Genomic DNA, 54,483 nt, shown 5'->3' with positions numbered 1-54,483 from the left:
ACCACCCGGCACAGCAGGTCGCCCGGGGGGCCGCCACGCACCGGCTTCACGCCCTTGCCCTTGAGGCGGAACAGCTTGCCGGTCTGGGTCTCGGGCGGGATCTTCAGCTTGACCCGGCCGTCCAGGGTCGGCACCTCGAGCTCGCCGCCCAGGGCGGCGTCGACGAAGTTGATCGGCACCTCGCACTGCAGGTGGCGGCCTTCGCGCTCGAAGATATGGTGCGGCTTGATGGCCACCTGGACGTAGAGGTCCCCGGGCGGCCCGCCGTTGATCCCCGCCTCGCCCTCGGCGTTGAGGCGAATGCGGTCGCCGGTGTCGACACCCGCCGGGATCTTCACCGAGAGGGTGCGGGTCTCGCGCACCCGGCCCTCGCCGTGGCACTTGTGGCACGGCACCTTGATGTGCTGGCCGTTGCCGTGGCAGGTCGGGCAGGTCTGCTGCACGGCGAAGAAGCCCTGCTGCATGCGCACCTGGCCGTGGCCGCCACAGGTCGGGCAGGTCTCCTTGCTGGAGCCCGGCTCGGCGCCGTCGCCGTCGCAGCGCTCGCACTCCACGTGGCGCGGCACGCGGATGTCCACGCTGGTGCCGGACACCGCATCCTCGAGGTCGAGCTCGAGGTTGTAGCGCAGGTCGCTGCCGCGCTGTGGGGCGTTGGGATGACGCCGCGCGCCGCCGCCGAAGATGTCGCCGAAGACATCCCCGAAGATATCGCTGAAGCCGCCGGCCCCGGCGCCACCGAAGCCCCCGGCCCCGGCGGCCTGGCCGTCGACGCCGGCATGGCCGAACTGGTCGTAGGCCGCGCGCTTCTCGCTGTCGGTCAGGACCTCATAGGCCTCGGAGACCTCGCGGAACTTCGCGGCCGCGGTCTCGTCGCCCGGATTGCGGTCCGGGTGAAATTTCTGGGCCAGGCGTCGGTAGGCCTTCTTGATGTCCTTCTGGTCGGCCCCGCGCTCGACGCCCAGTACCTCGTAGTAGTCACGCTTGGACATGTGTCTGTCCGCCTCCGTAGCGACTCTGCGGAAACACCAACGCGGGAGTCGTACCCCCGCGCTGGCGTCGTCCGTGGTTCAGGCGTCGTGGTTACTGCTTCTTCTGGTCGTCGTTGACTTCCTCGTACTCGGCGTCGACCACGTCGTCTTCCTGCTTCTTGGCGCCGGCCTCACTGCCGGCCTCGGCGCCCTGGGCGGCCTCGCCCTGCTCGGCGTACATCTTCTGTGCCAGGTTGCCGGAGGCCTCGGTCAGCGTGTCGAGCTTGGCCTGGATGTCGTCCTTGTCGTCGCCCTTGAGGGCTTCCTCGAGGTCGGACGCGGCGCTCTCGATGGCCTGCTTCTCTTCCTCGCTGGCCTTGTCGCCGGCTTCCTCGAGGGTCTTGCGAGCGGCGTGGACCATGCCGTCGGCCTGGTTGCGCAGCTGGACGAGCTCCTCGAACTTCTTGTCCTCGTCGGCGTGGGCCTCGGCGTCCTGGACCATCTGCTCGATCTCTTCCTCGGACAGGCCGCTGGAGGCCTTGATGACGATCGACTGCTCCTTGCCGGTGGCCTTGTCCTTGGCGGACACGTGCAGGATGCCGTTGGCGTCCAGGTCGAAGGCGACCTCGATCTGCGGCACGCCGCGCGGCGCCGGCGGGATGTCGCTGAGGTCGAAGCGGCCGAGCGACTTGTTGCCGCTGGACTGCTTGCGCTCGCCCTGCAGCACGTGGATGGTCACGGCGGTCTGGTTGTCATCCGCGGTCGAGAAGGTCTGGGTCTTCTTGGTCGGGATGGTGGTGTTCTTCTCGATCAGCGGGGTCATCACGCCGCCCAGGGTCTCGATGCCCAGGGTCAGCGGGGTGACGTCGAGCAGCAGCACGTCCTTGACGTCACCGCCGAGCACGCCGCCCTGGATCGCCGCGCCCACGGCCACGGCCTCGTCCGGGTTGACGTCCTTGCGGGCGTCCTTGCCGAAGAACTCGGCGACCTTGGCCTGGACCATCGGCATGCGGGTCTGGCCACCCACCAGGATGACGTCGTCGATCTCGGCGGCGGACAGGCCGGCGTCGGCCAGCGCGGTCTTGCAGGGCCCCAGGGAGCGCTTGACCAGCTCCTCCACCAGCGACTCCAGCTTGGCCCGGGTCACCTTGACGTTGAGGTGCTTGGGCCCGGTGTTGTCGGCGGTGATGTAGGGCAGGTTGACCTCGGTCTGCTGCGCGCTGGACAGCTCGATCTTGGCCTTCTCGGCGGCTTCCTTGAGGCGCTGCATGGCCAGGTTGTCGCCGGACAGGTCGATGCCGCTGTCGGCCTTGAACTGGTCGACCAGGTAGTTGATCAGCTTGAGATCGAAGTCCTCGCCGCCCAGGAAGGTGTCGCCGTTGGTGGCCAGCACCTCGAACTGGGTCTCGCCGTCGACGTCGGCCACCTCGATGATGGAGATATCGAAGGTACCGCCGCCCAGGTCGTAGACCGCGATGGTCTTGTCGCCGCGGGCCTTGTCCATGCCGTAGGCCAGCGCCGCCGCGGTCGGCTCGTTGATGATGCGCTTGACCTCGAGGCCGGCGATGCGGCCGGCGTCCTTGGTGGCCTGGCGCTGGCTGTCGTTGAAGTAGGCCGGCACGGTGATGACCGCCTCGGTGACGGTCTCACCCAGGTAGTCCTCGGCGGTCTTCTTCATCTTCTTCAGGACTTCGGCGCTGACCTGGGGCGGTGCCAGCTTGTTGCCCTTGACCTCGACCCAGGCGTCGCCGTTGTCGGCCTCGGTGATGGTGTAGGGCACCATCTTGATGTCCTTCTGGACGACGTCGTCCTTGAAGCGACGGCCGATCAGGCGCTTGATCGCGTACAGGGTGTTCTGGGGGTTGGTCACCGCCTGGCGCTTGGCCGCCTGGCCCACCAGGATCTCGCCATCCTCGGTGTAGGCGATGATGGACGGGGTGGTGCGTGCGCCCTCGGCGTTCTCGATCACCTTGGCGCTGTCGCCGTCCAGCACGGCCACGCAGGAGTTGGTGGTCCCCAGGTCAATACCGATGATGCGTCCCATAGGAAATCCTCGAAATTGCGTTGCAGATTCGTCGTATGCGGCGTTTGCCGCGGGGTTGCCGTCTATCTGGGGGCCCTCGACGTCTTTTCAAGACCCCGGGCCGCCTTTGTGTGCGAAAGAGTGCGCGCGGCTCAGCCGGCGGCCTGGCTGACCACCACCATGGCCGGGCGCACCAGGCGACCGTTGAGCAGGTAGCCCTTCTGCATCACCTCCATGACGGTGTTGGGCTCCATCTCGGGGTTGGGCACCATCGCCATGGCCTCGTGGTACTGCGGGTCGAAGGGCTCGCCCTGGGGCTCGATCTCCTCGACGCCGAACTTGGCCAGCACGTCGCGCTGCATCTTCAGGGTCATGGACACCCCCTCGCGATGCGCCTCGGTGGCGTCCTCGCCCATGGCCTCCAGGGCCTTCTCCAGGCTGTCGACCACCGGCAGCAGCTCCTTGACGAACTTCTCCAGGGCGAACTTGCGCGCCTTCTCGGCTTCCTGCTCGGCACGGCGCCGCACGTTCTGGGCCTCGGCGGCAGTGCGCATCGCCTGGTCCTTGGTCTCGGCCAGCGTCTGCTCGAGCTCCTCGACCCGGGCGGCCAACACCTCGGCTTCGGGATTCTCGGCGACCTCGGCGGCTTCCTCAGCGCCCTCGGCGACGTCTTCCACCTCGCCCTCGGCGGTCTCCGGCTCGACCTGGGCGTCGGCCTCCTCTTGCTGACGAGCGAGCTCGTCGTCCAGCGGGGTCTGCGAGTCTTTGGCCATGCGTCTCTCCTGAATGGCAACCGGCGGCCACGGGGCCGCCTGCAGGACTGAGTGTCGATGATGAATCGGTGATGCGGGGTATATGGGGCTGGCCGCGCCGAACTCAAGGCATGCGATGTCGGCGATTCGGCGCGTGCGTTGTTGCGCTCCCTGAACTACTGTATAAACGCACAAGGCATTGGATGAATAACCAGTAGATTCGGACAGGCCCCGGGGAGGCATCATGCTGACAGAGCTCGCCATTCGTGACTTCGCCATCGTCGACCACCTGGAGCTCGAGCTCGCCGGGGGCATGACCGCCATCACCGGCGAGACCGGGGCCGGCAAGTCGATTCTGCTCGGCGCCCTGGGCCTGTGCCTGGGCGAACGCGCCGATGCCGGCAGCGTGCGCCACGGCGCCGAGCGCGCCGACCTCAGCGCGCGCTTCGACATCGCCGCCCTGCCCGCCGCCCGGGCCTGGCTGGCCGAGCGCGAGCTACCCGCCGACGACTGCCTGCTGCGCCGGGTGGTGACCCGCGCCGGCCGCTCCAGGGCCTGGATCAACGGCCAGCCCACCACGGTGGCCGACCTCAAGGCGCTGGGCGCCCATCTCATCGAGATCCACGGCCAGCATGCCCACCAGGCCCTGCTCGGCGAGGAGACCCACCTGCGGCTGCTCGACGACTTCGCCGGCCACGGCGAGGCGGTCACCGAACTGGCCGAGACCTTCCGCGCCTGGCGCGAGGCCCGCCGTCGCCTCAAGCGCCTGGCGGAGGACGGCGACGAGGTGCGCGCCCGCCGCCAGCTGCTGCGCTACCAGGTCGAGGAACTCGACCAGCTGGCCCTGGCCGAGGACGAGCTCGGCGGGCTGGAGGCGCAGCAGGAGGAACTGGCCCATGCCGAGGAGCGCCTGCGCGAGGCGCAGTTCGCCGTGGAGTGCTGCGATGGCGAGCAGGGCGGCGCCCTGCCGCTGCTGAACCAGGCGGTGAGCCGCCTCTCGGCGCTGCCCGGCAGCGACCGGGGCGCCCTGGCCGAGGCCCTGTCCATGCTCGGTGACGCCTGCATCCAGGTCGAGGAGGCGGGCCGCGAACTCACCCACTTCGCCGCCGGCGTGGAACTGGACCCGGAACGCCTGGCCTGGGTGGAGGAGCGCCTCGGCGAAGTGCACCGCATCGCCCGCAAGCACCATGTGCCGCCCGACGAGCTGCCGGCGCTGCATCGCACCCTGGGCGAGGAGCTCGCCGAGCTGGACGGCGGCGATGGCGACCTCGAGGCCCTGTCCGCGGAGGTCGAGGCCCTCGAGACGCGCTGGCGGGAACAGGCCGAGGCGGTGAGTACCAACCGCCGCGGGGCCGCCCGACGCTTCGGCGAGGCCGTCCAGGAGCAGCTGGCCTTCCTGGCCATGGGCAAGGCGACCTTCGAGGTGGAGCTGGCCGCCCGGGAGGCCCCGGGGCCGGAGGGGCTCGACCGGGTGCGTTTCCTGATCAGCGCCAACCCCGGCCAGCCGGCCCGCCCGCTGGCCAAGGTCGCCTCGGGCGGCGAGCTCTCGCGCATCAGCCTGGCCATCCAGGTGGTGGCGGCCCAGCACTCCACCATCCCCAGCCTGGTCTTCGACGAAGTGGACGTGGGCGTCTCCGGAGCCACCGCCGAGATCGTCGGCCAGCTGCTGCGCCGCCTGGGGGCCGAGGGCCAGGTGCTGACCGTGACCCACCTGCCCCAGGTGGCGGCCCAGGCCCACCGGCACCTGCATATCGCCAAGCAGGCCGAGGACGACATCACCCTCACCCGCATGGCGCTGCTCGACGAGGCCGGCCGGGTGGGCGAGCTGGCCCGCATGCTGGGGGGCATGACGCTCACCGACCAGACCCTGGCCCACGCCCGGGAGATGCTCGACGCCAGCCAACGCGCCCATCACTAGCGTCGCCGGCTCCCCCCGCCACGACGACGAGGGCCCCGATCCATGGATCGGGGCCCTCGTGGTTCACGCCTGATGGGCGCTCACTTCTTGGCGGGACCGTCGTGGCGCGTGACCTGGGAGCCCTTGGGTCGCACATAGAGCACCAGCGCATGGTCGACGAGCTCATAGCCGTGCTCCTCGGCGATCTCCTGCTGGCGGCGCTCGATGGTGTCATCGAAGAACTCGACGATCTCGCCGCTGTCCAGGCACACCATGTGGTCGTGATGCTCTTCCTGGGTCAGCTCGAAGACGGCATGACCGCCATCGAAGTTGTGGCGGGTCACCAGGCCGGCGGTCTCGAACTGGGTGAGCACGCGATAGACGGTGGCCAGCCCCACGTCCTCGCCGGCATCCAGCAGGGTCTTGTAGACATCCTCGGCGCTCAGGTGATGCTGGCCAGTGGCGTTCTCGAGGATATGCAGGATCTTGACGCGCGGCAGGGTCACTTTCAGACCGGCCTTGCGGAGTTCGTGGTTCTGGTCGGCCATGGTTGCTCTTCGCAGTATCAGGTAGGGTCGGTTATGATCGACCAAAACCACGATAGTGAAGAACAGGCGCAAATGCAAAAGCTGACCAGAATCGTCACCCTTTCCGTCGCCCTGATCCTGACCAGCGGCTGCAGCTACTTCGGCGTGTACAAGCGCGACCTGGCCCAGGGCAACCTGGTGACCCCCTCGATGACCGAGCAACTGCGCCCCGGCATGACCCGCCAGCAGGTCGTCGACCTGATGGGCAGCCCGCTGCTCCAGGCCCCCTTCGACGCCAACCAGTGGGACTACCTCTACCGTCTCGACGAGGCCTACGGCGACGTCGAGCAGCGCCGCCTGACCCTGACCTTCGACGGTAATCGCCTGGTGGACATCGAGCGTGAGGGCGACTTCTCGCGGCCGCCGTCGCTGATCTCCGAGCGCGGCATCGGGCCGTCCGACGGGGCCGGTGGCGCCCGCGGCAACGTCCTCGAGGCCCTCCCGCTGGACGACCAGTGACCTCGCCCGCGCTCAGCGCCCCTTGCCGGCGTCGCGGGCCGCCCTGGCGGCCCGCGCGGCCTTGGGGTCGATCTTGAGCGGCCGGTAGACCTCCACCCGATCGCCCTCGCGCAGCGGCTGCCGCTCCGGGTCGCGCAGCGCCTTGCCGAAGATCCCCAGCTCGGCCTCGCGGAAGGTGGCCGGCGCCACCTCGGGGAAGTGCTCGTCGAGGCGGGCCAGGGCCACCGCCTGGCGGGGAGTGGTGCCCTCGGGCACCGTCAGCGCGACGATGCGCTGGCGGTGCGGCAGGGCGAAGGCCACCTCGACTCGCAGGTGGGTCGGCGACTCAGCGGCCATAGAGCTCGTCGGCGCGCCGGGTGAAGGAATCCACCAGCTGCCCGGCGACCTGCTGGAAGAGCTTGCCGAAGGCCATGCCCAGCAGCCGGCTGGCGAACTCGAACTCCATCTCCAGGCTCACCTTGCAGGCATCCTCGCCCATCGGCAGGAACAGCCAGCGCCCGCGCAGGCGCTTGAAGGGGCCGTTGACCAGCGACAGCTCGATGCGCTCGGGCTCGTGGAGGTCATTGCGGGTGGTGAAGCTCTGCTCGATACCGGCCCGCCCGAGGGTCATCTCGCCGACCAGGTGCGCCGAGTCCCGCTCGAGCAGCCGGGCGCGCCGACAGCCCGGCAGGAACTCCGGGTAACGTTCGAAATCGTTGACCAGATCGAACATCTCCTGGGGGGTGTGCCGCACCAGGGCGGACCGATTGACCGTTGGCATTGACCTCTCCGCTGACTTCAAGGGGCCCAGGGCGTATCATGAGCGGTTATTTCGGCCTTGAATGGTATCACGCTTCCCCCCATATCGGAGGGGCAGGCCGCCACCGGCAAGACAGAATACGAGGTTCCATGGCCAACAAGAAAGGCAAGGGCAAGGGTCCCGGCAACAACGTCATCGCCCTGAACAAGAAGGCTCGCTTCGAGTACCACATCGACGAGACCTTCGAGGCCGGCCTGGCGCTGGCCGGCTGGGAGGTGAAGAGCATGCGGGCCGGCAAGGCGCAGCTCACCGACACCTACATCCTGGTCAAGAACGGCGAGGCCTGGCTGCTGGGCAGCCATGTCACGCCGCTCAACACCGCCAGCACCCACGAAGTGGCCGACCCGACCCGGACCCGCAAGCTGCTGCTGCACCGCAAGGAGATCGCCAGGATCTTCTCGCGCACGCAGGACAAGGGGCACACCTGCGTGCCGCTCAAGATCTACTGGAAGGGCAACCTGGTGAAGTGCGAGCTGGCACTGGTCACCGGCAAGAAGCTGCACGACAAGCGCGCCACCGAGAAGGATCGCGACTGGCAGCGGCAGAAGGGCCGGATCATGCGTGAACAAAACAAGGGATGAGGTGTCACACGGACGGCCATCCTGATAAGATGGCGATGTAACGGGGGCGACATGGTTTCGACGCCGATGACAACCCCTGAGGTGCATGCCGAGAGCGTGATGTATCTCGTAAATCCAACATCACGATTAAATAGTCGCAAACGACGACAACTACGCTCAGGGCGCGCTGGCAGCTTAAACGCCGCTAGCTTCTAGCCCGGCCCCGAAGTGATGTGCCCATTCATCACGGAGGGGATACGAGCCAAGACTGATGGGATCGCGGCTGGCTTCGTCCTCGCGTCAGCCGTTAAAACTTGGAGGAATCGCGTCGCTGGATCCTGCCCGTCGGAGCCAGAGGCGTTAAACCAAATGACGGAACTAAGCATGTAGAGCCGATGGGCGAGTGTCGGCGGACGCGGGTTCAATTCCCGCCGCCTCCACCAAACAGTCGACGAGAGAAGCACCCTGCGGGGTGCTTCTTTCGTTGGTGACGTAGCTGCTTCACCGACGGGTGTCGGCACTTTCTCGACGATCGGGGGTTCCATGCCCGCCGGCCCCACCCGACGATCGACGAGAGAAGCACCCTACGGGGGCTGCTTTCGTTTGTGTCGGACCGCTTCGCCGACACGTGTCGGCGCTTTCTCGACGATCCGGGGTTCCATTCCCGCTGGCCCCACCCGACGGTCGACGCTGAGAGACACCCTGCGGGGTGCTTCTCTCGTTTGTGTCGGACCACTGGACCCTGAAATTGGCCATCCGGCGGTCCTCGGCACGATAATGAGCCCAGTCGCCCACCCAGACGCCGAGGCCCCATGTCCAGTGCCGCGCCCCTTCCCGCGATCCCCCGCCATGCCGAACCCGACTGGGCGGCGGTCGGCCGCCTGCCCATCGCCGGCAGCGACGAGCCCCTGGTGCCGGTGGGCCTGGCGCCGCCACCGCTCAAGGCCTATCCGGCCTATGCGCGCCTCGGCATCCCCGGCGCGGTAAACGAGTGCTACGTGCGCGAGGCGGTCTACCACCGCCTGCTCGCCGTGGCCCGGGCCCTGCCCGACGGCCTGACCCTGCTGGTGCTGGATGGCTGGCGTCCCTGGCGGGTGCAGCAGTACCTGTTCGAGACGCTCCAGGACATCCTCCACGAGCATCATCCCGAGCTCACCCCGGGCGAACTCGACGCCCGCACCCGGGAGTTCGTGGCCGAGCCGAGCCGCGCCCCCGACCATCCCAGCCCCCATCTCACCGGCGGCGCCGTGGACGTCACCCTGTGCGCTGCCGACGGCCTGCCGCTGGACATGGGCACGCGGTTCGACGAGGCCATCGCGGCCTCCCACAGCGCCGCCCTGGAAGCCCTGGAGGCCCCCGATGCGACCCAGCGCCGGGCCCGCGACAACCGCCGCCGGCTCTACCACGCCATGCGGGCCCAGGGCTTCACCAACCTGCCCAGCGAATGGTGGCACTTCGACCTCGGCGACCAGCTGTGGGCCCACTACGGCGACCATGGCGTGGCGCGCTACGGCCCGGCGGAGCTGGACACCATCGAGAGCCGCTGGCGCCGCCAGCTCTGACTCCCGACACGACGACGCCGGGCCACCGAGGGGCCCGGCGTCGTTCCCGGCGAGACGCGGCTGGCGCGTCAGGCGGCGTTGCGCTTGCCGTCGCAGGCGGCCTGCATGGCCAGGGCGGTATCCAGCATGCGGTTGGAGAAGCCCCACTCGTTGTCGTACCAGGCCATGACCTTGACCAGCTTGCCGTTCACCCGGGTGTGGTTGGCATCGAAGGTGGAGGAGTTGGCGTCATGGTTGAAATCGATGGAGACCAGCGGCTGGGCATTCACCGAGAGCACCGGCGAGGCCGCAGCGGCCTCCGCGACGATGGCATTGATCTCGTCCTTGGTGGTCTCGCGACCGGCATTGAAGGTCAGGTCCACCAGCGAGACGTTGATCACCGGCACGCGTACCGCCAGGCCATCGAAGCGGCCGGCGAGCTCCGGCAGCACCAGACCCACCGCGGCGGCGGCCCCGGTCTTGGTCGGGATCATCGAATGGGTCGCGCTGCGGGCCCGGTAGGGGTCCTTGTGGTAGACGTCGGAGAGGTTCTGGTCGTTGGTATAGGCGTGCACCGTGGTCATCAGGCCGTTCTCGATGCCCACCGTCTCGTGCAGCGCCTTGGCCACCGGCGCCAGGCAGTTGGTGGTGCAGGAAGCATTGGAGACCACCTTGTGCTCGGGCTTGAGCACGTCCTCGTTGACGCCATAGACCACGGTGGCATCGGCATCCGGGCTGGGCGCGGAGATCAGCACCCGGCCGGCACCGGCCTCGAGATGCATGGCGGCGTCATCGCGCTTGGTGAACAGCCCGGTGCACTCCATCACCAGGTCCACGCCCAGGTCCTTCCAGGGCAGTCGCGCGGGGTCACGCTCGGAGATGATCTCGATGCGGTCGCCGTCGACGGCGAGGCTGTGCTCGTCGTGGTCCACCTTGAAGGGGAAGTGGCCATGGACGGTGTCGTGGCGCAGCAGGTGGGCGTTGAGCGCCGGGTCGCCGAGATCGTTGATGGCGACGACCTGCACGCGCTCACGGTAGCCCCCCTCGTACAGGGCGCGAAACACGTTGCGACCGATGCGACCGAAACCGTTGATGGCGATCTTGAGCGTCATGATGTCTTCCTCTCGATCCAGACTTTGCCGTCTTGTGGGATGGGCTGAGCCGAGGAACGGCAGGGCACCGAAGCGTCCCGACATGCCCGCCGGGCGGGCCGACGGCTCATTTGCCCCACAATGTGGCCCACGATGGCGTCGGAAACAAGGTGCATTTCGTAATTTTACAACATTATCATTGGTCCCACTTCTGGCATGAATCTCCTATATGCCTATTAACAAAGGGTTTTGACCAAGAAACATCGCCACGCCGCCGGGATATTAGACCTTCGTCTCAGCCCTGAAATTTAGTAATATCACAACCGATAGCGTATCTTGTCAGGCAGTCCCGCGACCGGCCACGCTCGGCCGCCCGCGCGAGCCCGCATTCCACAGGAGAGCCCGGCATGACTCATCGCCCCATCCCCGTCCGCCGCACCAAGATCGTCGCCACCCTGGGTCCCGCCAGCGACCGGGAGAGCGTGCTCGAGCGGATGATCGCCGCCGGCGTCGACGTGGTGCGCCTCAACTTCTCCCACGGCTCGGCGGACGACCACCGCCGCCGGCTCGCCGCGGTGCGCGAGATCGCCGCCCGGCTGGGCAAGAGCGTCGCCGCCCTGGGTGACCTCCAGGGACCCAAGATCCGCATCGCCCGCTTCCGCGACGGCGCCGTCGAGCTCGCCGAGGGCGCGTCCTTCGTGATCGACGTGGCCCTCGACGGCGAGGCCGGCGACGCCGGCCGGGTCGGCTGCGACTACAAGGCGTTGGCCGACGACGTCACGGCCGGCGACCGCCTGCTGCTCGACGACGGCCGCGTGGTCCTCGACGTCGCCCGGGTCGACGGCAGCGCCATCCACACCCGCGTGGTGGTGGGCGGTGCCCTGTCCAACAACAAGGGCATCAACAAGCAGGGCGGCGGCCTCTCGGCGCCGGCGCTGACCGACAAGGACAAGGCCGACCTCGAGACCGCCATCGCCATCGGCGTGGACTACCTGGCGGTGTCCTTCCCACGCCATGCCGCCGACATGCGCGAGGCCCGCGCGCTGCTCGGCGAGGCCGGCCGCGAGATCGGCCTGGTGGCCAAGCTCGAGCGCGCCGAGGCGGTGGCCGACGACGCCACCCTCGACGGCATCATCGAGGCCAGCGAGGCGGTGATGGTGGCCCGCGGCGATCTCGGCGTGGAGATCGGCGACGCGGCGCTGATCGGCACCCAGAAGCGCATCATCAAGCACGCCCGGACCCTGAACCGCGCGGTGATCACCGCCACCCAGATGATGGAGTCGATGATCGAGGCGCCGCTGCCGACCCGGGCCGAGGTGTTCGACGTGGCCAACGCCGTGCTCGACGCCACCGACGCGGTGATGCTCTCCGCCGAGACCGCCGCCGGCGACTTCCCGGTGGAGACCGTGGAGGCCATGGACCGGGTCTGCCTGGGCGCCGAGCGCGAGCGCAGTGCCCAGGAATCCGGCCACCGCATCCACGAGGGCTTCTCGCGGATCGACGAGACCATCGCCCTGTCGGCGATGTACGCCGCCAATCACCTGGCAGGGGTGGCCGCCATCGCCTGCATGACCGCCACCGGCTACACGCCGCTGATCGCCTCGCGGATCCGCTCGGGGCTGCCGATCGTCGGGCTGGCCCACAACCCCGTCGCCCAGCGGCGCATGGCGTTGTACCGTGGCGTCATCTCGCTGCCCTTCGACACCAGCGAGATGGCCGCCACCGAGCTCAACGACCGCGCCCTGGAGCGGCTGGTGGCCCGGGGCATCGCCGAACCGGGGGATCATGTGATCCTGACCCGCGGCGACCACATGAACGCCCATGGCGGCACCAACACCCTGAGGATCCTCGAGGTGGAGACACAGCATGAGTGAGATCCGTCCGCGGCGGGACGTCCGCCGCACCCTGCCGGCCCGCAAGCGCATCGCCCTGATCGCCCACGATGGCAAGAAGGACGAGATGCTCGACTGGGCCGAACGCTGGCAGGACACCCTGGCCCGGCACCGGCTGGTCGGCACCGGCACCACCGCCACCCGCATCGCCGCGCAGCTGGGGCTCGAGGTGGAGCCCCTGATGAGCGGCCCGCTGGGCGGCGACCAGCAGATCGGCGCACGCATCGCCGAGCAGGGCCTCGACCTGCTGATCTTCTTCTGGGATCCCTTCGCCCCCCAGCCCCACGACCCCGACGTCAAGGCCCTGCTGCGCCTGGCGGCCCTGTGGAACATCCCGGTGGCCTGCAACCCGGCGAGCGCCGACTTCCTGATCAGCTCTCCCTGGCTCGACCAGGACTACGAGATGAGCATCCCCGATGCCGGGGCCTGGATCACCGATCGCAGCAGCACCTGATACCGACCTTCGCCGACGACACGACAACAACGAGAGGGACACCGCATGTTCCAGCTCACCCGCAGCGTCACCTGGCAGGCGCTGAAGCAGCTCCAGGCCCAGACCGCGCAGGACCGCATCCACGACTACTTCGCCGCCGACCCCCGGCGCTTCGACAAGATGAGCCTGCGCGTCGGCGGGCTCTTCCTCGACTACTCCAAGCACCTCATCTCCGATGCCGTGCTCGACACGCTCCTCGAGCTGGCCGACCACTCGGCGCTGGTCCAGCGCCGCGCCCAGATGTTCTCCGGCGACATCATCAACGTCACCGAGGACCGCCCGGTGCTGCACACCGCCCTGCGCAACCTCGGCGAGGGCCCGCTGATGGTCGACGGCCAGGACGTGATGCCCGAGATCCACCGCACCCGCGAGCAGATCCAGCGCTTCTCCGAGGCGGTGCGCAGCGGCGAATGGAAGGGCCACAGCGGCCAGCGCATCAGGGACGTCGTCAACATCGGCATCGGCGGCTCCGACCTCGGCCCCAACATGGCCTGCCGGGCGCTGCTCAAGTACCGCCATCCCGAGCTCAACTTCCACTTCGTCTCCAACGTCGACGGCACCCATATCCAGAAGGTGCTGTCGCGCCTCGACCCGGCCACCACCCTGTTCATCGTCTCCACCAAGACCTTCTCCACCCAGGAGACGCTGCTCAACGCCAAGACCGCCCGGCGCTGGTTCCTGGAACAGGCCGGCGAGGACGCCGACGTCGGCGCCCACTTCGTCGCCGCCTCCACCAACCGCCAGGCGGCCATGGCCTTCGGCATCCGCGAGGAGAACGTCTTCGAGTTCTGGGCCTGGGTCGGCGGGCGCTATTCCATGTGGTCGTCGATCGGCCTGCCCATCGCCCTGGCCATCGGCTTCGACGGCTTCATGGAGATGCTGGAGGGCGCCTATGCCATGGACCAGCACTTCCTGACCGCGCCCAACGCCGCCAACATGCCGGTGCTGATGGCGCTGATCGGCATCTGGTACATCAACTTCCAGGGCGCCGAGACCCAGGCCATCGTGCCCTACGACCAGGCCCTGCATCAGCTGCCGGCCTTCCTCCAGCAGCTCGACATGGAGTCCAACGGCAAGTCGGTGGACATCTTCGGCCGCCCGGTGGACTACAAGACCGGGCCCATCGTCTGGGGCCAGACCGGCTCCAACGGCCAGCACGCCTTCTTCCAGCTGCTCCACCAGGGCACCCGCTACGTGCCCATCGACTTCATCGCCTCCTTGAAGCCGGAACCGGGCGTCGAGGACCATCACTTCGCCCTGCTCACCAACATGCTGGCCCAGGCCAACGCCTTCATGGAGGGCAGCCAGGGCGGCAGCGACCTCGACCCCTACAGCTGCCCGGGCAACCGCCCCTCCAGCACCCTGCTGCTCGACGAGCTGACGCCGAAGAACCTCGGCGCGCTGATCGCGCTGTACGAGCACAAGGTGTTCGTCCAGGGGGTGATCTGGAACATCAACTCCTTCGACCAGTGGGGCGTGCAGCTCGGCAAGCGCATCGCCGGCGAGATCAGCGAGCGCATCGACGAGCACAGCCAGGACTTCGACGGCTCCACCCAGGGCCTGCTCGAGCTGGTCCGCGCGCACTTCCCCGGTCACGGCACCGCGACGCGAGAAGCCCCGCCGCGGGATGCCCCGACGCCCGACGCCGCCAAGCCCAGGGGCAAGCGCCGCAAGGCCTCCTCCTGAGCCGCCGGGCCGCGCCTCAGCGGGTCGGGCGCCCGACCCGCTGCCCCCACCAGGCGGCGGCGAGCCATAGCGGCACGCTGCCCAGGCCGTAGGCCAGGGCCAGCCAGGGGCGCGAGGCCTCCAGCAGGTAGAGCGTCTCGAGCCCGAACAGCGAGAAGGTGGTGAAGCCGCCGCAGAAGCCGGCGACCAGGAAGGGCTGCCAGCGGGCGGCGCGCCCGGTGATGCGATGGGAGGCCCGGGCGACGAAGGCGGCGATCAGCCAGGAACCGGCCAGGTTGACGGCGAGGGTGCCCCACAGGAAGGCGCTGCCGAGCCCCTGCAGCACGCCCAGCGAGACCAGGTAGCGCAGCACCGCGCCCAGGCCACTGCCCAGCCCCACCGCCAGATAGCCCCGCCAGCTCGTCATGCACCGCCTCCCGCCAGCCACCAGCCCGCGGCCGCGGCGATCACCCCCAGCCCCAGGGTGGCCAGGCCATTGGCCAGGGCCGCCGCTGCGCGGCCTGCCTGCCACAGGCTGAGGGTCTGCAGGCTGAAGGAGGACACGGTAGTGAAGCCCCCCAGGCCCCCGACCGCCAGGCCCAGCCAGGCCGGCGAGTCGCCGGGCGGCCAGCCGAGGCGCGCGGCCAGCGCGCCGAGGGCCAGGGTCCCGCTCAGGTTGACCATCAGGGTGCCCCAGGGAAAGGCCCGCCCCAGCCATCGCGCGGTCAGCTCGGTCACGGCCAGGCGCGCCATGCCGCCCAGCGCCCCGCCCATCGCCACCAGTCCCAGGCTTGCCAACCCCATGTATCCGTCTCCCTGACGCCTTCGTGTCGATGCTAGCCGAGCCCGGTGCCGGCCACAAAAAAACGCCACCCGGGGCCGGGTGGCGAGCGATAATGCTTGCCTTGCAGGGGGATAGGAGGCATTCAGGCAATGCCTGCCAGTAAATATGACACAATATCGCAATCATGTACAATTCTCGTACACTACCCTGAAGGCTCATCGAGGCCCGACACCTCCGGCCATGGTAGCCTGACGACGACATCCTCGCCCTATCCACGCCCAGACACGGAGGCCCAAGCGTGCGCACCAGACGACTCCTCTCCCTGGCCAGCGGCTGGCTGCTGGCCATCCTGATGCTGGCCGCCCTCCCGGCCATGGCCCAATCGACCGACGGGGGAGGCCAGGCCCCGGCCAATGCCACCCTGGCCAACCTCCTCGAGAATCCCGAGACGCGCCAGCAGCTGATCGACCAGTTGCGCGGGGCGGCCAGCGAGTCCGAGGCCGCCACGAGCGAGGCGGCGTCGCCGTCGCTGCCCCGCCAGCTGGCCGAGACCACCAGCCGCATCGTCGGCGAGCTGGGCAGCCAGCTCGGCCAGGTCGTCGACGCCGTGAGCGGCCTGTTCGCGGCCTCCCCGAGCACCTTCGACCTGCCCAGCTTCACCACTGCGGCCATCAACCTGGGGCTGGTGATCCTCGCCACGGTCGCGCTGTTCTTCGCCGTTCGCCGCCTGGCCCGGCCCCTGTTCACCCGCCTCAGCCAGTGGTCGCTGACCGGCCAGGGCCTCCAGCCGCTGCTGCGCCTGGTACTCAGCGTGGGCGTGGCGGTGGTGATCGATGCCCTGGTGGTCGCGCTGGCCTATGTCGGCGGCAACCTGGTCGCCACCTTCGCGGTGGGCGAGAGCGGTGAGCTGTCGACCCGCGCCTCGCTGTTCCTCAACGCCTTCCTGGTGATCGAGCTGCTCAAGGCCGCGGTGCGCATGCTCTTCGCCTCCCGCTACGAGGGCCTGCGCCTGCTGCCCATCGCCGCCGCCGACGCCGCCTACTGGAACCGCTGGATCGCACGCCTGATCGGGCTGACCGGCTATGGCCTGATGGTGGTGGTGCCGCTGGTCAACGCCTACCTGTCGCCGGCGCTCGGCGAGGGGATCGGCACCCTGATCATGATCGGCGCCTATGTCTACGCCGTGGCCGTGGTGCTGCGCAACCGCCGGCGGCTGCGCGACGCCCTGAACCACAAGGCCGGCCAGACCACCATGGCCGCCAGCCGGGTATCGCTGCAGCTGTTCGCCCGCACCTGGCACCTCTTCGCCCTGGCCTACTTCACCATGGTGCTGGTGCTGACCCTGACGCGGCCGGAGGATGCCCTGCCCTTCGTGCTGTTCGCCACCCTGCAGACCCTGGCCGCCGTGCTGGTGGGCATGCTGGTGTCGAGCCTCCTGACCCAGACCATCGGCCGGCGGATCCGCCTCTCCGATGACCTGCGCCGCAAGCTGCCGATGCTCGAGGCGCGCCTCAACCGCTACGTGCCCAATGCCCTGCGCGTCATCCGCATGGTGATCCTCGCCGTCGTGGTGATGGTCGTGCTGAGTGCCTGGGGCGCCTTCGACCTGGGCGCCTGGTACGCTTCCGAGGCGGGACGCAGCCTGGTCGGCAAGGGCGTGAGCGTGTTCGTGATCCTGGCGATCGCCGCGGCCGTCTGGATGGGCCTGGCCAGCCTGATCGAGCACAAGCTCAACCCCGAGACCGGCGGCGGCGTGCCCTCGGCCCGGACCCAGACGCTGCTGTCGCTGTTCCGCAATGCCCTGGCCATCGCCCTGATCACCATGACGGCGATGATCGTGCTCGCCGAGATCGGCATCAACATCGGCCCGCTGATCGCCGGTGCCGGCGTGCTGGGCCTGGCCATCGGCTTCGGCTCCCAGAAGCTGGTGCAGGACATCATCACCGGGGTCTTCATCCAGGTGGAGAACGCCATGAACACCGGCGACGTGATCACCGTGGGGGGCATCACCGGGGTGGCCGAGAAGCTCAGCATCCGCTCGGTGGGCATTCGCGACCTCAGCGGCACCTACCACATCGTGCCCTTCTCCAGCGTCGACACCGTCTCCAACTACATGCGCGACTTCGCCTACCACGTCGGGGAGTACGGCATCGCCTATCGCGAGAGCATCGACGAGGCGATCCAGGCCCTGAACGAGGCCTTCGAGGCGCTCCGGGAAGACGAGGAGCACAAGGGCAAGCTGCTCGAGCCGCTGGAGGTCGCCGGCGTGATCGCGCTGGCCGACAGCTCCGTGAACATCCGCGTGCGCATCAAGACCACGCCGGGAGACCAGTGGGCCGTGGGCCGCGCCTACAACCGCCTGGTCAAGCTGCATCTCGACGCGGCCGGCATCGAGATCCCCTTCCCCCATACCACCCTCTACTTCGGCGAGGACAAGGCCGGCGGCGCCCCGCCGGCCAACGTGCGGGTCATCCGCCAGCAGGCGCGCGAACGCGCCGCCGCCTCGACCGACGAAGATCCCGCGGTGGCCGCCGACACCCAGGCCCCCCAGGAGGTCCACAACCAGGAAGAGTACGACGGCGAGACGTAACCACCGTCACCCACGCCAACGCAAGAGGGGCTGCCGTCCGGCAGCCCCTCTTCATGGTGGGTCGGGCGCGGGCGATCCTCAGGACGCCGCCTTGGCCGACTTCGCCGGCGTGTCCTCCGGCTCGGTGGGCTGGGGCAGCGAGGGCAGCGACCTGTCGAGCAGCTCGACGCTCTGCCGGTAGTACAGCTGGCTCTTGTTGTGCTCGCCCAGGTTGGCATAGAGCCGGGCCAGCTCGGCGCAGACCACGCCGCTGGGCCGCTGGCGCTGGCTGGCCTCGAAGTATTCCTGGGCCTTGCCCCAGTAGGCGTTGCGCAGCGAGAGCCGGCCCAGGGTGAGCAGCAGATCCGGGTCGTTGGGCCGCTCCTGCAGCCACTTCTCGGCCACCACCAGCTGGCGCGCCGCATCCACCTCGAGCAGCCCGTAGCGCAGCACCAGGCGGCTGTCCCAGTGCTCCTTGAGGGAGTGGCGCAGCAGCCGCTCGGCGATGCCCTCCTCGTTGCCGCGCACCAGCGCCTCGGCATAGAGCACGATCAGGTCGACGTTGCCGCGCAGGTGGTCGGGCATGTCGGCCCAGAGGCTGCGCACCCGCTCGATGTCACCGGGCTGGCGGGCCTCCTGGGAGATTAGCTCGCGATAGGCGCGCTGCTCGAGCTGCTCGCGCTCCTCCCGGGAGATCAGGTGCTGCACGCCGAGGCGCGGCATCAGCCGGCGCAGGCCGTCCCAGTCGCTGAGGCTGATATAGGCCTGCTTGAGCTGCTTGAGCACCTGCGGGTGATTGGGCAGGTGGCGATCGAGGCGGGTGAGGATCGCCAGGGCCTCCTCGTACTGCTGGCGGTCCAGCATCAGCTGGGCCTGCATCAGGCCCACCGCGGTGTCGGCGCCCTCGGTACTGAGGTGGGCACGCTTGAGCAAGGTGTCGGCCTGCTCGTAGCGCCCCTGGTAGTGGGCCGCCAGGGCGGCGGAGAGGTAGTTGACCAGCGGCGTGCTGGAATCGTCGGCGGCCTTGACCAGGGCCTTCTCGGCGCGCTTCCAGCGCCCCTCGGCCAGCGCCACCAGGCCGCGCACGGTGCGCCGCATGGCGGTGCGGTTGCGCGAGCGGCTGTTCCACACCTTGAAGCGGGTCACCGGGCGCGAGAGGCGCATCAGCAGCCGCAGGCCGAAATGCACCACCACGAAGGCCGCCAGCAGCAGCACCAGGCCGAACCAGAAGGAGGTCTGCACCGAGGTATCGCCCACGCGTACCAGCCAGTAGCCGGGCACCGACATCATCAGTTGGCCGAACAGGGCCCCGACCGCGAGCCCCAGGACCACGAGCAGGATCAGCTTTCTCATGCCTCATCTCCCTGGCCGCCGTTGTCGGCCTCGAAGCGGTGCTCGATGAAGCTCGCCAGCGCCTGCTGGGAGCCGCTGATGTCCGGCAGTTCCGGGCGGATGGCGCGGCCCTTGAGCTCCTCGAGGCGCGACAGCACCGCCTGGACGCCGCTGTCGTCGGTGTCGTAGTAGCCCTGGATCAGGGTCAGGGCCTTCTCGAGGCTGGCCTCAAAGAGCGGCGGCTCCTCCTTGAGCAGCGCCAGCTGGGCCTGCTCCAGGACCAGGCGCACGCTCTGTCGCAGGTAGGACTCCTGCTCCGGCGAGATCAGCGCCTCGAGCGCCTCGTCGTGCTGGCGGACCGTGACCAGGTCCTTGAGCTCGCCGCCGAAGCGCGCCAGCTGCGACTGCCAGCCGCCGGAGGGTGCCTCCTCGATGGTCGAGTCGGCGGCGATCTCCTCGATGTCCTGGGCCAGCGGGCGACCGGCGATCTGCTCCTGCTGGGCGTTCAGCGCCAGATAGAGGCCGGTGCGGTCGACGCGGGGCACGGATTCCAGCGCGGCCAGCTCGGAGGCGATCTCGCGGCGCACCGGCATCAGCGCCGGGTTGTCGGCCTCGCGCAGCCGCTCGTCGGCGGTGCGCAGCAGGGCGGCGGCCCCCTGGACGTCGCGTTCCAGCTGCAGGCGCTGGTTGGCCAGGCGCAGCAGGTAGGCGGCCTCGGCATGCAGCCAGTCGCGCTCGTCGGTCTGCTGCTCGCTGGACAGCTCCTGGAGCACCTTGTCCAGGGTCTGGTCGACGTCCTGGCGATAGTCGGAGAAGTCGCTGCGCAGCGTGCTCACCGCCTCGTCCAGCGCGGCATTGCGCTGCTGCTCGCCACTCTCCAGGCGCCCCGCGAGGTCGTCCAGCGCCGACTGGCTGGCCGCCTGGGCCGGCAGGGCGGCCAGGCGCTGTTGCTGGGCGTCCAGCTTCTGCCAGACCTGCCAGCCGAACAGCGCGCCGCCTGCGCCCAGCAGGACCACCAGGCCCAGGGCGACCGCCCCGGTCTTGCTGCCCTTGCCGGAGCCGCCCCGGCCGCCGCCGCCTCCCGGGGTCCCGGCGGCGCCCTGGCCGGCGGACGCCGGCTGGGCCTTGGCGTCGCCGCCCGAGGCCTTGCTGGACGTGGCCTTGGCGCCGCTGGAGGAAGAGGAGGAAGCGGCGGCCTTGGCGGTATCGCGCTTGGCGGCGGCGGCATCGGTCGCCTTGCCGGACGTGCTCCTGGTCCCGTCAGCGGCGCTATCGGAGACCTTGGCGGAGGACGCCGAGGCATCGGTCGCCTTGCCGGCCTCGCGCTTGGCGGCGTCGGCCTCGGCGGGATCGGCGGCCTTGGCCGCCGCGGCCGCCTGGCCCGTCTCGCCGGGCTTGTCGCCGGCCGGGGTGGCCTGGCTTTCGCTCGTGGACGTCGTCGAAGAGGGCCTGGCGTCGGCCTTCGCCTCGGCGGTGGCGTGGTGCGCCGCCGAGCCGCTGCCCTTGCCACGACGCCGCGAGCGGCGCGACGATGAGCCGCCGCCCTTGCCGGCCTCGGCGCCCGTTCCCGTCGTCGCCGAGTCGGCGCCGCCCTGGGCGTCGCCGGACGGCGTCTGTTGTTCGTCCTGATCGTGTTGTTGCTTGCTCATGTGTCGCTAGCCCTTTTCGAGATCGTCATGATCGACATCGGCCCTCTCCGAGTCCCTGGCCCTGGCCACGGCGGCCGCCAGCGCGTCGGGCGTGGCGCCCGACGCCACGACGGGAAGACGAAACCCCAGTGTGCCGGCCAGTGTAGCCAACCGGGTACTGGACACGATTAGCGGTTGGCTCAAGGCGGCCTGTGAGCACCATCTTGCCAGATGTTCGAGGATTTCTCCGCTACTCACCACCAACGCCTGATAGTCGCCGCCCGCCAGCCGACGCCGCAAGGTCGGCGACGGCTCGAGCAGGCGACGCCGGTACACCGCCAGGCGCGTCAGGCGGGCGCCCCGGGCGGCCAGAGTCTCGGCCATCAGGGCCCGTCCCCCCTCGCCGGCCACCAGCAGCAGACGCTGCCCGGCGAGCCGCTGCAGCGAGCCGAGCGCGAGCAGCGCCTCGCTGGTGTCCTCGCCGCCGGCCGCCGGCAGGTGCACCCGCACGCCCAACTGGCGATGCAGGGTGGCGGCCGTGGCGGCGCCCACGGCGTAGTAGTCGATGCCTACGGGGAGCTGTGGCCAGTAACGGTCCAGCGCCTCGGCGAGACACTCGGCGGCGAAGGGGCTGACCACCACCACGCGCCGGAACTGGTCGAAGTCCAGCCAGGTGGCACGCTGCTCCGGGGTCTCGGGCAGCGGCTCGAGGACCATGGCCTCGCCCCGCTCGACGGCAAAGCCCGCGGCGGCGATGGCCTCGGCCAGCGCCGCCGCCCTCGGTCCGGGGCGGCAGATCAGTACCGGCGGCGTCGCCATCAGCCGGCGCCGTAGACCTCGGCGAGAATCTCGCCGGCGCCCATGTCCAGCAGTTCCTCCGCCACGCGGATGCCCAGCGCCTCGGGCTCGTGGAGGGAGCCGCGACCCTCGGCGCGCAGCACCTCGGTGCCCTCCGGGTTGCCCACCAGAGCGCGCAGCCAGAGGGTCTCGCCATCGTCCTCGAACACCGCGTGGCCGGCGATGGGCACCTGGCAGCCGCCCTCGAGGCGGGTGTTCATGGCGCGCTCCGCGCGGACCCGGGTCGCGGTGGCCGGGTCATCCAGCGGCGCCAGCAGCGAGATCAGCTCGGCATCGTGCATGCGGCACTCGATGCCCAGGGCACCCTGGCCACAGGCCGGCAGGCAGACCTCCGGCGGCAGCTCCATGGTGATGCGCGCCTCGAGGCCCAGCCGCTTGAGGCCCGCGGTGGCCAGCAGGATGGCGTCGTAGTCGCCAGCATCGAGCTTGCCCAGGCGGGTCTGGACATTGCCGCGCAGGTTGAGCACCTGGAGGTCGGGGCGCGCCTCGCGCATCTGCAGGCCGCGGCGCAGGCTGGAGGTGCCGATGCGCGCCCCCTCGGGCAGCTCGTCCAGGGAGGCGTAGTGGTTGGAGACGAAGGCGTCGGTGGGCTCGGCCCCCTCGAGGATCACCGACAGGCCGAGACTCTCGGGGAAATGCATGGGCACATCCTTCATGGAGTGCACGGCGATGTCGGCACGCCCATCGAGCATCGCTTCCTCGAGCTCCTTGACGAACAGCCCCTTGCCACCGACCTTGGCCAGCGGCGTGTCGAGGATCTTGTCGCCCCGGGTGGCCATGGCCACCAGTTCGACCTTGAGCCCCGGATGGGTCGCCATCAGGCGGTCGCGGACATGTTCGGCCTGCCACATGGCCAGTTGACTCTTGCGCGTGGCGATACGCAGCGTTTCGATGGCTTGCACGTGGTTCTCCCCGTCCCGGTTCGCTTGCACTCGGCACCCCTTGCGCCGGCGCCCGGTGATGTCTTGGTTTGCTGCCATCATAAAGGACCGGGGAGGCCAGGAAAAATCGTCACGTCCCGGCCGTCCCGCCGCCCCTCGCCTGGCCCGTGGACTCTGGTACACTTTCCCGCATGTCAAGCCAGCGCGGCCTCGCCGAGCTGCGGCCGGCGCGCCGCCGGCCCTCACCCACCCCTTCAGCCATGCAGGATGTCAGCCCGATGAGCCCAAGCCCGACGAACCACCGCACCAACCAGTCCTGGGGCGGCCGCTTCAGCGAGCCCACCGATGCCTTCGTCGCCCGCTTCACCGCCTCGGTCGACTTCGACCGGCGCCTGGCCCTCCACGACATCCAGGGCTCGCGGGCTCACGCCACCATGCTGGCCCGGGTCGGGGTGCTCACCGAGGCGGAACGCGACGCCATCCTGGGGGGGCTCGACGAGGTCCAGGCCGAGATCGACGCCGGCACCTTCGCCTGGTCGGTGGCGCTCGAGGACGTGCACATGAACATCGAGGCACGCCTCACCGACAAGATCGGCATCACCGGCAAGAAGCTGCATACCGGGCGCTCGCGCAATGACCAGGTGGCCACCGACATCCGCCTCTTCCTGCGCGACGAGATCGATACCGTGGCCGCCGAGCTGACCCGCCTGCGCGAGGGGCTGATCGCGCTGGCCGACCGCGAGGCCGATACCATCATGCCCGGCTTCACCCATCTGCAGACCGCCCAGCCGGTGACCTTCGGCCATCACCTGCTGGCCTGGCAGGAAATGCTCGCCCGCGACCAGGAGCGGCTGCTCGACTGCCGCAAGCGGGTCAACGTGCTGCCGCTCGGCGCCGCCGCCCTGGCCGGCACCACCTACCCCATCGACCGCCATGTGACGGCCGAGCTGCTGGGCTTCGACCGCCCCGCGGAGAACAGCCTCGACGCCGTCAGTGACCGGGATTTCGCCATCGAGTTCACCTCCTTCGCCAGCGTGCTGCTGATGCACCTGTCGCGGATGAGCGAGGAGCTGGTGCTGTGGACCAGCGCCCAGTTCGACTTCATCGACCTGCCCGACCGCTTCTGCACCGGCTCCTCGATCATGCCGCAGAAGAAGAACCCGGACGTGCCGGAACTGGTGCGCGGCAAGACCGGCCGGGTCTACGGCCACCTGATGGGCCTGCTGACGCTGATGAAGTCCCAGCCGCTGGCCTACAACAAGGACAACCAGGAGGACAAGGAGCCGCTGTTCGATGCCCTGTCCACCGTCCAGGACTGCCTGAAGGCCTTCGCCGACATGGTCCCGGCCATCGAGGCCAAGGCCGACAACATGCGCGAGGCGGCCCGCAAGGGCTTCTCCACCGCCACCGACCTGGCCGACTACCTGGTCTGCCGCGGCGTGGCCTTCCGCGACGCCCACGAGATCGTCGGCCAGTCGGTGGCCTTCGGCATCAAAGAGGGCAAGGACCTCTCGGAGATGAGCCTCGAGGAGCTGCGCCAGTTCTCCGACGTCATCGACGAGGACGTCTTCGCCGTGCTGACCCTGGAGGGCTCGGTGGCCGCGCGCAACCATATCGGTGGCACCGCCCCGGACCAGGTGCGCGCCGCCGCCCAGCGGGCCCGCGAGGCCCTGGCGGCGCTGTCTTCCCAGGATGGCCAGGGGAGCCGGGGCTGATGCGTCGCACCGCCCTGCTCGCGCTGCTGGCGCTGCCCCTGCTGCTGGCCGGCTGCGGCCAGAAGGGCCCCCTCTACCTGCCCGGCGACACCGCGGCGGAGGAGCGCTACGGCCCCCGTGACCCCGAGACCACCGACGACGCGTCGGACGCCGCTGCATCGGGCGCCGACGCCCCCCGCCCCGCCGACGAGGACGACACCTAGGCATGGACCATTTCGAGTACCGCGACGGCGTGCTGCACGCCGAAGAGCTCCCGCTTTCGCGTATCGCCGAGGAATTCGGCACGCCCTGCTACATCTATTCCAAGGCCACCCTGGCCCGCCACTTCCGGGCCTACACCGAGGCGCTGGGCAGCCATCCCCACCTGATCTGCTACGCGGTCAAGGCCAACTCCAACCTGGCGGTGCTCAACCTGCTCGCCCGCCTCGGCGCCGGCTTCGACATCGTCTCGGTAGGCGAGCTCGAGCGGGTACTGACCGCCGGCGGCGACCCCGCCAAGGTGGTGTTCTCCGGGGTGGCCAAGCAGGAGAACGAGATGGCCCGCGCGCTCTCGGTGGGCATCAAGTGCTTCAACGTCGAGTCCCGCGCCGAACTCGAGCGGCTCGACGCCGTGGCCCGCGGCCTGGGCCGGGTCGCCCCGATCTCGCTGCGGGTCAACCCCGACGTGGACGCCGGCACCCACCCCTACATCTCCACCGGGCTCAAGGCCAACAAGTTCGGCATCGCGGTGGACGAGGCCCGGGAGGTCTACCGCCAGGCGGCGGCCATGGACAACGTGCGGGTGGTGGGGCTCGACTGCCATATCGGCTCCCAGCTCACCGAGACCGCCCCCTTCCTCGACGCCCTCGACCGCCTGCTGGTGCTGCTCGAGCGGCTGCGCGAGGACGGCATCGAGATCGAGCACCTGGACCTCGGCGGCGGCTTGGGCGTGCCCTATCACGACGAGCGCCCCCCGCACCCCTTCGACTACGCCACCGCCCTGCTCGAGCGGCTGTCGCGCTGGCCGGGCAGCGACCAGCTGACCCTGCTCTTCGAGCCGGGCCGCTCGATCGCCGCCAACGCCGGCGTGCTGCTGACCCGGGTGGAATTCCTCAAGCCCGGCGAGACCAAGCACTTCGCCATCGTCGACGCGGCCATGAACGACCTGATCCGCCCGGCCCTCTACCAGGCCTGGCAGGCCATCCTGCCGGTGGACACCACCCAGGCGCGGGAGAGCGGCACCTATGACGTGGTCGGCCCGGTCTGCGAGACCGGCGACTTCCTGGGCCAGGACCGGGAGCTGGCCATCGCCGCCGGCGACCTGCTGGCGGTGCGCTCCGCCGGCGCCTACGGCTTCGTCATGGCCTCCAACTACAACAGCCGCCCGCGACCGCCCGAGGTCATGGTGGACGGCGACCGCGCCCACCTGGTGCGACGCCGCGAGCGCCTGGCGGACCTCTGGGCCGGCGAGGCCACGCTCCCCGACGACAGCGCGGAGACGCCCTGATGCTGCTGCAGTTCACCAAGATGCACGGACTCGGCAACGACTTCATGGTGGTCGACCTGATCACCCAGCGGGCGCGGCTGCGCGACGAGCAGGTCCGCGCCCTGGCCGACCGGCGCTTCGGCATCGGCTTCGACCAGCTGCTGGTGGTCGAGCCGCCCCGGGACCCGGACATGGACTTTCGCTACCGCATCTACAACGCCGACGGCAGCGAAGTGGAGAACTGCGGCAACGGGGCGCGCTGCTTCGCCCGCTTCGTGCGCGACCAGCGGCTGACCCACAAGCGCGAGATCCACGTCGAGACCGCCGGCGGCCCGCTCACCCTGGTGGTGGGCGACGACGATCGCGTCAGCGTGGACATGGGGCCGCCGCGCTTCGCCCCGGAGGCGCTGCCCTTCGCGGCCGACGAGGACCGGGCCCTGCACGCCCTGGACGTCGAGGGCCGGCGCCTCGAGGTCGGCGTGGTGTCCCTGGGCAACCCCCACGCGGTGCTGCGGGTGGACGACGTGGACACCGCCCCGGTGGCCACCCTGGGACCGGCCATCGAGGCCCACCCGCGCTTCCCGCGGCGGGTCAACGCCGGCTTCATGCAGGTGGTGTCGCCCCACGAGATCCGCCTGCGCGTCCATGAGCGGGGCAGCGGCGAGACCCTGGCCTGCGGCACCGGCGCCTGCGCCGCGGTGGCCACCGGCATCCGCCTGGGCTGGCTCGAGAGCCCGGTCACCGTGCACCTGCCCGGTGGCGACCTGGAGATCACCTGGCCCGGCGGTGACGCCTGCCTGATCATGACCGGACCCGCCGAGCGGGTCTTCGAGGGCCGCGTGCCCCTGAACTGAGCGTCGAACCGAGGAGAAGCGCATGACCCGAGCCGCCCCCGAGCCACGCAAGACCCTGGACCCGGACGTCGTGGCCCAGTGGCTCGCCCGTCACCCCGACTTCTTCGTCGGCCGTGAGGGCCTGCTCCAGCAGCTCAAGGTGCCCCACCCCGAGGCCCGCGGCGCCACCTCCCTGCTGGAACGCCTGGTGGCCGATCTGCGCACCCGCGCCGAGCAGGCCGAGTGGCGCCTGGAGCAGTTGCTGGAATCGGCCCGCCACAACGAGGCCCAGTACCGCCGGACCCGGGAGCTGGTGCTGGCCCTGCTGGAGGCCGAGGACGGCGACGCCCTGGGCCAGGCGCTGGCCACCCAGTTCAGCGAGCGCTTCCAGACCCCGGCGCTGGCCCTGTGGTGCCCGGCCAGCCTCACCGACCGGGAGGCGCAGCCGCCCCAGGCCCCCCGGCAGGTGCTCGACGACCACGTGGCCCAACGCCTGGCCGCCCTGCTGGACGGCCGGGCGAGTCGCTGCACCCGGCTGACGCCCACCGACTGGAAGCGCCTGCTGCCCCACGCCAAGGCGCCGGACAAGGCCGGCTCCTGTGCGCTGGCCCGGCTGACCCTGGGCGAGCCGCTCGGCTACCTGGTGCTGGCGAGCCCCGACCCCGACCACTTCCGCGCCAGCATGGACACCCTGTTCACCGAGTACGTCGGCGACGTGGTGGCCCGCCTGCTGATGCGCCTGGCGCCGTCCCGCCATGGCTGAGCCGACCCGGCTCGGCGACCAGCTGGCCGCCTACCTGGCGGCCCTGGCCCGCACCGCCAGCCCGGCCACGGTGGCGGCCTATCGCCGCGACCTGGCCGCGCTGGGCGACTTCCTGGCCGACCAGGGGGTGGACGACGGCGCCGCCCTCGACGCCGCCCTGCTGCGTCGCTTCCTGGGCGGCGAGCGGGCCCGGGGGCTGGCACCCCGCAGCCTGGCCCGGCGCCGGGCGGCCATCTCCGGCTTCGCCGACCACCTGCGGGCCGCCGGCGTGCTGGACCACAACCCGGCCAGCCTGGTGCGCACGCCGCGCCTGCCCAAGGACCTGCCGCGACCGGTGGACGTGGACGCCCTGGCGCGCTTCCTCGACACGCCCCACGACGGCTCGCCACTGGCCTGCCGCGACCAGGCCATGCTGGAGCTGTTCTACTCCAGCGGCCTGCGCCTCGCGGAGCTCGCCGCCCTGGCCCTCGCCGACCTGCAGCCCCAGCGGGTGCGGGTACTGGGCAAGGGCGGCAAGCCGCGCCAGGTACCGGTGGGCCGTCGCGCCCGGGCGGCGCTGGAGGCCTGGCTCGGGGTGCGCGGCACCCTGGCCGCTGACGGCGAGACGGCGCTGTTCGTGGGGGTACGCGGCGCCCGGCTCGGCCACCGGGCCATCCAGCAGCGCCTCGCGGCCCTGGCCCGGCAGCGCGGCCTGGCCGAGCACCTGCATCCCCATCGGCTGCGCCACTCCTTCGCCAGCCACCTGCTGGAGTCCAGCCAGGACCTACGGGCGGTCCAGGAACTGCTGGGCCATGCCAACCTGGCCACCACCCAGGTCTACACCCGGCTCGACTGGCAGCACCTGGCGGCCAGCTACGACGCCGCCCACCCCCGCGCCCGACGCCGCCGCTCCGACGACCACGAATGATGCCCATGACCCGACCACGCCTCCAGGCCCTGACCTTCGACCTCGACGACACCCTCTGGGACAACCGGGGGGTGATGACACGCACCGAGGAGGGCCACTACGGCTGGCTCGATACGGCCCTGGCCGAATGGCTCGCCGAGCGTGGCGAGCAGCACCTGGGACGCTTCGCCGAGCGGGTGCCGCTGCCGCACTACCAGGCCCGGCGCCAGGCACTCGCCGAGCGCCATCCGCTGCGCCGCGGCGACTTCACCTGGATCCGCGAGCAGGCCCTGGCCTCGCTGCTGAAGGAGTTCGGCCTGCCCCATGAGGCGGCCTGGCACTGGGCGACGCGCGCCATGGAGCGCTTCCACGACCTGCGCCTGCGGGTCTCGCCCTACCCGGAGGTGGAACCGATGCTCAGCGAGCTAGGGACGCGCTACCGGCTGGGCTCCATCACCAACGGCAACCTGGACTTCGACCGCCTGCCCCTGCGCCGCCACTTCGCGGTGGCGATCGCCGCCGGGGAGATGCATGCGCCCAAGCCCGATCCCCGGCCCTTCCTGATGGCCCTGGCCAAGCTCGGCGCGTCGCCCGCCCGGGCGATGCATATCGGCGATTCCTGGAAGGAAGACGTCCTGCCGGCGATCCGGCTGGGGATGCAGGCGGCCTGGGTCGCCGGCGACACGCCCCATGGCGCACCACTGCCCGAGGGCGTCCATCGCCTGGGGCATATCCGCGAGCTGCCGGCGCTGCTGGAGAAATTAGAAAGCTGAAAGCCGTCGGCCAGATAAGCAGAAGCGAATCTCATCGGCTTGGCCAAGACTCATACCTTGAAGGGCGTCGGGGGCAAGGCGAAGCGAGGGTCCTACGCCAGGGGTGAGGAGGATTCCTCCGAACGGGCTGGCCAGGAATGGCCAGCGCCGGCCCTGCCAGCGGAGCAGGATGCGAGAGCGCCGCAGGGCGTCGGTAGCGCTCATGGACGGGTTTACAGCGCCCTCGCGATGGTCCGGCACTCCGGGGCTTGCCACCGGGCAGCCCTCCGGCTAGTCGTCCCCGATGTCCGCTAATAGCCAGTCGTCGAGGCGTGCATGCACCTCCTCGAGGCCCTGCTTCTTGAGCGCCGAGAACAGCTGGACGCTCACCAGGTCCTCCCACTCGCGCAGCCGCGAGCGTACCTGCTGCAGGGCGTTCCTGGCGGCGCCCGACTTCAGCTTGTCGGCCTTGGTCAGCAGGATGTGCACCGGCATGTCCTGGTCGTCGGCCCAACCCAGCATCGTCTGGTCGAACTCGGAGAGCGGGTGGCGAACGTCCATCACCAGCACCAGGCCGCGCAGGGAAGCGCGCCGCTGCAGGTAGTCCGCCAGGTGGCGCTGCCACTCGAGCTTGACCTGCTCGGGCACCTTGGCATAGCCGTAGCCCGGCAGGTCGACCAGCCGGTGGTCGGTGTCCTCGCCCAGGGCGAAGAAGTTGATCAGCTGGGTGCGGCCGGGGGTCTTGGAGGTCCGGGCCAGCGCCTTCTGGCGCGTCAGGGCGTTGATGGCGCTGGACTTGCCGGCGTTGGAGCGCCCGGCGAAGGCCACTTCGGCGCCGCCATCCGACGGGCATTTCGCCAGGGTCGGCGCACTGATGAGGAAGCGGGCGGCCTGGTAGTTGAGTCGCGACATGGCGGGGGTTTCCTGACGTTGATCAAGGGTGCCGCGGCTTGCATTCCCGCAGCACGGGTGTTCCGTTATAATGCAGTGACTTTTGTCTGCGACCCGGGGCGCGCAAGTATACCACCGTGCTCCCGCCGGCAGCGACCGACCAGGGTGCGTCGACGGCTTCCGGCAGCAAGGCTCGCCCGCCTCTCTCGGGCGGCACCCGGGGTACGTACCGGTCAACAACATAACGGCATAGTGGATTAGCGATGAGAAAGCTTCTGGCAAGCCTGGCAATCACCATGAGCGCCGTCGGCGCCGCCCACGCGGACCTCCAGTCGGAGGCGGATGCCGCCGCCGGCCGCGAGAAGGCACAGGCCTGCGCCGCCTGTCACGGCCAGGAAGGCATCAGCCCGTCCGGTGCCTTCCCCAACCTGGCCGGCCAGCAAGCCTCCTATCTCGCCAAGCAGATCATGGATATCCGCGACGGCAACCGCAACGTGCCGCAGATGGCCGGTCAGGTGGACAACTTCTCCGACCAGGACGCCTGGGACGTGGCCACCTACTTCGCCGAGAAGGAGCCGGCCCTCGGCCAGGCGGACCCGGAGCCGGCCCTGGTCGAGCACGGCCGCGAGCTGTACCGGGCCGGCGACCTGGCCAAGGGCCTGCCGGCCTGTGCCGCCTGCCACAGCCCGACCGGCCAGGGCATCGGCACCGCCGTCTACCCGGCGCTGTCCGGCCAGAAGAGCGATTACGTGGTCGCGACCCTGCAGGCCTTCGCCGCCGGCGAGCGGGCCAACGACCCCAACGCCATCATGCGCGACATCGCCGCCAAGATGAGCGACCGTGACATGGAGGCCGTGGCCAACTACGTGCGCGGGCTGCACTGAGCGCTTCCCGGCCACCGGCATTCGACGAGGGCGGCCCAGGGCCGCCCTCGTCGTCTCCGGGAACCCGGGCCCCCGGCTACACTCCAACTCGGCGGTGCCGTGCCGACGGCGCCCCACCCTGGATCATGACTCACTCAAGGAGAGCCCCTCATGTTCAAGTCCCTGATCGTCGCCCTGGCAGGCCTGGGCCTGTCCACGCTCGCCTCCGCCGCCAACCTGGTGGAGGGCGAGCACTACACCACCCTCGACGAGCCGGTGAAGACCCAGGTCGAGGAGGGCAAGATCGAGGTCACCGAGGCCTTCTGGTACGGCTGCCCGCACTGCTACAACCTGGAGGAGCCGCTCAACGCCTGGGTCGCCGAGCTCCCCGAGGACGTGGTCTTCCAGCGCATGCCGGCCACCATGGGCGGCGCCTGGAACAAGCACGCCACCGCCTTCTACGCCGCCAAGCAGCTGGGCATCCAGGAGGACCTGCATGACGACTTCTTCGAGGCCTATCATGAACAGGGCCAGCGCCTGACCGAGGTCGAGGACATCGCGGCCTTCTTCAGCAACTACGGCGTCACCGAGGAGGAGGCCAGCGAGGCGCTGACCGCCTTCGGCGTCAAGTCCCAGGTCAACCAGGCCCATGCCCGCATGCGCAACATGGGCCTGATGGGGGTGCCGGCGCTGATCGTCGATGGCCGCTACGTGGTGACCCCGAGCACCGCCGGCAGCCTCGACAACATGCCCCAGGTCGCCGGTGCCCTGGTGGACAAGGTGCGCGAGGAACGGAAGGACTGACATGACTTCGTCGCTGGCCGATGTCAGGTGGCCGCACCGTGAGAGCGGCCACCTGAAACTGCTGACCTTCAACCTGCAGGTGGGCATCCAGACATCGGCCTACCATCACTACCTGACCCGCAGCTGGCAGCACCTGCTGCCCCACCCGCGACGCCTCAAGCGCCTCGACATGATGAGCGAGGTGCTGGGACGCTTCGATATCGTCGGCCTCCAGGAGGTCGACGGCGGCAGCTTCCGCTCCGGCCGGGTCAACCAGGTGGAATACCTGGCGACCCGCGCCGGCTTTCCGCACCACTACCAGCAGCTCAACCGCAACCTGGGCCACCTCGCCCAGCACAGCAACGGGCTGCTGTCGCGCCTGCCGCCCTCGCGGGTCGAGGAGTACAGCCTGCCCGGCACCCTGCCCGGCCGCGGTGCCATCCACGCCCGCTTCGGCGAGGGGCCCGACGCCCTGCACCTGTTCGTCGCCCATCTGGCGCTGAGCCATCGTGGCCGAGTGCGCCAGCTCGACTACCTCAGCGAGATCATCACCCCCCTGCGCCATGTGGTGGTGATGGGCGACCTCAACTGCACCCCGGACCAGCTCCACGCCCACTCGCGATTCCGCGACTCGCTGCCGCTGCACCCGGTGCGCCCGCCGCTCAGCTACCCGTCCTGGCAACCCCGCCGGGCCCTGGACCATATCCTGCTCTCGGACTCCCTGGAGGCCCACCGGGTCCAGGTGCTGGAACACCTCTTCTCCGACCACCTGCCCGTGGCCATCGACGTCAGCCTGCCCGAGGCCTGCCACGCCACCCTGGCCAAGGGGTAAGACCAATGTCGGCCCCATCGTTGTAACAGACGCTGAACGATTCCCGTATAGTCTGGGAGATCGTGCCACAGACGCGTGGCGCCAACGCCTTGACGTCAACGCAACCCCGAGCAATTCCCCCATGCCCCAACCCCACGAGCTCCCGAGCCTGATCGACCGGCTCGACCGCCTCTCCGAATGGCTCGGCCGGAGCCTCTCCTGGCTGGTCCTGCTGATGATGCTGATCCAGTTCCTGATCGTGGTGCTGCGCTATGCCTTCAGCGTCAACAGCATCCCCATGCAGGAATCGGTGATGTACATGCACGCCACGGTCTTCATGCTGGCCGCGGCCTATACCCTGCGCCATGACGGGCACGTGCGGGTGGACATCTTCTATCGGGCCATGCCGGTGAAGCGCAAGGCGCTGGTCGACCTGCTCGGTCACCTCTTCCTGCTGATGCCGGTGATGATCTTCGTGATCCTCGTCAGCCTCGGTTACGTCGGCAAGTCCTGGCGCATCCTCGAGGGGTCGCCGGACTCGGGTGGCATCCCCGGGGTCTTCCTGCTCAAGACGCTGATCCCGCTGTTCGCCGGCCTGATGCTCCTGCAGGGCCTGGTCGAGGCCTGGCGCAACGTGCTGGTCATGACCGGGCGCATCGCCCCCAAGGAAGAAGAAGAACACCACGAGGAGCACCTGTGATGCTGGAGTTCATGCCACTGGTGCTGTTCGCCGTGATCTGCACCGTCCTGATGTTCGGCTACCCCGTCGCGCTGTCCCTGGCGGGCACCGCCCTGGCCTTCTCCGGCCTCGGCCTCGGCCTGGAAGCCATGGGCATCGACGCCCACTTCGATGCCGGCTACCTGTCGGCCTTTCCCAACCGCCTCTACGGCATCATGACCAACCAGACGCTGCTGGCGGTGCCGCTCTTCGTGTTGATGGGCGTGCTGCTGGAGAAGTCGCGGGTGGCCGAGACCCTGCTCGAGGCCATGTCCCTGCTGTTCGGCTCGTTGCGCGGGGGGCTGGGCATCTCGGTGACCCTGGTCGGCATGCTGCTGGCCGCCTCCACCGGCATCGTCGGCGCCACCGTGGTGACCATGGGCCTGATGTCGCTGCCGACCATGCTCAAGCGGGGCTACAGCATACCGCTGGCCACCGGCACCATCTGCGCCACCGGCACCCTGGGCCAGATCATCCCGCCCTCCATCGCGCTGGTGCTGCTGGGGGACGTGCTCTCCTCGGCCTACCAGCAGGCCCAGCTGTCGATGGGCATCTTCAGCCCCAAGACGGTGTCGGTGGGCGACCTCTTCATGGGCGCCCTGGTGCCCGGCCTGCTGCTGGTGGTGTTCTACATCGTCTATGTGTCGATCATCGCCTGGGTCAAGCCCGGCGCCGCGCCGGCCGTCGATCGCCGGGACCTGATGGAGGAGCTCGGCCACGAGGGCGGCCTCGGCCTGCTGCTGCTCAAGGGGCTGGTCCCGCCCATCGTGCTGATCGTGGTGGTGCTGGGCTCGATCCTCGGCGGCTTCGCCACGCCCACCGAGGCCTCGGCCGTGGGGGCCTTCGGCGCCCTGATGCTGGCCCTGGCCTATCGCCGCCTGGACGTCGCCACCCTCAAGGAGGCGCTGCGCTCCACCGTCAACGTCACCACCATGGTGTTCCTGATCCTGATCGGCGCCGCGCTGTTCTCGCTGGTGTTCCGTGCCTATGGCGGCGAGCACCTGGTGACCGAGGTCTTCGAGAGCATGCCCGGTGGGGTGATCGGCGCGACGCTGGTGGTGATGCTGGTGATCTTCCTGCTCGGCTTCATCCTCGACTTCATCGAGATCACCTTCGTGGTGGTGCCCATCGTCGGGCCGATCCTGCTGGCCATGGGCCTGGACCCCATCTGGCTCGGCATCATGATCGCCATCAACCTGCAGACCTCCTTCCTCACGCCGCCCTTCGGCTTCGCGCTCTTCTACCTGCGCGGCGTGGCGCCGGAGTCGGTGCCCACCGCGTCGATCTACCGCGGGGTCATCCCCTTCATCGTGCTGCAGCTCGGCATGCTGCTGGCGCTGTCCTGGTTCCCGGGGCTCGCCACCTGGCTGCCGGACCAGTTCTGACGGCGCGTGGAATCGGCCGCCCCGCCCGGAGGAAGCGGCCGTCTATAGTGACTCGACACGGGTTTCACCGGGAGGGCGGATGCCCTCCCCTGCCGACCGGCCCGACGCGGGCCACATCCCGACAAGGCACACAACGAGAGGGAATCGCATGCAACCGAAAGCACTCGCCATGGCCGTCAGCGGCGCCGCCGCCGGCCTGATGCTGGCCGCGGGAACCGCCCAGGCCCAGGACACCCACTAATGGAAGATGGTGACCTCCTGGCCGAAGAACTTCCCCGGCGTGGGCCAGGGGCCCGAGCGGCTGGCCAAGCTGGTCGACGAGATGTCCGATGGCCGCCTGACCATCGAGGTGTTCGGTGCCGGCCAGCTGGTGCCCGGCTTCGAGGTCTTCGACGCCGTCGCCGAAGGCACCGCCGAGATGGGCCACTCCGCGTCCTACTACTGGAAGGGCAAGGCACCGGCGGCGCAGTTCTTCGCCGCCGTGCCCTTCGGCATGAACGCCCAGGAGATGAATGCCTGGCTGCACTACGGCGGCGGCCTGGACCTGTGGAACGAGCTGTACGACGACTTCGGGGTGGACGTCATGGCCGCCGGGGCCTCCGGCGTGCAGATGGGCGGCTGGTACAACAAGGAAATCGACTCCGTCGACGATCTCGAGGGCCTGAAGATGCGCATGCCGGGGCTCGGCGGCGAGGTCATGAGCCGCATGGGCGTGGCCATCGTCAACATGCCGGGCGGCGAGATCTTCACCTCCCTGCAGTCCGGCGCCATCGACGCCACCGAATGGATCGGCCCCTACAACGACCTGGCCTTCGGCCTGCACCAGGCGGCGGACTACTACTACTACCCCGGCTGGCACGAGCCGACGGTGATGTTCGAGGCCATCGTCAACGAGGAAGCCATGGCCTCGCTGCCGGCGGACCTGCAGGCGATCCTGCGCACCGCGGTGCGTGACGTGAACGCCGACGTGCTCGACGAGTACACCGCACGCAACAACGACGCCCTCGAGACCCTGATCAACGAGCACGATGTGGAGCTGCGTCGCCTGCCGGACGACGTCCTGGCCCAGGCCAAGGAGCACTCCGCGGACGTGGTCGCCGAACTCGCCGAGTCCAGCGAGATGGCCCGGAAGATCCACGACTCCTATCGTGCCTTCCAGGACAAGGTGGTGAACTACCACGCCATCTCCGAGCAGGCCTACTACGACGCCCGCAACCCCGAGGGCGCCCCCACCAGCGGCGAGTGATCGTCGAGCGCCCCCGCGGCCCCGCTCGTCGGGCCCGCGGGGGCCTTGCCCTCGCGCCGGCGCGCCTCAGCCGCCGGTCAGCATGCCGAGCCCCCGCACCCAGGCGATCATCGGCGCCGGATAGATCCCCAGCAGCAGGGTCACCAACGCCAGCCCCGCCACCACCAGGCCCCCGGCCCGCACGCCCCAGTCCACGGCGACGTCGCGGCGCCGCATGCCCGGCTCCACCAGGTAGAGGGTGACCATCACCCGCAGGTAGTAATAGAGCCCGATCGCGCTGCCCAGCACGATGCCGGCCACCAGCCACCAGCGCTGGGCCTCGACGCCCAGGGCCAGCAGGTAGAACTTGCCGATGAAGCCGGCGGTGAAGGGGATGCCGGCCAGCGACAGCAGGCTCACGGTCAGCACGCCGGCCAGGTAGGGATGGCGCCAGAACAGGCCCCGGTAGTGGTGCAGCGCGGCGGCATCCTCGCCGCCGTGGGGGCTCGACAGCAGGGTGACCACGCCGAAGGCGCCGAGCGTGGTCACCAGGTAGGTGACCAGGTAGACGCCGCCGCTCTCCACGGCCAGGTCGCCGGCGACCACCAGCACCAGCATCAGGTAGCCGAAATGGGCGATCGCCGAGTAGCCCAGCAGGCGCTTGAGGTTGGCCTGGCGCAGCGCCAGCAGGTTGCCCACCAGCATGCTGGCCAGGGCCAGCCCCGCCAGGATGGCGCCCATGGCCTCGGTCTGGAAGACCGGGGCGGTCGTCACCAGACGCAGGATCACCACGAAGACCGCCACCTTGCTCGCCGTGGCCAGGAAGGTCGCGGCGGGGCCCGGCCCGCCCTCGTAGACGTCCGGCGTCCACAGGTGGAAGGGCACCACCGACAGCTTGAAGCCCAGCCCGACCAGCATCAGGCCGGCCCCGGCCAGCCCCCAGCCCCCCGGGCGGTCGGCGAGGCCCGCCGTCAGGGCGGCCAGCGCCAGCTGCCCCGTCTGGGCATACAGCAGTGCCATGCCGAACAGCAGGAAGGCCGAGGCCGTCGCGGAGAGCAGCAGGTACTTGATCCCGGCCTCCAGCGAGCGGCGCTCGTGGTAGGCATAGGCCAGCATCCCGTAGAGCGGCATCGACAGCAGCTCGAGGCCCAGGAACAGCGATGCCAGGTGGCGGCTCATGGCGAGGACCATGGCCCCCGCAGCGGCGCTCAGCAGCAGCAGGTAGAACTCCTCGCGTGCCCCGCGATAGTGCTCCAGGTAGGCATGCCCCAGGGTGGTGCAGGCCAGCGCCGCGACCAGGATCAGGGCCATCGCGAACAGCGCCAGGCCGTCGACCACCAGCAGCGGGGTGGCCAGCGGTGCGACCCGCGAGGCCAGCGGCAGCATCGCCAGCGCCAGGCCGAGGCCGACCCCGGTGACCACGGCCGTCGCGGCATGCTGGCGCCGCCAGGCGATGCCCAGCAGGACCCCCAGCAGGGTCGCGGCGACGATGGCCAGGGGCGACAGGGCCAGCAGCGCGGGCGGGCTCATGGGCCCACCTCCCCGGCCAGGGCCGGCAGGGTCGCGCCGGCCTCGTACAACCGCTGGACCGCGCCCATGGCGTCCCCGGTGGTGTCCAGCAGCGGCTGGGGATAGAGGCCGAACAGCAGCATCAGGGCCACCAGGCCGAGCATCATGGCGTACTCGCGCCGGTCGAGGTCGGCCCAGCCGCCCTCGCCCCGGGGGGGACCGAAGTGCACCCGCTGCATCAGCAGCAGGGAATAGATGGCGGCCAGCACCAGGCCCGCGCTGGCGACCACCACCACGCCGGGTGCCACCGGGAAGCTGCCGAACAGGATCATGAACTCGCCCACGAAGTTGGCCGTGCCGGGCATCCCCAGCGAGGCCACGGCGAAGCACAGGGTGAAGGCCGGCAGGCTGCCCAGGCGCCCCCACAGGCCGCCCATCTCGCGCATGTCGCGGGTGTGCAGCCGCTCGTAGAGCTGGCCGCTGAGGATGAACAGCCCGGCCGCCGAGAAGGCATGGGCCACCATCATCACCACCACGCCCTGCAGGGCCAGCTGGGTGCCGGCATAGATGCCGATCAGCACGAAGCCCATGTGGGCGATGCTGGTATAGGCGATCAGCCGCTTGATGTCCTGCTGGCCACAGGCCAGCAGCGCGCCGTAGACCACCCCGACCAGCCCCAGCCCCATGGCCACCGGGGCGAAGGCCTGGGAGGCCTCGGGGAACAGCGGCAGGGCGAAGCGCAGCATGCCGTAGGCCGCGGTCTTGAGCAGGATCCCCGCCAGGTCGACGCTGCCGGCGGTGGGGGCCTGGGCGTGGGCATCGGGCAGCCAGCCGTGCAGGGGCACCACCGGCAGCTTGACCGCGAAGGCGACGAAGAAGCCCAGCATCAGCCACATCGCCAGGCCATCGGAGAGCGGCGTCTCGCGCAGCACCGCATAGCTGAAGGAATACTCGCCGCTGTGGGCATGCTCGGCGAAGACCAGCCCGAGGATGGCCACCAGCATCAACAGGCCGCTGGCCTGGGTGTAGATGAAGAACTTGACCGCCGCCCGGATGCGGGTCCTGCCCGGCGCGCCGCTGTGCCCCCACAGGGCGATCAGGAAGTACATCGGCACCAGCATCATTTCCCAGAAGAAGAAGAACAGGAAGAGGTCGATGGCCAGGAAGACGCCGACCACCCCGCCGAGGATCCACAGCAGGTTGAGGTGGAAGAAGCCCACCCGGCCGACGATCTCCCGCCAGGAGCACAGCACCGCCAGCAGCCCGAGCAGGCTGGTCAGGGCGATCAGCACCAGCGACAGGCCGTCCAGCGCCAGGTGCACCTCGATGCCGAAGCGCGGGATCCAGGGAGCCCGCCACTCCAGCCCCCAGGCCGGGCCGGCCTCCACCAGCGGCAGGCGATAGTCGCCGCCCCACCACAGCGCCAGGCTGATCGCCAGCTCGAGCGCCATGGCCGCCAGCGCCAGCCAGCGGGGCGCCATCTCGCCGACGCGCTCCGCCTGCCAGCACAGCAGGCCGCCGATGAAGGGAATCAGGATCAGCCAGACCAGGGTCATGGGCGTACTCGTCCCTCGCGTGAATGCCTCAAATCGCGCTCCTCAGTCGCCGACGGTCAGTCCCAGCAGGACCAGGGTCGCGCCGACCACCATGGCGGTGGCATAGCGGCGCAAGCGGCCACTCTGGGTCCGTGACAGGCCGCGGTGCATCCACCAGGCCTGGGCGGCGAGGAGCTGCCAGCCGGCGTCAATGGCATCGCCGTGCAGCCGGCGCACCAGCCCGCGGTAGGGCCGAGCCAGCAGCGCCTCGAAGAGCGCATCGAAGCCCCAGGCCTGGTGCCACCAGTGCCACAGCCGGGCGCCCCAGCCCCGGGCGACGACGCGCCCGAGCCAGGCCCGGCGCCGGCCCCACAGCCAGGCCCCCAGGCCGATCCCGGCCAGCGCAGTCGCCGCGGCGACCGCCTCCAGCAGGCCGTGGCCGCCATGGGCGCCCGCCCCCGGGCTGGCCGGGAACAGGCCCGCCAGGGGCGGGGCGATCCCGGCGCCGACGGCGGTCGAGAGCACCGCCAGCACCACCAGGGGCAGGCCATGGACGAGGCCCCGCCCCGGCCGGGCCTGGCGCGCGGCATCGCTTCTCGCCTCGCCGTGGAAGGTGAGCACGATCAGCCGCAGGGTATACAGGGAGGTCAGCAGGGCCCCCAGCAGGCCGGCCAGCAGCAGCCCGCCCCGTCCCGCGGCCAGGGCCTGCCAGAGGATCTCGTCCTTGCTGTAGAAGCCGGCGCTGACCAGCGGCAGCGCGGCCAGGGCCGCCCCGCCGACCAGGAAGCCGGCGTAGGCCAGCGGCAGGCGCCGCCACAGCCCGCCGAGCCGGCGCATGTCCTGCTCGTGGTGGCAGTTGACGATGACCGCCCCGGCGGAGAGGAACAGCAGCGCCTTGAAGAACGCATGGGTCATCAGGTGGAAGATCGCCGCCTCGAAGGCGCCCACGCCGAGGGCCAGGAACATGTAGCCGATCTGGCTCATGGTCGAGTAGGCCAGTACCCGCTTGATGTCGGTCTGGGCCAGGGCGGCGAAGCCCGCCATCAGCAGCGTCAGACCGCCGATCACGCCGACCAGCAGGAGCACCGCCGGGGCCAGCACGAAGAGGCCATGCAGGCGCGCGATCAGGTAGACGCCGGCGGTGACCATGGTCGCCGCATGGATCAGTGCCGACACCGGGGTGGGGCCGGCCATGGCGTCGGCCAGCCAGGTATGCAGCGGCAGCTGGGCCGACTTGCCGAGCGCCCCGCCCAGCACCAGCAGCGCCGCCAGCGAGGCCATGGGGTCGCCGCGCGTCCAGGCCTCGGGGGCCCGGCGCAGGAGCTCGGCGATGTCCAGGGTGCCCAGCTCGTGGAACAGCAGGAAGAGGCCGAGGGCCAGGAAGACGTCGCCGATGCGGGTGACGATGAAGGCCTTGAAGGCCGCCCAGCCGTTGGCGGCGGTCCGGTAGTAGTGGCCGATCAGCAGGTAGCTGCACAGCCCCACGCCTTCCCAGCCGAGGAACAGCAGCAGCAGGTTGTCGCCCAGCACCAGCAATACCATGCTGGCCACGAACAGGTTCATGTAGGCATAGAAGCGCCGGCTGCCGCCCTCGCCGCTCAGGTACCAGGCGGCGAACAGGTGGATCAGCAGGCCCACGCCGGTGATGACGCCGAGCAGGGTCAGCGAGAGGCCATCGAGCCACAGGCCGATGGTCGGGCGAAAGTCGCCGACGGCGATCCAGGTCCACAGGGTCAGGCCGGCGGCCCCGTCGTCGAGGAAACGCGCGGTCAGCCCGGCGGTGACCAGGGCCGCCAGCCCCACGCTGGTCACCCCGACCAGGGCACAGGCCCGCTCGCCGGGGCCGCGGCGCCACAGCGCCAGCACCAGGGTGCCGGCCAGGGGCAGCAGGAAGGTCAGGGGCAGCAGCGCCATCGGGGCCTCCATCATCCGCGCATCCGGTCGGCCGCATCGACATCCAGCGTGCGGAAGCGGTGCTGGAGCTGGATCAGCAGGGCCAGGCCCACGCTGGCCTCGGCCGCCGCCAGGGTGATCACCAGCAGGAACATGGCCTGGCCCTCGGGCTGTCCCCAGGCGGTCCCGGCGACGATGAACGCCAGCCCGGCGGCATTCAGCATGATCTCCAGGCTCATCAGCACGAACAGCATATTGCGCCGTATCATCAGTCCCGCCAGGCCCAGGGCGAACAGCGTCGCCGCCAGCGCCAGGCCATGCGCCATGGGGACGCCGCTCATGAGCGGTCCTCCCCCGGCGCCGTCCCGGCGCCGTCCCGGCTCGCCAGGCGGCCCACATGGGAGGCGGTGACCAGGGCCGCCAGCAGCAGCAGGGCCGCCAGCTCCACGGCGATCAGCCAGGGGCCGAACAGCGTCATGCCCACCGCCTTGGCGGTCAGCAGCTCGCCGGCGATGGTCCGGCCGCCGTCGCCTCGCCAGAGCGCGAGGACGAGCACGACCAGCAACAGCACGGCCAGCAGCGCCGGCCCCAGCCAGGTCGACGGCCGCAGCCAGGCCCGCTCCTGGGCGACGGCGGCACCGCCGAGGTTGAGCATCATCACCACGAAGACGAACAGCACCATGATCGCGCCGGCATAGACGATGATCTCCAGGGCCCCGGCGAAGGGCGCGCCGAGGGCGAAGAACACCATCGCCACGGCGATCAGCGAGACGATCAGGTAGAGCAGGGCGTGCACCGGATTGGTGTGGGTGATGACGCGAAGCGTCGCCAGGATGGCGACCAGACCACTCAGGTAGAAGGCGATTTCCATGTCAGTCTCCCGTGGTGGGGGGTGGCGGCTCAGGGCAGCAGGGTCCTGACGTCCACCGGGTCCCGCTCGTCGCTGGCCTGGCCCTTGCCCTTCCCGGCGATCGCCAGGCCCGCCACCTTGTAGAAATGGTAGTCGTGATCCTTGCCGGGACCGTCGATCAGCAGGTCGGCCTTCTCGTAGACCAGCTCCTGTCGTCGGTACTCGCTCATCTCGAAGTCGGGGGTCAGCTGGATCGCCGAGGTGGGGCAGGCCTCCTCGCACATCCCGCAGTAGATGCAGCGCGAGAAGTTGATGCGGAAGGTCTCGGGGTACCAGCGCCCGTCGTCCTTCTCGCCCTTCTGCAGGGCGATGCAGTCCACCGGGCAGGCCACCGCGCAGAGGTTGCAGGCCACGCAGCGCTCCTCGCCGTCCGGGTCCCTGGTCAGCACGATGCGCCCCCGGTAACGGGGCGGCAGGTAGACCGCCTCGTCCGGATAGTTGACCGTCTCGCGCCGGCGGAAGCCGTGCATGAAGATCATGTACAGCGTCCTGAGCTGCGAGCCGGTGCCCTTGATCAGCCACATCAGCATCGTCTTTCCTCCTCTCAGGGCGGCGCGGCGAGCAGGATCACCGCTCCGGTCACCAGCAGGTTGACCAGGGTCAGCGGCAGGCAGACCTTCCAGCCGAACCTCATCACGCCGTCGTAGCGCGGCCGCGGCAGGGCCGCGCGCAACAGGATGAACAGCACCACGAGCACCAGCGTCTTGATCGCGAACCACAGCCAGGGCGGCAGCCAGGGGCCCAGCCAGCCGCCCAGGAACAGCGTCACGATCAGCGCCGAGACCAGCAGGATGCCGATGTACTCGCCGATGAAGAACATCCCGAACTTCATGCTGGCGTACTCGATGTGGTAGCCGTCGGCCAGTTCCTGCTCGGCCTCGGGCTGGTCGAAGGGATGGCGGTGGGTCACCGCGATGCCGGCGATCAGGAAGGTCGCGAAGCCGAGGAACTGCGGCAGGATGAACCACAGCCCCTGCTGGGCCGCGACGATCTCGCGCAGGTTGAAGGAGCCGGCCATGGCCACCACGCCCATCAGGGCCAGGCCCATGAACACCTCGTAGGAGAGCGTCTGCGCCGAGGCCCGCATGGCGCCGATCAGCGCATACTTGTTGCCGCTCGCCCAGCCGCCGAGCAGCACCGCATAGACGTTGATGCCGGCCATGGCGAGGAAGAACAGCAGGCCGATATGCCAGTCCGCCACTCCCCAGTCGGGGGTGAAGGGGATGATCATGAACGACAGCAGCAGCGACGCCATGGCGATGGCCGGCGCCATCACGAAGAGGCCGCGGTCGGCGAAGGGCGGGATCCAGTCCTCCTTGAAGAAGATCTTGATCATGTCGGCGACCAGCTGCAGTGAGCCGGCGGGCCCCACCCGGTTGGGACCGTAGCGGTCCTGCCACAGCCCCAGCAGGCGCCGCTCGACCACCGTGAGCACCGCCCCCAGCAGCACCGCCCCGAGCAGGATGACCAGGGCCTGGAGCATGGCGACGAGCACCGCGACAACCTCGGGGGTGAGCAGGGTCATGGGCGCCCCCCCTCGCCGGCGGGCTCGAGCCGGCCCCACTGGCCGGTGGCGAGGCCCGGCACCAGGCCGGCCGGCACGCCCACCAGGCCGGGCGCCAGCCCGGTCGAGCAGCACAGCGGCAGGCTCAGCCGTCCGACCGGGGTGACCAGCGCCAGCCGGTCGCCCTCGGCGAGCCCCAGCCGGGCGGCATCCGCCGCCGCCAGCTGCAGCGACGGGGCCACCGCCCGGGCGGCGATCATCGGTGCCCGCCGTGAGGTCTCCTCGCCGCCGAACAACCGCGGCAGCACCACCAGCTGCCACTCGCCATCACGTCGGACGAAGCCCTCCGGGACGGCCCGGGCATAGGCGTAGCTCCCGGGCACGGGGCCCAGCAGGCGCCGCCCGGGATCGCCGGCGCGCAGATGGCCGCCGACCTCGTCGGTGAACTTGTTCCAGGCCTGGGGGGAGTTCCAGCCCGGGGCCCAGGCGAAGGCATTCTCCCGTTGGGGTCGCCCGGCGCCGGCATAGCCCTCCATGGAGAAGGCGAAGGGCGAGTCCGGGTCCTGCGGCGGGCGCGGCTCGCCGACCGCCAGGTGGGCACGCAGCGCGGTGCGGCCGCTGTAGCGGTGCGGCGCGCGGGCCTGGCGCAGCCCCTGGACCCGGTGGTCGGCATGGTCCGCGGCCTCGACGATGGCCGACAGGGCCGGATGGTGTCGCGCGCAGTCCTGGGTCTCGTCGTCGAGGCAGGTGTCCCCGACCCGGCGGCGCTGCACCGTCCCCTGCAGGGCATGCAGCCAGCGCCAGCTCTCGCGGATGCGGCTCTCGGGGCGCAGCACGCGCGGCTCGAACACCTGGAAGAAGCGCTGGGCGCGGCCCTCCAGGCTGACCAGGGTGCCGTCGCCCTCGGCGAAGCTCGCCGCCGGCAGGCCGATCCCGGCCCGGGCCCAGACGGCGGTGCGCTGGTGATCCAGCACCACCAGGGTGGCCAGCGCCGCCAGGGCGCGCTCGAGCCGCTCGCCGGGCAGCCGGGCATGCAGGTCGTTCTCGAGCACCAGCAGGGCGTCGGCGCGACCCGCCTCGATCTCGTCGAGGACCCATTCCAGGGGCTCGCCGCCGAGCATCGCCACCCCGGTGCTGTTGGCCTCGGCGCGGATCAGGCTGAGGCCGCCCGGGCGGGCCCGCCGGGCCAGGGCCCGGGCGACGTTGCCGGCCGCCTCGAGCACCGCCGTCGAGCCCAGGGCATCGCCGCTGACCACCAGGGGACGCTCGGCGGCGAGCAGGGCCGCGGCGATGCGCCGGGCGGCGGCCGCCAGCCCCGGCTCGAGGGTCGCCACCGCCGGCGCCGCGGGGTCCAGGGCATGGGCCACGGCGGCGCCCAGGCGGGCGATATCGGCCGGCGCGAGGCGCCAGCCGGCCTCGGCGAGGCCATCCAGGCCGGTCGCGGCCGGGTAGGCGATGAACAGCGGATGGCGCCGGTCCTGGGCCAGGGTCTTGACCGCCTCGGCGTTCCAGGCCGGGATGCCGCGCTCCGCGGCCAGCGCCTCGCGGCGGCCGAGCACCGCCTGGCGCAGCGCGAGCCCCAGCCGGGCGGCGCTCGCCAGGGGGTCCTCGCCGAGCACCAGCACCGCGTCATGGGCCTCGACCTCGCGCAGGCTCGGGGTGGGCAGCCCGCACTCCCGCTGGAGCCGGGCCATGGTCGCCAGGCAGGCCCGTTCGGCGGCGGTGACGCCGAGCGAGAAGTGCTCCGCCCCGACCAGCTCGCGCAGCCGATGGTTGCTCTCCAGGCTGGCCCGGGGGGAGCCGATGCCGATCACCCGACGGGCACTGCGCAGCCGGTCGCCCGCCCGGTCCAGGGCGGGATCGACCTCCAGGGTCACGGTCGCCGCCCCCGGGGCCTCGCGCCACTCGGGCAGCCGCGGGCGGTCGTCGCGATTGACGTAGCCGTAGCCGTAGCGCCCGCGGTCGCAGAGGAAGAAGCGGTTGACCTCGCCGTGGTAGCGGTTCTCCACCCGGCGCAGTTCGCCATAGCGCTCGCCGGGACTGATGTTGCAGCCCACCGCGCACTGGTGGCAGACGCTCGGGGCGAACTGCAGGTCCCACTTGCGGGTGTAGTGATCGTCCGGCGGGCGGTCGGTGAAGACGCCGGTGGGGCACACCTCGCTGAGGTTACCGGCGAAGGGACTCTCCAGCACGCCGTCGCGGTGGCGCCCGAAGTAGATGTTGTCGCCGGCGCCGAAGGCGCCGAGGTCCTCGCCGCCGGCATGGTCGCGATAGAAGCGCACGCAGCGGTAGCAGGTGATGCAGCGGTTCATCTCGTGACCGAGGAAGGGCCCCAGGTCCTGGTTGCGGTGGGTGCGCTTGGTGAAGCGGTAGCGCCGCCGGGCATGGCCGGTCAGCACCGTCATGTCCTGCAGGTGGCAATGCCCGCCCTCCTCGCACACCGGGCAGTCATGGGGGTGGTTGAGCATCAGCCACTCGATGACCCCGCGCCGGAAGGCCCGGGCCTCGGCGTCGTCGATCGACAGCCGGGTGCCGTCGGCGGCGGGGGTCATGCAGGCCATCACCAGGCTGCCCTGCTCGTCGTCGGCATCGCGGTACTGCTTGACCGCGCACTGGCGACAGGCGCCCACGCTGCCGAGCGCCGGGTGCCAGCAGAAGTAGGGCAGGTCGAGGCCGAGCGACAGGCAGGCGGCGAGCAGGTTGTCGTCGCCGTCGACCCGGTAGGCGATGCCGTCCACGTGGATCGTCGCCATGCTCAGCCCTCCTCGCCGACGGCGCGCGGGGCGCGCGACGAGGCGATGCCGGCCGTGAACTCGTCGCGGAAGTGGGCCAGGGCGCTCGCCAGCGGCATCGCCGCCCCCGGGGCATGGGCACAGAAGGTGCGGCCGGGGCCGAGGTCCCGGGCCAGGTCCTCGAGCAGCTCGACATCGCCCGGCTCGCCCTCGCCACGCTCCAGGGCCGCCAGCAGCCTCACCGTCCAGGGCAGGCCATCGCGGCAGGGCGTGCACCAGCCGCAGGATTCCCGGGCGAAGAAGGCCTCGAGGTTGCGCAGCAGCGGTACCATCGGCTGGTCGTCGGGCACCACCGTCAACAGGCCGGTGCCCAGGCGGCTGCCGGCGTCACCGATGGTGTCGAAGTCCAGCGCCAGCGAGAGGTGCTCCGGCAGCAGGAAGCCGGTGCTCGCGCCCCCGGGCAGCCAGGCCTTGAGGCAGCGGCCACCGGTCAGCCCGCCGGCGCGCTCCAGCAGCTCGCCGGCGGGGGTGCCCATGGGCAGCTCCCAGAGCCCCGGCCGGGCGACCCGCCCCGAGACCCCGAACAGCTTGGTGCCGCCGTCCTCGCTGAGCCCCCCGGACAGCGCCTGGTACCAGTCGGCGCCGTGACGCATCACCCCCGGGACGTTGCACAGCGTCTCGACGTTGTTGACCACGGTGGGCTTGCCCCAGGCCCCGGACTGCCCGGGAAAGGGCGGCTTGGCCCGGGGATTGGCGCGATGTCCCTCCAGGGAGCTGATCAGCGCCGTCTCCTCGCCGCAGATGTAGCGCCCGGCGCCGGTATGCAGGGCGATGTCGAAGTCGAAGCCGCTGCCGGCGATGTCCGGCCCCAGCCAGCCGGCGTCGCGGGCCTCCTCGAGGGCCAGGGCGAGGGCCCGGGCGGCCTCGCGGTACTCGCCACGCAGGAAGATGTAGCCCTGCCGCGAACGGTTGGCGAAGCCGGCCAGGATCATGCCCTCGATCAGCAGGTGGGGCAGCTGCTCCATCAGCACGCGATCCTTGAAGGTCCCGGGCTCCATCTCGTCGGCATTGCACACCAGGTAGCCCCGCGGCAGGTCGCCGCCGGTCAGGGTCAGGCTCCACTTGGTGCCGGCGGAGAAGCCGGCCCCGCCCCGGCCGCGCACGTTGGCCGCCTGCATGGTGGCGATCACCGTCTCGGGCGTTCCCTCGCCGAGCACCTCGCGCACCGCGGCGTAGCCGTCCCGGGCCTGGTAGTCGTCGAGCGCGACCCGCCGGCCATCCTCGCGCAGCCGCCAGGTCAGCGGATGGGTCTCGGCGCGGCGCTCGGCGGGCGCCTCGCGCAGCCGGCTGCGATAGCGGGGCGCGACGCTCATGGATAGCCCTCCAGCAGCGCGTCGAGGTCGTCGGGGGCCAGCGGACCATAGGTGTCGTCGTCGATCATCAGCGCCGGGGCGCCGTCGCAGGCGCCCAGGCAACACACCGGCAGCAGCGTGAAGCGGCCGTCCGCGGTGGTCTGGCCGTAGCCGATCGACAGCCGTTCCTCCAGGGCGGCCCGCAGCTCGGCGAAGCCGCAGAGGAAGCAGGAGCTGCTGTCGCAGAGCAGGATCACGTGGCGGCCCACCGGCCGGCGGAAGATCAGGCTGTAGAAGGTCGCCACGCCTTCCACCTCGGCGACGCCGATGCCCAGCGCCGAGGCAATCGCCGGGATGGCGCCGTCGGGCACCCAGCCGTGGCGGCGCTGGACGATCTTGAGCGCCTCGATGCAGGCCGCCTGGGGCTGCTCGTAGTGGTCGCGCTCACGGCACATGGCCCGGCGGTCCGCGGCGTCGAGCACGAAGCCGTCACCGTCGGAGGCGATGGGGGCACGGGGCGGGGGTGTCGGGGTCTCGGGCATGATCAGCGGTCCACGTCGGCCATCACGAAGTCGATACTGCCCAGGTGGGCGATCAGGTCCGGCACGAAGCCGCCGCGCATCAGCGCCGGGATCTGCTGCAGGTGCGGGAAGCTGGGCGTGCGGATCCGGGTCCGGTAGCTGGTGGTGCCGCCATCGCTGGTCAGGTAGTAGCCATTGATGCCCTTGGTGGCCTCGACCATCGCCAGCGACTCGCCGGGGGGCAGCACCGGCCCCCAGGAGACCTGCAGGAAGTGGGTGATCAGGGTCTCGATGTGCTGCAGCATGCGCTCCCGGGGCGGCGGCGTAGTCAAGGGGTGGTCGGCCTTGTAGTCGCCGGCGGGCATGTGGTCGATGCACTGCTGGAGGATGCGCAGGCTCTGGCGCATCTCCTCGATGCGCAGCCGGCCGCGGTCGAAGGCGTCGCCGCGACTGCCCAGGGGCACCTCGAAGTCAAACTGCTCGTAGCCGGAATAGGGGCGGCGCTTGCGCAGGTCGAAGTCCAGCCCGGTGGCCCGCAGGTTGGGGCCGGTCACGCCCCAGGCCAGGGCCTCCGCGCTGTCGAAGGCGGCCACGTCGCGGGTGCGCTCGCGGACGATGGCGTTGTCCATCATCGACCGCTCGTATTCCCTGAGGCGTTTCGGCATCCAGTCGACGAAACCCTGCATCAGGGTATCCCAGCCCCGCGGCAGGTCCTGGGCGACGCCGCCGATGCGATACCAGGCCGGGTGCATGCGAAAGCCGGTGATCGCCTCGATGACCTCGTAGGCCTTCTGGCGATCGGTGAAGGTATAGAACACCGGCGACATGGCCCCCAGGTCCTGGAGGTAGGTCCCCAGGAACAGCAGGTGGCTCGAGATGCGGAACAGCTCGGCCATCATCACGCGGATGGTCGCCACCCGCGCCGGCACCTCGATGCCGGCCAGCTTCTCCACCGCGAGCACGTAGGGCAGGTTGTTCATCACCCCGCCGGTGTAGTCGATGCGGTCGGTGTAGGGGATGAAGCTGTGCCAGGTCTGGCGCTCGGCCATCTTCTCGGCGCCGCGATGGTGGTAGCCGATATCCGGCACGCAGTCGACGATCTCCTCGCCGTCGAGCTGCAGGATGATGCGAAAGGCCCCGTGGGCCGAGGGGTGATTGGGGCCGAGGTTGAGGAACATGAACTCGGTGTCCTCGCGCTGGCGGCGCATGCCCCAGGCCTCCGGGTCGAAGCGCAGCGCCTCCTGCTCGCGCTGCTGGCTCGCCACGGTCAGGGTGTAGGGATCGAACTCGGTGGCGCGGGCCGCGTGGTCCTTGCGCAGCGGATGGCCCTGCCAGGTCGGCGGCATCAGCAGCCGCGTCAGGTGCGGGTGCCCGGTGAAGCGGATGCCGAACATGTCCCACACCTCACGCTCGTACCAGGCCGCGTTGGGGAACACCCCGACACAGCTAGGCACCTCGAGGTCGGCGCCGTCCAGCGCCACCTTGAGCATCACATCGCGGTTACTCGCCACCGACAGCAGTTGGTAGAAGACCGTGAAGTCCGCCGCCGGCAGGCCCTCGCGATGGTCGCGCAGGCGCTCGTCCACCGCCGAGAGGTCGAACAGCATGGCGAAGGACGCCGGCGGGTCGCGCAGCGCCGCCAGGGCCTCGAGGAGGCAGCTCCGCTCCAGCCACAGCACCGGCATGCCGGTCTGGCTGTCCGGCTCGACCCACACGCGGTCGCCGAAGCGCTGCATGAGGGTCTCGACGACGGGGTCGGCCTCACTGCGGGGCGATGGCGACGCGAGGCGCATGGCGGTGGATCCTCCCGTATCGGTGTCGAAGTGACGGTCGGCTCAGATGCCGTCCGGCGAGCGCAGCTCGGTGGCCTGGATGCGCTGCTCCCGCCAGCGCTCGCGCTGGGAGGGCATCTCGGCCCGGTAGACCCCCTGGTCGCCGACCACCCAGGACAGCGGGCGCCGCTCCTGCTGGATCGCCTCCTGGAGCAGCAGCAGGCCCTGCAGGAAGGCCTCGGGGCGCGGCGGGCAGCCCGGCACATAGACGTCCACCGGCAGGAACTTGTCGACCCCCTGGACCACCGAGTAGATGTCGTACATGCCGCCGGAATTGGCGCAGGAGCCCATCGAGATCACCCACTTGGGCTCGAGCATCTGGTCGTAGAGCTGCTGGATCACCGGCGCCATCTTGAGGAAGCAGGTCCCGGCGATGACCATGACGTCGGCCTGCCGCGGCGAGGCGCGGATGACCTCGGCCCCGAAGCGTGCGATGTCGTGGGGGGCGGTGAAGGCCGTGGTCATCTCCACGTAGCAGCAGGACAGGCCGAAGTTGTAGGGCCACAGCGAGTTCTTGCGCCCCCAGTTGACCGCCGAGTGGAGGATCTCCTCGAGCCGGCCGGTGAAGACGCTGCGGTGCACCTGGTCGCGCAGGGGATCCGGGGTCGAGCGGCTCTCGCCCAAGGGGTAGCGGGCGCCGTCAGGCGGCTCGTCCGCCTCGGCGCGCGTCAACGTGTACTGCATCGGGCACCTCCCTCGGCCCGGCCGCCTGGCCGGGTCATGGCGACATCATGGAACGGATCAGGCGTCGGGCCGGCGCACCGGGGCGGGACGGCCCCGTCCCTTCGGCGCCCAGTCCAGCACGCCCACCCGGCTGTCGTAGAGCAGTCCGGCCAGCAGCACGAGGATGAACAGCGCCGCGGCCCAGAAGCCGGCCCAGCCCACCTCGCGCACCGACACGGCCCAGGCGAACAGGAAGACGGCCTCGATATCGAAGATCACGAATAGCATCGCGACCAGGTAGAACTTGACGGAGAAGCGGTGACGGGCGCTGCCGACGCCCGTCACGCCGGATTCGAAGGGGAGCGTCTTGCTGGGGCCGCGACTGCGTCCGCCGAGCAGGCTGGAGAGCCCCATCATCAGGGCACAGAGGGTGGCCACGGCAAGCAGGAAGAGCCCGATGGCCCAGTGCTCGGCAACCAGTGCTGTGGCGTCTTGCTCCATGGCAGGCCCTCGCCGCCGGATCCTTGGCCGGTCGTTCAGCGCCGGCCTCGATCGTTCACCGCGGCCCACCGTCGCCCGGCGTGGCCGCGCCGTATCGACAAGCCTAGAAGATGCTCGGGGTTTTGCGCGAGGCCGGCGCGCGTCTCATGCTCGGCACAGCGGCGCCAGCCAGGCCTCGGCGAGCCACAGCACGACGGCATAGCGGCCGCCCTTGGCGACGACGATCAGCGCCGCCGCTCGCCACCAGGCCAGGCGGAAGATCCCGGCCAGCACGGTGAGCGGATCGCCGATCACCGGTGCCCAGGCCAGCAGCAGGCTCCACTCGCCGTAGCGGTGGTACCAGCGCTCGCCCCGCGCCAGCCCCCGCGGCGAGACGGGGAACCAGCGCCGCGCCTGGAAGTGGCGCGCATAGCGCCCCAGGGCCACGTTGATCAGGCTGCCCAGGCTGTTGCCGGCGGTGGCCACTGCCCACAGCCCGAGCCAGCTCGGGTCCTGGCACCACTGCCGGGCCAGCCACACCTCGGAGCCGCCGGGCAGCAGGGTGGCGCTGGCCAGCGCCACCAGGAACAGGCTCAACATGGCCGAGCCCCGGCCGGCTGCAGTATGCTGAGCGCCGATTCACGACGACAAGATGACAAGACGATGTCCTCCATTCCCCATACCCTGACCATCGCCGGCTCCGACCCCTCCGGCGGCGCCGGGCTGCAAGGCGACCTCAAGACCCTCTCGGCGCTGGGCACCTATGCTACCAACGTCATCACCGCGGTGATCGCCCAGAACACCCGGGGCGTGGCCGCGGTGCACCCGGTCCCGGCGCCGGTGATCGCCGAGCAGCTCGACAACCTGCTCGAGGACGTGCATATCGATGCGGTGAAGATCGGCATGGTCGCCGACCGCGAGGTGGCCGAGACGATCGCCGCGGCGCTGCGCCGGCACCGGCCGCGCTGGATCGTGCTCGACCCGGTGATGGTGGCCAAGAGCGGTGACATCCTGGTGGATGCCGCCGGCATCGCCGCGGTGCGCGATGTGCTGGTGCCGCTGGCCGACGTCATCACCCCCAACCTGCCCGAGGCCGCGGTGTTGCTCGACACCGAGGCCCCGCGCACCCCGGATGCCATGGAGGCCATGCTGCCCGGCCTGCAGGCCCTGAAGGCGCCCTATGTGCTGCTCAAGGGCGGCCACCTGAGCGGCGAGGGCTGCCCGGACCTGCTGGCCACGCCCGCGGGTAGCGCCTGGCTGCCGGCGCCGCGCATCGCCACCGACAACCTGCACGGTACCGGCTGCGCGCTGTCCTCGGCCATCGCCGCCCGCCTCGCCCACCTGCCGCCGGATGCCTCGGACGAGGCCATCACCGCCGCCATCGGCGAGGCCAAGCGCTGGCTGCATGCGGCCCTCGAGGCCAGCCGGCGCCTGGCCGTGGGTCAGGGCCGAGGCCCCGTGCATCACTTCCACGCCTGGTGGTAGCGCATCCGGCTTGCGCCCCGCGCCGGGGCCGCCCATGCTGAGACGGTGATCTCCGGCGTCCTGAGGGTTGTGCCATGTCCCGCACCCTGCTGTTTGCCTGTGACCTCTCGGCCGAGAACCGCGCCGCCTTCGCCCGGGCCATCCGCCTGGCCAACCAGACCGGCGCCCGCCTCGACATCGTCCACGTGCTCGACCCCTATCTGCCGCGGCGGGTGCTGCACGACCTCGAGGAGGCGGTGGTGGCGGACATTGCCGCCACCCTGACCGACATCCGCGAGGACTATGCCCTGGACGAGCCGGCCAGCCTGATCCAGACGGTGGCCGGCGAGCCCTATGCCGAGATCATCCGCGAGGCCCATGAGCGCGAGGCCGACATGATCATCCTCGGCGCCCATCGCAAGCGCGGTCAGCCCGACCTGGTCGCCGGCACCACCCTGGCCCGGGTGCTGCGCAGCGCCCCCTGCCCGGTGCTCTCGGTCAGCCATCCGCCCACCCAGGAGTGGCACGACATCCTGGTGCCGGTGGACTTCTCGCTGACCTCCCGGCACACCCTGCGCGAGACCCTCAAGCGCTTCCCCGAGGGCCGCCTGACGCTGTTGCATGCCTGGAACATTCCCGGCGAGCGGGAGCTCGGGTCCGATACCGACTACGCGCGCTGGCGGGATCGCGAGGTGGAGCAGTTGCGCCGCCACCTCGAAGAGGAGACCGAGCAGCTGATGAGCGAGCTCGATGACGTGCCCGACCTGGAGCTGGTGCTGGAACAGGGCGATCCCCTCGACGTGCTGATGACCCACCTGCGGCGCCAGCCTCCCGACCTGCTGGCCCTGGGCAGCCGCGGCCAGCTGGGCCGCCACAGCCAGATCACCGAGCGGCTGCTGGCCGAACCCCACTGCGACATCATGCTCTGCCGCGCCTGGTAGCGACGACCACACCCTATACAGAACTCCTACAGAAAGGCGCTGTCATCACGGGATGCCGTTCCCCACGTGGAGGCGTCCCGTGCCCACCCCCGCATCGCTCTCCCCCGCCTGCTGGCCGTCCTGGTGCTGGCCGCGGCCCCCAGCCACGATGCCCGGCTGGGGCGCTGAGACCGGGCCATGCTAGGCTCCCGGGCTTCAGCCAACGAGGGAGCCCCCCATGAAAGCCCTGATCCAGCGCGTGCGCCATGCCAGCGTGACCGTGGACGGTCGTGAGACCGGTGCCATCGACCACGGCCTGCTGGCCCTGGTCGGCGTCGAGAAAGGCGACGACGAGCCCCAGGTCGAGCGACTGCTGCACAAGCTGCTGCACTACCGGGTGTTCGGCGATGCGGACGGCAAGATGAACCGTAACCTGCAGCAAGTCGATGGCGGCCTGTTGCTGGTCTCCCAGTTCACCCTGGCCGCCGATACCCGCAAGGGGCTGCGCCCCAGTTTCTCCAGTGCCGCCCCCCCGGCCGAGGGGGAGCGCCTGTTCGAGCGGCTGGTCGAGCGGGCCCGGGCCGCCTGGCCGCGGGTGGCCACCGGCGAGTTCGGTGCCGACATGCAGGTGGCGCTGGTCAACGACGGCCCGGTGACCTTCCTGCTGGAGAGCCACTGACCCCTACCTTGGTCGTAGGAAAATGGAATGGAAATGGGTTGCATGGGGTGGAAAAAGTACACAGGATAGATTGTGTACAAAAACAAGTGGTGATTGTCTCCATGTCTACTCCCCGCAACAGCACGTCCGTCTTCGAGTTCCAGGGACGGCCCCCGCTGGCTCGTGCCCTGCCGCTGTCGCTGCAGCACATCCTGGCGATGATCATGGGCACCGTGACCGTGCCCATCATCGTCGCCGGCACCGTGGGCGCCTCCCTCGGCGACACCATGTGGCTGATCCAGATCTCGCTGCTCGCCTCCGGGGTCTCCACCCTGCTCCAGCTCTACGGCCTACGCCGCTTCGGGGCCCGCCTGCCCACCATCTTCGGCGTGGGCTTCGCCTATGTGCCGACGCTGACCGCCGTGGGCGCCCAGTACGGCATCGAGGGGATCCTCGGCGCCCAGGTGATCGGTGGGGTGGCGATGATCCTGGTCGGCATGGGCATCCAGCACATCCGCCACTTCTTCCCGCCCGTGGTGGCCGGGACCGTGGTGCTGGTGATCGGCCTGTCGCTCTACGACATCGCCATCAACTACATGGCCGGCGGCATCGGCCAGGCCGGCTACGGGGAACCGCGGCAC

General features: G+C 70.3%; 51 protein-coding genes, 1 other RNA gene and 2 pseudogenes (2 of these 54 cut by a window edge). 26 read left to right on the top strand and 28 right to left on the bottom strand.

The window, feature by feature from the left end:
- The 3 genes from dnaJ to grpE all read right to left on the bottom strand — a co-directional run.
- On the bottom strand, nucleotides 1-989 hold the 5' portion of the coding sequence (gene dnaJ, locus OCT48_RS00800; RefSeq protein ID WP_263590915.1) for a molecular chaperone DnaJ. It extends 151 nt beyond the left edge of the window; 989 of the gene's 1,140 nt are visible here — the first part of the coding sequence; it begins with the start codon at nucleotides 987-989; its stop codon lies beyond the left edge, outside the window.
- A gap of 91 nt (nucleotides 990-1,080) precedes the next feature.
- Nucleotides 1,081-3,012, bottom strand: a complete 1,932-nt coding sequence (dnaK, locus tag OCT48_RS00795) for a molecular chaperone DnaK (protein WP_263590914.1) — start codon at nucleotides 3,010-3,012, stop codon at nucleotides 1,081-1,083.
- Nucleotides 3,013-3,143: 131 nt separating this feature from the next.
- On the bottom strand, nucleotides 3,144-3,764 hold the full coding sequence (gene grpE / locus OCT48_RS00790) for a nucleotide exchange factor GrpE (RefSeq protein WP_263590913.1): 621 nt from the start codon (nucleotides 3,762-3,764) through the stop codon (nucleotides 3,144-3,146).
- Nucleotides 3,765-3,987: 223 nt separating this feature from the next.
- Between grpE and recN the strand changes: the two genes are divergently transcribed.
- Nucleotides 3,988-5,661: a DNA repair protein RecN gene (gene recN, locus OCT48_RS00785; RefSeq protein WP_263590912.1), complete on the top strand. Its 1,674-nt coding sequence runs from the start codon at nucleotides 3,988-3,990 to the stop codon at nucleotides 5,659-5,661.
- A gap of 80 nt (nucleotides 5,662-5,741) precedes the next feature.
- Here the strand turns inward: recN and fur are convergent, their stop codons facing one another.
- Nucleotides 5,742-6,188 carry a ferric iron uptake transcriptional regulator gene (gene fur, locus OCT48_RS00780; RefSeq protein ID WP_263590911.1) on the bottom strand — a complete coding sequence of 149 codons (447 nt, stop codon included), beginning with the start codon at nucleotides 6,186-6,188 and terminating at the stop codon, nucleotides 5,742-5,744.
- A 72-nt stretch (nucleotides 6,189-6,260) separates the two neighbouring features.
- Between fur and OCT48_RS00775 the strand changes: the two genes are divergently transcribed.
- Entirely contained in the window at nucleotides 6,261-6,686 is a 426-nt protein-coding gene (locus OCT48_RS00775; RefSeq protein WP_263590910.1) for an outer membrane protein assembly factor BamE, read from the top strand.
- 12 nt (nucleotides 6,687-6,698) lie between these two features.
- On the opposite strand, the gene OCT48_RS00770 is transcribed toward OCT48_RS00775, so the two are convergent.
- Complete coding sequence (locus tag OCT48_RS00770; protein WP_263590909.1) at nucleotides 6,699-7,022, bottom strand: RnfH family protein; 324 nt, start codon at nucleotides 7,020-7,022, stop codon at nucleotides 6,699-6,701.
- A complete protein-coding gene (locus OCT48_RS00765; RefSeq protein ID WP_183385330.1) occupies nucleotides 7,012-7,446 on the bottom strand; it encodes a type II toxin-antitoxin system RatA family toxin in 435 nt (144 codons plus the stop codon). Before OCT48_RS00765 ends, OCT48_RS00770 begins: the two co-directional genes overlap by 11 nt.
- Nucleotides 7,447-7,574: 128 nt before the next feature.
- Here OCT48_RS00765 and smpB point away from each other — a divergent pair, with 128 nt between their 5' ends.
- The 3 genes from smpB (at nucleotide 7,575) to OCT48_RS00750 (ending at nucleotide 9,607) form a co-directional block, all read left to right on the top strand.
- A complete protein-coding gene (gene smpB / locus OCT48_RS00760) occupies nucleotides 7,575-8,066 on the top strand; it encodes an SsrA-binding protein SmpB (protein WP_263590908.1) in 492 nt (163 codons plus the stop codon).
- A 42-nt stretch (nucleotides 8,067-8,108) separates the two neighbouring features.
- Nucleotides 8,109-8,488, top strand: a transfer-messenger RNA (tmRNA) gene (gene ssrA, locus OCT48_RS00755).
- A gap of 369 nt (nucleotides 8,489-8,857) precedes the next feature.
- On the top strand, nucleotides 8,858-9,607 hold the full coding sequence (locus tag OCT48_RS00750) for a M15 family metallopeptidase (protein WP_263590907.1): 750 nt from the start codon (nucleotides 8,858-8,860) through the stop codon (nucleotides 9,605-9,607).
- A 68-nt stretch (nucleotides 9,608-9,675) separates the two neighbouring features.
- Here the strand turns inward: OCT48_RS00750 and gap are convergent, their stop codons facing one another.
- Nucleotides 9,676-10,698 carry a type I glyceraldehyde-3-phosphate dehydrogenase gene (gene gap, locus OCT48_RS00745; RefSeq protein WP_263590906.1) on the bottom strand — a complete coding sequence of 341 codons (1,023 nt, stop codon included), beginning with the start codon at nucleotides 10,696-10,698 and terminating at the stop codon, nucleotides 9,676-9,678.
- Between the two features lie 386 nt (nucleotides 10,699-11,084).
- Here gap and pyk point away from each other — a divergent pair, with 386 nt between their 5' ends.
- Genes pyk through pgi form a run of 3 tightly spaced genes read left to right on the top strand, consistent with a single transcriptional unit; the run spans nucleotide 11,085 to nucleotide 14,748 of the window.
- Entirely contained in the window at nucleotides 11,085-12,551 is a 1,467-nt protein-coding gene (gene pyk, locus OCT48_RS00740; protein WP_263590905.1) for a pyruvate kinase, read from the top strand.
- On the top strand, nucleotides 12,544-13,023 hold the full coding sequence (locus OCT48_RS00735) for a methylglyoxal synthase (RefSeq protein WP_263590904.1): 480 nt from the start codon (nucleotides 12,544-12,546) through the stop codon (nucleotides 13,021-13,023). The genes pyk and OCT48_RS00735 overlap by 8 nt, the downstream gene beginning before the upstream one ends.
- A 45-nt stretch (nucleotides 13,024-13,068) precedes the next feature.
- A complete protein-coding gene (gene pgi, locus OCT48_RS00730; RefSeq protein ID WP_263590903.1) occupies nucleotides 13,069-14,748 on the top strand; it encodes a glucose-6-phosphate isomerase in 1,680 nt (559 codons plus the stop codon).
- Nucleotides 14,749-14,764: 16 nt separating this feature from the next.
- On the opposite strand, the gene OCT48_RS00725 is transcribed toward pgi, so the two are convergent.
- Both OCT48_RS00725 and OCT48_RS00720 read right to left on the bottom strand, forming a co-directional pair.
- Nucleotides 14,765-15,154, bottom strand: coding sequence for a fluoride efflux transporter FluC (locus OCT48_RS00725; protein WP_263590902.1), 390 nt, complete (start codon nucleotides 15,152-15,154; stop codon nucleotides 14,765-14,767).
- Nucleotides 15,151-15,531, bottom strand: a complete 381-nt coding sequence (locus OCT48_RS00720) for a CrcB family protein (protein WP_263590901.1) — start codon at nucleotides 15,529-15,531, stop codon at nucleotides 15,151-15,153. The genes OCT48_RS00725 and OCT48_RS00720 overlap by 4 nt, the downstream gene beginning before the upstream one ends.
- 332 nt (nucleotides 15,532-15,863) lie before the next feature.
- On the opposite strand from OCT48_RS00720, the gene OCT48_RS00715 reads away from it, so the two are divergent.
- The gene (locus OCT48_RS00715; RefSeq protein ID WP_263592550.1) at nucleotides 15,864-18,101 is read left to right on the top strand and encodes a mechanosensitive ion channel domain-containing protein; all 2,238 of its coding nucleotides are present in this window, start codon (nucleotides 15,864-15,866) and stop codon (nucleotides 18,099-18,101) included.
- Nucleotides 18,102-18,179: 78 nt separating this feature from the next.
- On the opposite strand, the gene OCT48_RS00710 is transcribed toward OCT48_RS00715, so the two are convergent.
- From OCT48_RS00710 to hemC, 4 genes are read right to left on the bottom strand one after another with little or no spacing between them, the layout of a single operon-like run.
- Complete coding sequence (locus OCT48_RS00710; protein WP_263590900.1) at nucleotides 18,180-19,433, bottom strand: heme biosynthesis HemY N-terminal domain-containing protein; 1,254 nt, start codon at nucleotides 19,431-19,433, stop codon at nucleotides 18,180-18,182.
- Complete coding sequence (locus tag OCT48_RS00705) at nucleotides 19,430-21,061, bottom strand: uroporphyrinogen-III C-methyltransferase (RefSeq protein ID WP_263590899.1); 1,632 nt, start codon at nucleotides 21,059-21,061, stop codon at nucleotides 19,430-19,432. The genes OCT48_RS00710 and OCT48_RS00705 overlap by 4 nt, the downstream gene beginning before the upstream one ends.
- A gap of 6 nt (nucleotides 21,062-21,067) precedes the next feature.
- The gene (locus OCT48_RS00700; RefSeq protein ID WP_263590898.1) at nucleotides 21,068-21,859 is read right to left on the bottom strand and encodes a uroporphyrinogen-III synthase; all 792 of its coding nucleotides are present in this window, start codon (nucleotides 21,857-21,859) and stop codon (nucleotides 21,068-21,070) included.
- Nucleotides 21,859-22,800, bottom strand: a complete 942-nt coding sequence (hemC, locus tag OCT48_RS00695; RefSeq protein ID WP_263590897.1) for a hydroxymethylbilane synthase — start codon at nucleotides 22,798-22,800, stop codon at nucleotides 21,859-21,861. Before hemC ends, OCT48_RS00700 begins: the two co-directional genes overlap by 1 nt.
- A 257-nt stretch (nucleotides 22,801-23,057) precedes the next feature.
- On the opposite strand from hemC, the gene argH reads away from it, so the two are divergent.
- From argH to OCT48_RS00660, 7 genes and pseudogenes are all read left to right on the top strand, one after another.
- The gene (gene argH / locus OCT48_RS00690) at nucleotides 23,058-24,494 is read left to right on the top strand and encodes an argininosuccinate lyase (RefSeq protein ID WP_263590896.1); all 1,437 of its coding nucleotides are present in this window, start codon (nucleotides 23,058-23,060) and stop codon (nucleotides 24,492-24,494) included.
- A pseudogene (lptM, locus tag OCT48_RS19550) lies at nucleotides 24,494-24,601 on the top strand (LPS translocon maturation chaperone LptM); the annotation flags it as partial. The gene argH and the pseudogene lptM, both read left to right, overlap by 1 nt.
- 98 nt (nucleotides 24,602-24,699) lie before the next feature.
- Entirely contained in the window at nucleotides 24,700-25,980 is a 1,281-nt protein-coding gene (gene lysA / locus OCT48_RS00680; protein ID WP_263590894.1) for a diaminopimelate decarboxylase, read from the top strand.
- Nucleotides 25,980-26,813, top strand: a complete 834-nt coding sequence (gene dapF, locus OCT48_RS00675) for a diaminopimelate epimerase (RefSeq protein ID WP_263590893.1) — start codon at nucleotides 25,980-25,982, stop codon at nucleotides 26,811-26,813. Before lysA ends, dapF begins: the two co-directional genes overlap by 1 nt.
- 22 nt (nucleotides 26,814-26,835) lie before the next feature.
- Entirely contained in the window at nucleotides 26,836-27,555 is a 720-nt protein-coding gene (locus OCT48_RS00670; protein ID WP_263590892.1) for a DUF484 family protein, read from the top strand.
- Nucleotides 27,548-28,462 (top strand): tyrosine recombinase XerC, encoded by a 915-nt coding sequence (locus OCT48_RS00665; protein ID WP_263590891.1) that lies wholly within the window; start codon nucleotides 27,548-27,550, stop codon nucleotides 28,460-28,462. The genes OCT48_RS00670 and OCT48_RS00665 overlap by 8 nt, the downstream gene beginning before the upstream one ends.
- Before the next feature lie 5 nt (nucleotides 28,463-28,467).
- Nucleotides 28,468-29,214, top strand: coding sequence for an HAD family hydrolase (locus OCT48_RS00660; protein WP_263590890.1), 747 nt, complete (start codon nucleotides 28,468-28,470; stop codon nucleotides 29,212-29,214).
- A gap of 270 nt (nucleotides 29,215-29,484) precedes the next feature.
- On the opposite strand, the gene yihA is transcribed toward OCT48_RS00660, so the two are convergent.
- Nucleotides 29,485-30,105 carry a ribosome biogenesis GTP-binding protein YihA/YsxC gene (gene yihA / locus OCT48_RS00655; RefSeq protein WP_263590889.1) on the bottom strand — a complete coding sequence of 207 codons (621 nt, stop codon included), beginning with the start codon at nucleotides 30,103-30,105 and terminating at the stop codon, nucleotides 29,485-29,487.
- A 242-nt stretch (nucleotides 30,106-30,347) separates the two neighbouring features.
- On the opposite strand from yihA, the gene OCT48_RS00650 reads away from it, so the two are divergent.
- The 6 genes and pseudogenes from OCT48_RS00650 to OCT48_RS00625 all read left to right on the top strand — a co-directional run.
- Nucleotides 30,348-30,968 carry a c-type cytochrome gene (locus OCT48_RS00650; RefSeq protein ID WP_263590888.1) on the top strand — a complete coding sequence of 207 codons (621 nt, stop codon included), beginning with the start codon at nucleotides 30,348-30,350 and terminating at the stop codon, nucleotides 30,966-30,968.
- Between the two features lie 150 nt (nucleotides 30,969-31,118).
- Nucleotides 31,119-31,751, top strand: coding sequence for a thiol:disulfide interchange protein DsbA/DsbL (locus OCT48_RS00645; protein WP_263590887.1), 633 nt, complete (start codon nucleotides 31,119-31,121; stop codon nucleotides 31,749-31,751).
- Between the two features lies 1 nt (nucleotide 31,752).
- Entirely contained in the window at nucleotides 31,753-32,562 is an 810-nt protein-coding gene (locus OCT48_RS00640) for an endonuclease/exonuclease/phosphatase family protein (RefSeq protein ID WP_263590886.1), read from the top strand.
- Between the two features lie 121 nt (nucleotides 32,563-32,683).
- The gene (locus OCT48_RS00635) at nucleotides 32,684-33,241 is read left to right on the top strand and encodes a TRAP transporter small permease subunit (RefSeq protein WP_263590885.1); all 558 of its coding nucleotides are present in this window, start codon (nucleotides 32,684-32,686) and stop codon (nucleotides 33,239-33,241) included.
- The gene (locus OCT48_RS00630) at nucleotides 33,241-34,644 is read left to right on the top strand and encodes a TRAP transporter large permease (protein WP_263590884.1); all 1,404 of its coding nucleotides are present in this window, start codon (nucleotides 33,241-33,243) and stop codon (nucleotides 34,642-34,644) included. The genes OCT48_RS00635 and OCT48_RS00630 overlap by 1 nt, the downstream gene beginning before the upstream one ends.
- 241 nt (nucleotides 34,645-34,885) lie before the next feature.
- Nucleotides 34,886-35,890, top strand: a pseudogene (locus OCT48_RS00625) (TRAP transporter substrate-binding protein); the annotation flags it as partial.
- A gap of 66 nt (nucleotides 35,891-35,956) precedes the next feature.
- On the opposite strand, the gene nuoN reads toward OCT48_RS00625, so the two are convergent.
- The 14 genes from nuoN to OCT48_RS00555 all read right to left on the bottom strand — a co-directional run bounded on the left by nuoN (nucleotide 35,957) and on the right by OCT48_RS00555 (nucleotide 51,400).
- Entirely contained in the window at nucleotides 35,957-37,399 is a 1,443-nt protein-coding gene (gene nuoN, locus OCT48_RS00620) for an NADH-quinone oxidoreductase subunit NuoN (RefSeq protein ID WP_263590883.1), read from the bottom strand.
- On the bottom strand, nucleotides 37,396-38,934 hold the full coding sequence (gene nuoM / locus OCT48_RS00615; protein WP_263590882.1) for an NADH-quinone oxidoreductase subunit M: 1,539 nt from the start codon (nucleotides 38,932-38,934) through the stop codon (nucleotides 37,396-37,398). Before nuoM ends, nuoN begins: the two co-directional genes overlap by 4 nt.
- Nucleotides 38,935-38,976: 42 nt before the next feature.
- Nucleotides 38,977-40,827, bottom strand: coding sequence for an NADH-quinone oxidoreductase subunit L (gene nuoL, locus OCT48_RS00610; protein WP_263590881.1), 1,851 nt, complete (start codon nucleotides 40,825-40,827; stop codon nucleotides 38,977-38,979).
- Nucleotides 40,828-40,838: 11 nt separating this feature from the next.
- Nucleotides 40,839-41,147, bottom strand: a complete 309-nt coding sequence (gene nuoK / locus OCT48_RS00605) for an NADH-quinone oxidoreductase subunit NuoK (RefSeq protein WP_263590880.1) — start codon at nucleotides 41,145-41,147, stop codon at nucleotides 40,839-40,841.
- Complete coding sequence (gene nuoJ / locus OCT48_RS00600) at nucleotides 41,144-41,677, bottom strand: NADH-quinone oxidoreductase subunit J (RefSeq protein ID WP_263590879.1); 534 nt, start codon at nucleotides 41,675-41,677, stop codon at nucleotides 41,144-41,146. Before nuoJ ends, nuoK begins: the two co-directional genes overlap by 4 nt.
- A gap of 29 nt (nucleotides 41,678-41,706) precedes the next feature.
- Nucleotides 41,707-42,246 (bottom strand): NADH-quinone oxidoreductase subunit NuoI, encoded by a 540-nt coding sequence (gene nuoI, locus OCT48_RS00595; protein ID WP_263590878.1) that lies wholly within the window; start codon nucleotides 42,244-42,246, stop codon nucleotides 41,707-41,709.
- A gap of 14 nt (nucleotides 42,247-42,260) precedes the next feature.
- A complete protein-coding gene (nuoH, locus tag OCT48_RS00590; RefSeq protein WP_263590877.1) occupies nucleotides 42,261-43,241 on the bottom strand; it encodes an NADH-quinone oxidoreductase subunit NuoH in 981 nt (326 codons plus the stop codon).
- Nucleotides 43,238-45,973, bottom strand: coding sequence for an NADH-quinone oxidoreductase subunit NuoG (gene nuoG / locus OCT48_RS00585; RefSeq protein ID WP_263590876.1), 2,736 nt, complete (start codon nucleotides 45,971-45,973; stop codon nucleotides 43,238-43,240). Before nuoG ends, nuoH begins: the two co-directional genes overlap by 4 nt.
- A 2-nt stretch (nucleotides 45,974-45,975) precedes the next feature.
- Nucleotides 45,976-47,325: an NADH-ubiquinone oxidoreductase-F iron-sulfur binding region domain-containing protein gene (locus OCT48_RS00580; RefSeq protein ID WP_263590875.1), complete on the bottom strand. Its 1,350-nt coding sequence runs from the start codon at nucleotides 47,323-47,325 to the stop codon at nucleotides 45,976-45,978.
- Complete coding sequence (gene nuoE / locus OCT48_RS00575; RefSeq protein WP_263590874.1) at nucleotides 47,322-47,846, bottom strand: NADH-quinone oxidoreductase subunit NuoE; 525 nt, start codon at nucleotides 47,844-47,846, stop codon at nucleotides 47,322-47,324. Before nuoE ends, OCT48_RS00580 begins: the two co-directional genes overlap by 4 nt.
- 2 nt (nucleotides 47,847-47,848) lie before the next feature.
- A complete protein-coding gene (gene nuoC / locus OCT48_RS00570; protein WP_263590873.1) occupies nucleotides 47,849-49,618 on the bottom strand; it encodes an NADH-quinone oxidoreductase subunit C/D in 1,770 nt (589 codons plus the stop codon).
- 42 nt (nucleotides 49,619-49,660) lie between these two features.
- Nucleotides 49,661-50,341 (bottom strand): NADH-quinone oxidoreductase subunit B, encoded by a 681-nt coding sequence (locus OCT48_RS00565; protein ID WP_263590872.1) that lies wholly within the window; start codon nucleotides 50,339-50,341, stop codon nucleotides 49,661-49,663.
- Between the two features lie 57 nt (nucleotides 50,342-50,398).
- Nucleotides 50,399-50,821: an NADH-quinone oxidoreductase subunit A gene (locus tag OCT48_RS00560; RefSeq protein ID WP_263590871.1), complete on the bottom strand. Its 423-nt coding sequence runs from the start codon at nucleotides 50,819-50,821 to the stop codon at nucleotides 50,399-50,401.
- A gap of 144 nt (nucleotides 50,822-50,965) precedes the next feature.
- A complete protein-coding gene (locus tag OCT48_RS00555; protein ID WP_263590870.1) occupies nucleotides 50,966-51,400 on the bottom strand; it encodes a YqaA family protein in 435 nt (144 codons plus the stop codon).
- 63 nt (nucleotides 51,401-51,463) lie between these two features.
- On the opposite strand from OCT48_RS00555, the gene thiD reads away from it, so the two are divergent.
- From thiD to OCT48_RS00535, 4 genes are all read left to right on the top strand, one after another.
- The gene (thiD, locus tag OCT48_RS00550; RefSeq protein WP_263590869.1) at nucleotides 51,464-52,285 is read left to right on the top strand and encodes a bifunctional hydroxymethylpyrimidine kinase/phosphomethylpyrimidine kinase; all 822 of its coding nucleotides are present in this window, start codon (nucleotides 51,464-51,466) and stop codon (nucleotides 52,283-52,285) included.
- Between the two features lie 74 nt (nucleotides 52,286-52,359).
- The gene (locus OCT48_RS00545) at nucleotides 52,360-53,205 is read left to right on the top strand and encodes a universal stress protein (protein WP_263590868.1); all 846 of its coding nucleotides are present in this window, start codon (nucleotides 52,360-52,362) and stop codon (nucleotides 53,203-53,205) included.
- Nucleotides 53,206-53,422: 217 nt separating this feature from the next.
- Nucleotides 53,423-53,863 carry a D-aminoacyl-tRNA deacylase gene (gene dtd, locus OCT48_RS00540; protein WP_263590867.1) on the top strand — a complete coding sequence of 147 codons (441 nt, stop codon included), beginning with the start codon at nucleotides 53,423-53,425 and terminating at the stop codon, nucleotides 53,861-53,863.
- Between the two features lie 101 nt (nucleotides 53,864-53,964).
- Nucleotides 53,965-54,483, top strand: the start of a protein-coding gene (locus tag OCT48_RS00535) for a uracil-xanthine permease family protein (RefSeq protein ID WP_263590866.1). 879 nt of this gene lie beyond the right edge of the window; only the first 519 of its 1,398 coding nucleotides appear in the window; the start codon lies at nucleotides 53,965-53,967; its stop codon lies beyond the right edge, outside the window.

Origin of the sequence: Halomonas sp. M4R1S46, from assembly GCF_025725685.1 — a bacterium.
Lineage (GTDB): Bacteria > Pseudomonadota > Gammaproteobacteria > Pseudomonadales > Halomonadaceae > Halomonas.
Note: the sequence above shows the minus strand (reverse complement) of the source record. Positions and strands in the feature narration are given on the sequence as shown.

What these genes read in the sequence shown, in the direction of transcription:
- dnaK (WP_263590914.1), bottom strand. Translation starts at nt 3,012, where the DNA reads ATGGGACGCATCATCGGTATTGACCTGGGGACCACCAACTCCTGCGTG.
- grpE (WP_263590913.1), bottom strand. Translation starts at nt 3,764, where the DNA reads ATGGCCAAAGACTCGCAGACCCCGCTGGACGACGAGCTCGCTCGTCAG.
- recN (WP_263590912.1), top strand. Translation starts at nt 3,988, where the DNA reads ATGCTGACAGAGCTCGCCATTCGTGACTTCGCCATCGTCGACCACCTG.
- fur (WP_263590911.1), bottom strand. Translation starts at nt 6,188, where the DNA reads ATGGCCGACCAGAACCACGAACTCCGCAAGGCCGGTCTGAAAGTGACC.
- OCT48_RS00775 (WP_263590910.1), top strand. Translation starts at nt 6,261, where the DNA reads ATGCAAAAGCTGACCAGAATCGTCACCCTTTCCGTCGCCCTGATCCTG.
- OCT48_RS00770 (WP_263590909.1), bottom strand. Translation starts at nt 7,022, where the DNA reads ATGGCCGCTGAGTCGCCGACCCACCTGCGAGTCGAGGTGGCCTTCGCC.
- OCT48_RS00765 (WP_183385330.1), bottom strand. Translation starts at nt 7,446, where the DNA reads ATGCCAACGGTCAATCGGTCCGCCCTGGTGCGGCACACCCCCCAGGAG.
- smpB (WP_263590908.1), top strand. Translation starts at nt 7,575, where the DNA reads ATGGCCAACAAGAAAGGCAAGGGCAAGGGTCCCGGCAACAACGTCATC.
- OCT48_RS00750 (WP_263590907.1), top strand. Translation starts at nt 8,858, where the DNA reads ATGTCCAGTGCCGCGCCCCTTCCCGCGATCCCCCGCCATGCCGAACCC.
- gap (WP_263590906.1), bottom strand. Translation starts at nt 10,698, where the DNA reads ATGACGCTCAAGATCGCCATCAACGGTTTCGGTCGCATCGGTCGCAAC.
- pyk (WP_263590905.1), top strand. Translation starts at nt 11,085, where the DNA reads ATGACTCATCGCCCCATCCCCGTCCGCCGCACCAAGATCGTCGCCACC.
- OCT48_RS00735 (WP_263590904.1), top strand. Translation starts at nt 12,544, where the DNA reads ATGAGTGAGATCCGTCCGCGGCGGGACGTCCGCCGCACCCTGCCGGCC.
- pgi (WP_263590903.1), top strand. Translation starts at nt 13,069, where the DNA reads ATGTTCCAGCTCACCCGCAGCGTCACCTGGCAGGCGCTGAAGCAGCTC.
- OCT48_RS00725 (WP_263590902.1), bottom strand. Translation starts at nt 15,154, where the DNA reads ATGACGAGCTGGCGGGGCTATCTGGCGGTGGGGCTGGGCAGTGGCCTG.
- OCT48_RS00720 (WP_263590901.1), bottom strand. Translation starts at nt 15,531, where the DNA reads ATGGGGTTGGCAAGCCTGGGACTGGTGGCGATGGGCGGGGCGCTGGGC.
- OCT48_RS00715 (WP_263592550.1), top strand. Translation starts at nt 15,864, where the DNA reads ATGCTGGCCGCCCTCCCGGCCATGGCCCAATCGACCGACGGGGGAGGC.
- OCT48_RS00710 (WP_263590900.1), bottom strand. Translation starts at nt 19,433, where the DNA reads ATGAGAAAGCTGATCCTGCTCGTGGTCCTGGGGCTCGCGGTCGGGGCC.
- OCT48_RS00705 (WP_263590899.1), bottom strand. Translation starts at nt 21,061, where the DNA reads ATGAGCAAGCAACAACACGATCAGGACGAACAACAGACGCCGTCCGGC.
- OCT48_RS00700 (WP_263590898.1), bottom strand. Translation starts at nt 21,859, where the DNA reads ATGGCGACGCCGCCGGTACTGATCTGCCGCCCCGGACCGAGGGCGGCG.
- argH (WP_263590896.1), top strand. Translation starts at nt 23,058, where the DNA reads ATGAGCCCAAGCCCGACGAACCACCGCACCAACCAGTCCTGGGGCGGC.
- lysA (WP_263590894.1), top strand. Translation starts at nt 24,700, where the DNA reads ATGGACCATTTCGAGTACCGCGACGGCGTGCTGCACGCCGAAGAGCTC.
- dapF (WP_263590893.1), top strand. Translation starts at nt 25,980, where the DNA reads ATGCTGCTGCAGTTCACCAAGATGCACGGACTCGGCAACGACTTCATG.
- OCT48_RS00670 (WP_263590892.1), top strand. Translation starts at nt 26,836, where the DNA reads ATGACCCGAGCCGCCCCCGAGCCACGCAAGACCCTGGACCCGGACGTC.
- OCT48_RS00665 (WP_263590891.1), top strand. Translation starts at nt 27,548, where the DNA reads ATGGCTGAGCCGACCCGGCTCGGCGACCAGCTGGCCGCCTACCTGGCG.
- OCT48_RS00660 (WP_263590890.1), top strand. Translation starts at nt 28,468, where the DNA reads ATGACCCGACCACGCCTCCAGGCCCTGACCTTCGACCTCGACGACACC.
- yihA (WP_263590889.1), bottom strand. Translation starts at nt 30,105, where the DNA reads ATGTCGCGACTCAACTACCAGGCCGCCCGCTTCCTCATCAGTGCGCCG.
- OCT48_RS00650 (WP_263590888.1), top strand. Translation starts at nt 30,348, where the DNA reads ATGAGAAAGCTTCTGGCAAGCCTGGCAATCACCATGAGCGCCGTCGGC.
- OCT48_RS00645 (WP_263590887.1), top strand. Translation starts at nt 31,119, where the DNA reads ATGTTCAAGTCCCTGATCGTCGCCCTGGCAGGCCTGGGCCTGTCCACG.
- OCT48_RS00640 (WP_263590886.1), top strand. Translation starts at nt 31,753, where the DNA reads ATGACTTCGTCGCTGGCCGATGTCAGGTGGCCGCACCGTGAGAGCGGC.
- OCT48_RS00635 (WP_263590885.1), top strand. Translation starts at nt 32,684, where the DNA reads ATGCCCCAACCCCACGAGCTCCCGAGCCTGATCGACCGGCTCGACCGC.
- OCT48_RS00630 (WP_263590884.1), top strand. Translation starts at nt 33,241, where the DNA reads ATGCTGGAGTTCATGCCACTGGTGCTGTTCGCCGTGATCTGCACCGTC.
- nuoN (WP_263590883.1), bottom strand. Translation starts at nt 37,399, where the DNA reads ATGAGCCCGCCCGCGCTGCTGGCCCTGTCGCCCCTGGCCATCGTCGCC.
- nuoM (WP_263590882.1), bottom strand. Translation starts at nt 38,934, where the DNA reads ATGACCCTGGTCTGGCTGATCCTGATTCCCTTCATCGGCGGCCTGCTG.
- nuoL (WP_263590881.1), bottom strand. Translation starts at nt 40,827, where the DNA reads ATGGCGCTGCTGCCCCTGACCTTCCTGCTGCCCCTGGCCGGCACCCTG.
- nuoK (WP_263590880.1), bottom strand. Translation starts at nt 41,147, where the DNA reads ATGAGCGGCGTCCCCATGGCGCATGGCCTGGCGCTGGCGGCGACGCTG.
- nuoJ (WP_263590879.1), bottom strand. Translation starts at nt 41,677, where the DNA reads ATGGAAATCGCCTTCTACCTGAGTGGTCTGGTCGCCATCCTGGCGACG.
- nuoI (WP_263590878.1), bottom strand. Translation starts at nt 42,246, where the DNA reads ATGCTGATGTGGCTGATCAAGGGCACCGGCTCGCAGCTCAGGACGCTG.
- nuoH (WP_263590877.1), bottom strand. Translation starts at nt 43,241, where the DNA reads ATGACCCTGCTCACCCCCGAGGTTGTCGCGGTGCTCGTCGCCATGCTC.
- nuoG (WP_263590876.1), bottom strand. Translation starts at nt 45,973, where the DNA reads ATGGCGACGATCCACGTGGACGGCATCGCCTACCGGGTCGACGGCGAC.
- OCT48_RS00580 (WP_263590875.1), bottom strand. Translation starts at nt 47,325, where the DNA reads ATGAGCGTCGCGCCCCGCTATCGCAGCCGGCTGCGCGAGGCGCCCGCC.
- nuoE (WP_263590874.1), bottom strand. Translation starts at nt 47,846, where the DNA reads ATGCCCGAGACCCCGACACCCCCGCCCCGTGCCCCCATCGCCTCCGAC.
- nuoC (WP_263590873.1), bottom strand. Translation starts at nt 49,618, where the DNA reads ATGCGCCTCGCGTCGCCATCGCCCCGCAGTGAGGCCGACCCCGTCGTC.
- OCT48_RS00565 (WP_263590872.1), bottom strand. Translation starts at nt 50,341, where the DNA reads ATGCAGTACACGTTGACGCGCGCCGAGGCGGACGAGCCGCCTGACGGC.
- OCT48_RS00560 (WP_263590871.1), bottom strand. Translation starts at nt 50,821, where the DNA reads ATGGAGCAAGACGCCACAGCACTGGTTGCCGAGCACTGGGCCATCGGG.
- OCT48_RS00555 (WP_263590870.1), bottom strand. Translation starts at nt 51,400, where the DNA reads ATGTTGAGCCTGTTCCTGGTGGCGCTGGCCAGCGCCACCCTGCTGCCC.
- thiD (WP_263590869.1), top strand. Translation starts at nt 51,464, where the DNA reads ATGTCCTCCATTCCCCATACCCTGACCATCGCCGGCTCCGACCCCTCC.
- OCT48_RS00545 (WP_263590868.1), top strand. Translation starts at nt 52,360, where the DNA reads ATGTCCCGCACCCTGCTGTTTGCCTGTGACCTCTCGGCCGAGAACCGC.
- dtd (WP_263590867.1), top strand. Translation starts at nt 53,423, where the DNA reads ATGAAAGCCCTGATCCAGCGCGTGCGCCATGCCAGCGTGACCGTGGAC.